Origin of the sequence: Flavobacterium sp. PL11 (assembly GCF_035985025.1) — a bacterium.
Classification (GTDB): Bacteria; Bacteroidota; Bacteroidia; order Flavobacteriales; family Flavobacteriaceae; genus Flavobacterium.
Map to the genome: position 1 here is coordinate 1 of NZ_JAXCIA010000023.1, position 54,614 is coordinate 54,614.

45 protein-coding genes, 1 tRNA gene, 2 pseudogenes and 1 riboswitch are annotated in these 54,614 nt (G+C 31.2%); of the genes and pseudogenes, 33 read left to right on the forward strand and 15 right to left on the reverse strand.

Annotated features, from left to right (window positions below):
* Nucleotides 1-2,660 precede the first annotated feature (2,660 nt).
* The 4 genes and pseudogenes from RCH18_RS12025 to RCH18_RS12040 all read left to right on the forward strand — a co-directional run bounded on the left by RCH18_RS12025 (nucleotide 2,661) and on the right by RCH18_RS12040 (nucleotide 4,559).
* Entirely contained in the window at nucleotides 2,661-2,882 is a 222-nt protein-coding gene (locus tag RCH18_RS12025) for a hypothetical protein (protein WP_326937005.1), read from the forward strand.
* A gap of 639 nt (nucleotides 2,883-3,521) precedes the next feature.
* A pseudogene (locus tag RCH18_RS16155) lies at nucleotides 3,522-3,852 on the forward strand (LytR/AlgR family response regulator transcription factor).
* Nucleotides 3,853-3,966: 114 nt separating this feature from the next.
* Nucleotides 3,967-4,248 (forward strand): type II toxin-antitoxin system RelE/ParE family toxin, encoded by a 282-nt coding sequence (locus tag RCH18_RS12035; RefSeq protein WP_326937007.1) that lies wholly within the window; start codon nucleotides 3,967-3,969, stop codon nucleotides 4,246-4,248.
* A gap of 11 nt (nucleotides 4,249-4,259) precedes the next feature.
* Entirely contained in the window at nucleotides 4,260-4,559 is a 300-nt protein-coding gene (locus tag RCH18_RS12040) for a HigA family addiction module antitoxin (protein WP_326937008.1), read from the forward strand.
* Between the two features lie 93 nt (nucleotides 4,560-4,652).
* Here RCH18_RS12040 and bcp read toward each other — a convergent pair whose 3' ends face one another.
* Nucleotides 4,653-5,105, reverse strand: a complete 453-nt coding sequence (bcp, locus tag RCH18_RS12045) for a thioredoxin-dependent thiol peroxidase (RefSeq protein ID WP_326937009.1) — start codon at nucleotides 5,103-5,105, stop codon at nucleotides 4,653-4,655.
* A gap of 238 nt (nucleotides 5,106-5,343) precedes the next feature.
* Between bcp and RCH18_RS12050 the strand changes: the two genes are divergently transcribed.
* Nucleotides 5,344-6,006, forward strand: coding sequence for an endonuclease III domain-containing protein (locus tag RCH18_RS12050; protein WP_326937010.1), 663 nt, complete (start codon nucleotides 5,344-5,346; stop codon nucleotides 6,004-6,006).
* A 274-nt stretch (nucleotides 6,007-6,280) separates the two neighbouring features.
* Here RCH18_RS12050 and RCH18_RS12055 read toward each other — a convergent pair whose 3' ends face one another.
* The gene (locus tag RCH18_RS12055) at nucleotides 6,281-6,865 is read right to left on the reverse strand and encodes an RNA polymerase sigma factor (protein WP_326937011.1); all 585 of its coding nucleotides are present in this window, start codon (nucleotides 6,863-6,865) and stop codon (nucleotides 6,281-6,283) included.
* A gap of 474 nt (nucleotides 6,866-7,339) precedes the next feature.
* Nucleotides 7,340-7,468: pseudogene (locus RCH18_RS12060) on the reverse strand (glycoside hydrolase family 16 protein); the annotation flags it as partial.
* 235 nt (nucleotides 7,469-7,703) lie between these two features.
* Here RCH18_RS12060 and uvrA point away from each other — a divergent pair.
* Nucleotides 7,704-10,493: an excinuclease ABC subunit UvrA gene (gene uvrA / locus RCH18_RS12065; protein ID WP_326937012.1), complete on the forward strand. Its 2,790-nt coding sequence runs from the start codon at nucleotides 7,704-7,706 to the stop codon at nucleotides 10,491-10,493.
* 60 nt (nucleotides 10,494-10,553) lie between these two features.
* On the opposite strand, the gene RCH18_RS12070 is transcribed toward uvrA, so the two are convergent.
* From RCH18_RS12070 to RCH18_RS12105, 8 genes are all read right to left on the reverse strand, one after another.
* Nucleotides 10,554-11,345: a DUF3575 domain-containing protein gene (locus RCH18_RS12070; RefSeq protein ID WP_326937013.1), complete on the reverse strand. Its 792-nt coding sequence runs from the start codon at nucleotides 11,343-11,345 to the stop codon at nucleotides 10,554-10,556.
* Between the two features lie 52 nt (nucleotides 11,346-11,397).
* Nucleotides 11,398-11,706, reverse strand: coding sequence for a hypothetical protein (locus RCH18_RS12075; RefSeq protein WP_326937014.1), 309 nt, complete (start codon nucleotides 11,704-11,706; stop codon nucleotides 11,398-11,400).
* A 109-nt stretch (nucleotides 11,707-11,815) separates the two neighbouring features.
* On the reverse strand, nucleotides 11,816-13,285 hold the full coding sequence (locus RCH18_RS12080) for a lipopolysaccharide biosynthesis protein (RefSeq protein ID WP_326937015.1): 1,470 nt from the start codon (nucleotides 13,283-13,285) through the stop codon (nucleotides 11,816-11,818).
* A 26-nt stretch (nucleotides 13,286-13,311) separates the two neighbouring features.
* A complete protein-coding gene (locus RCH18_RS12085; RefSeq protein WP_326937016.1) occupies nucleotides 13,312-14,604 on the reverse strand; it encodes a glycosyltransferase family 4 protein in 1,293 nt (430 codons plus the stop codon).
* Between the two features lie 112 nt (nucleotides 14,605-14,716).
* The gene (locus tag RCH18_RS12090; RefSeq protein WP_326937017.1) at nucleotides 14,717-14,923 is read right to left on the reverse strand and encodes a hypothetical protein; all 207 of its coding nucleotides are present in this window, start codon (nucleotides 14,921-14,923) and stop codon (nucleotides 14,717-14,719) included.
* On the reverse strand, nucleotides 14,923-15,153 hold the full coding sequence (locus RCH18_RS12095; RefSeq protein ID WP_326937018.1) for a hypothetical protein: 231 nt from the start codon (nucleotides 15,151-15,153) through the stop codon (nucleotides 14,923-14,925). Before RCH18_RS12095 ends, RCH18_RS12090 begins: the two co-directional genes overlap by 1 nt.
* A gap of 360 nt (nucleotides 15,154-15,513) precedes the next feature.
* Nucleotides 15,514-17,928, reverse strand: a complete 2,415-nt coding sequence (locus RCH18_RS12100; protein WP_326937019.1) for a YfhO family protein — start codon at nucleotides 17,926-17,928, stop codon at nucleotides 15,514-15,516.
* Nucleotides 17,929-17,974: 46 nt separating this feature from the next.
* Nucleotides 17,975-18,259: a DUF4834 family protein gene (locus RCH18_RS12105; RefSeq protein WP_326937020.1), complete on the reverse strand. Its 285-nt coding sequence runs from the start codon at nucleotides 18,257-18,259 to the stop codon at nucleotides 17,975-17,977.
* Between the two features lie 132 nt (nucleotides 18,260-18,391).
* On the opposite strand from RCH18_RS12105, the gene RCH18_RS12110 reads away from it, so the two are divergent.
* Complete coding sequence (locus RCH18_RS12110; RefSeq protein ID WP_326937021.1) at nucleotides 18,392-19,294, forward strand: transporter; 903 nt, start codon at nucleotides 18,392-18,394, stop codon at nucleotides 19,292-19,294.
* Between the two features lie 48 nt (nucleotides 19,295-19,342).
* The gene (locus RCH18_RS12115; protein WP_326937022.1) at nucleotides 19,343-20,461 is read left to right on the forward strand and encodes a GTP cyclohydrolase; all 1,119 of its coding nucleotides are present in this window, start codon (nucleotides 19,343-19,345) and stop codon (nucleotides 20,459-20,461) included.
* A gap of 292 nt (nucleotides 20,462-20,753) precedes the next feature.
* On the opposite strand, the gene RCH18_RS12120 is transcribed toward RCH18_RS12115, so the two are convergent.
* Nucleotides 20,754-20,829: transfer RNA gene (locus RCH18_RS12120), tRNA-His, on the reverse strand.
* A gap of 727 nt (nucleotides 20,830-21,556) precedes the next feature.
* Between RCH18_RS12120 and RCH18_RS12130 the strand changes: the two genes are divergently transcribed.
* The 15 genes from RCH18_RS12130 to RCH18_RS12200 all read left to right on the forward strand — a co-directional run bounded on the left by RCH18_RS12130 (nucleotide 21,557) and on the right by RCH18_RS12200 (nucleotide 38,621).
* Nucleotides 21,557-24,988 carry a helicase-related protein gene (locus tag RCH18_RS12130; protein WP_326937023.1) on the forward strand — a complete coding sequence of 1,144 codons (3,432 nt, stop codon included), beginning with the start codon at nucleotides 21,557-21,559 and terminating at the stop codon, nucleotides 24,986-24,988.
* Between the two features lies 1 nt (nucleotide 24,989).
* A complete protein-coding gene (locus tag RCH18_RS12135; protein WP_326937024.1) occupies nucleotides 24,990-28,859 on the forward strand; it encodes an Eco57I restriction-modification methylase domain-containing protein in 3,870 nt (1,289 codons plus the stop codon).
* A gap of 116 nt (nucleotides 28,860-28,975) precedes the next feature.
* Entirely contained in the window at nucleotides 28,976-29,536 is a 561-nt protein-coding gene (locus RCH18_RS12140; RefSeq protein WP_326937025.1) for a GIY-YIG nuclease family protein, read from the forward strand.
* Between the two features lie 18 nt (nucleotides 29,537-29,554).
* Complete coding sequence (locus RCH18_RS12145) at nucleotides 29,555-30,121, forward strand: hypothetical protein (protein WP_326937026.1); 567 nt, start codon at nucleotides 29,555-29,557, stop codon at nucleotides 30,119-30,121.
* Nucleotides 30,118-31,914: an AlbA family DNA-binding domain-containing protein gene (locus RCH18_RS12150; RefSeq protein WP_326937027.1), complete on the forward strand. Its 1,797-nt coding sequence runs from the start codon at nucleotides 30,118-30,120 to the stop codon at nucleotides 31,912-31,914. The genes RCH18_RS12145 and RCH18_RS12150 overlap by 4 nt, the downstream gene beginning before the upstream one ends.
* A gap of 98 nt (nucleotides 31,915-32,012) precedes the next feature.
* Complete coding sequence (locus RCH18_RS12155) at nucleotides 32,013-32,426, forward strand: DUF3293 domain-containing protein (protein ID WP_326937028.1); 414 nt, start codon at nucleotides 32,013-32,015, stop codon at nucleotides 32,424-32,426.
* Between the two features lie 122 nt (nucleotides 32,427-32,548).
* A riboswitch (SAM-I-IV-variant riboswitch) is annotated at nucleotides 32,549-32,647 on the forward strand.
* A gap of 59 nt (nucleotides 32,648-32,706) precedes the next feature.
* The gene (locus RCH18_RS12160) at nucleotides 32,707-33,516 is read left to right on the forward strand and encodes a hypothetical protein (protein WP_326937029.1); all 810 of its coding nucleotides are present in this window, start codon (nucleotides 32,707-32,709) and stop codon (nucleotides 33,514-33,516) included.
* 82 nt (nucleotides 33,517-33,598) lie between these two features.
* The gene (locus RCH18_RS12165) at nucleotides 33,599-34,195 is read left to right on the forward strand and encodes a hypothetical protein (protein ID WP_326937030.1); all 597 of its coding nucleotides are present in this window, start codon (nucleotides 33,599-33,601) and stop codon (nucleotides 34,193-34,195) included.
* Nucleotides 34,196-34,206: 11 nt separating this feature from the next.
* The gene (locus RCH18_RS12170) at nucleotides 34,207-34,596 is read left to right on the forward strand and encodes a hypothetical protein (RefSeq protein WP_326937031.1); all 390 of its coding nucleotides are present in this window, start codon (nucleotides 34,207-34,209) and stop codon (nucleotides 34,594-34,596) included.
* A gap of 1 nt (nucleotide 34,597) precedes the next feature.
* Nucleotides 34,598-35,014 carry a hypothetical protein gene (locus RCH18_RS12175; RefSeq protein ID WP_326937032.1) on the forward strand — a complete coding sequence of 139 codons (417 nt, stop codon included), beginning with the start codon at nucleotides 34,598-34,600 and terminating at the stop codon, nucleotides 35,012-35,014.
* Nucleotides 35,015-35,037: 23 nt separating this feature from the next.
* Complete coding sequence (locus RCH18_RS12180) at nucleotides 35,038-35,778, forward strand: N-formylglutamate amidohydrolase (protein WP_326937033.1); 741 nt, start codon at nucleotides 35,038-35,040, stop codon at nucleotides 35,776-35,778.
* Nucleotides 35,779-35,799: 21 nt separating this feature from the next.
* Entirely contained in the window at nucleotides 35,800-36,567 is a 768-nt protein-coding gene (locus RCH18_RS12185) for a glycoside hydrolase family 25 protein (protein WP_326937034.1), read from the forward strand.
* 28 nt (nucleotides 36,568-36,595) lie between these two features.
* Nucleotides 36,596-37,285 (forward strand): Sir2 family NAD-dependent protein deacetylase, encoded by a 690-nt coding sequence (locus RCH18_RS12190; RefSeq protein ID WP_326937035.1) that lies wholly within the window; start codon nucleotides 36,596-36,598, stop codon nucleotides 37,283-37,285.
* A gap of 122 nt (nucleotides 37,286-37,407) precedes the next feature.
* On the forward strand, nucleotides 37,408-37,929 hold the full coding sequence (locus tag RCH18_RS12195) for a hypothetical protein (protein WP_326937036.1): 522 nt from the start codon (nucleotides 37,408-37,410) through the stop codon (nucleotides 37,927-37,929).
* Nucleotides 37,930-38,186: 257 nt separating this feature from the next.
* Nucleotides 38,187-38,621 (forward strand): DUF1810 domain-containing protein, encoded by a 435-nt coding sequence (locus tag RCH18_RS12200; protein WP_326937037.1) that lies wholly within the window; start codon nucleotides 38,187-38,189, stop codon nucleotides 38,619-38,621.
* A gap of 109 nt (nucleotides 38,622-38,730) precedes the next feature.
* Here RCH18_RS12200 and bshB1 read toward each other — a convergent pair whose 3' ends face one another.
* From bshB1 to RCH18_RS12215, 3 genes are all read right to left on the reverse strand, one after another.
* Entirely contained in the window at nucleotides 38,731-39,447 is a 717-nt protein-coding gene (gene bshB1, locus RCH18_RS12205) for a bacillithiol biosynthesis deacetylase BshB1 (protein WP_326937038.1), read from the reverse strand.
* A 157-nt stretch (nucleotides 39,448-39,604) separates the two neighbouring features.
* Complete coding sequence (locus tag RCH18_RS12210) at nucleotides 39,605-40,663, reverse strand: chorismate-binding protein (protein WP_326937039.1); 1,059 nt, start codon at nucleotides 40,661-40,663, stop codon at nucleotides 39,605-39,607.
* Nucleotides 40,663-41,100, reverse strand: coding sequence for a PaaI family thioesterase (locus RCH18_RS12215; protein ID WP_326937040.1), 438 nt, complete (start codon nucleotides 41,098-41,100; stop codon nucleotides 40,663-40,665). Before RCH18_RS12215 ends, RCH18_RS12210 begins: the two co-directional genes overlap by 1 nt.
* A 114-nt stretch (nucleotides 41,101-41,214) precedes the next feature.
* Here RCH18_RS12215 and RCH18_RS12220 point away from each other — a divergent pair, with 114 nt between their 5' ends.
* The 10 genes from RCH18_RS12220 to RCH18_RS12265 all read left to right on the forward strand — a co-directional run bounded on the left by RCH18_RS12220 (nucleotide 41,215) and on the right by RCH18_RS12265 (nucleotide 54,538).
* Complete coding sequence (locus RCH18_RS12220; protein WP_326937041.1) at nucleotides 41,215-42,741, forward strand: right-handed parallel beta-helix repeat-containing protein; 1,527 nt, start codon at nucleotides 41,215-41,217, stop codon at nucleotides 42,739-42,741.
* Nucleotides 42,742-42,994: 253 nt separating this feature from the next.
* Nucleotides 42,995-43,969: an endonuclease gene (locus RCH18_RS12225; protein WP_326937042.1), complete on the forward strand. Its 975-nt coding sequence runs from the start codon at nucleotides 42,995-42,997 to the stop codon at nucleotides 43,967-43,969.
* Nucleotides 43,966-44,844: a T9SS type A sorting domain-containing protein gene (locus tag RCH18_RS12230; protein ID WP_326937043.1), complete on the forward strand. Its 879-nt coding sequence runs from the start codon at nucleotides 43,966-43,968 to the stop codon at nucleotides 44,842-44,844. The genes RCH18_RS12225 and RCH18_RS12230 overlap by 4 nt, the downstream gene beginning before the upstream one ends.
* Before the next feature lie 295 nt (nucleotides 44,845-45,139).
* Nucleotides 45,140-48,871: a phosphoribosylformylglycinamidine synthase gene (gene purL, locus RCH18_RS12235; protein ID WP_326937044.1), complete on the forward strand. Its 3,732-nt coding sequence runs from the start codon at nucleotides 45,140-45,142 to the stop codon at nucleotides 48,869-48,871.
* Nucleotides 48,872-49,109: 238 nt separating this feature from the next.
* Nucleotides 49,110-50,864, forward strand: a complete 1,755-nt coding sequence (locus RCH18_RS12240) for a patatin-like phospholipase family protein (protein WP_326937045.1) — start codon at nucleotides 49,110-49,112, stop codon at nucleotides 50,862-50,864.
* Nucleotides 50,865-50,992: 128 nt separating this feature from the next.
* The gene (locus RCH18_RS12245) at nucleotides 50,993-51,229 is read left to right on the forward strand and encodes a phosphoribosylformylglycinamidine synthase subunit PurQ (RefSeq protein WP_326937050.1); all 237 of its coding nucleotides are present in this window, start codon (nucleotides 50,993-50,995) and stop codon (nucleotides 51,227-51,229) included.
* Between the two features lie 47 nt (nucleotides 51,230-51,276).
* Nucleotides 51,277-51,954 carry a response regulator transcription factor gene (locus tag RCH18_RS12250; protein ID WP_326937046.1) on the forward strand — a complete coding sequence of 226 codons (678 nt, stop codon included), beginning with the start codon at nucleotides 51,277-51,279 and terminating at the stop codon, nucleotides 51,952-51,954.
* Complete coding sequence (porY, locus tag RCH18_RS12255; RefSeq protein ID WP_326937047.1) at nucleotides 51,951-53,237, forward strand: sensor histidine kinase; 1,287 nt, start codon at nucleotides 51,951-51,953, stop codon at nucleotides 53,235-53,237. The genes RCH18_RS12250 and porY overlap by 4 nt, the downstream gene beginning before the upstream one ends.
* Nucleotides 53,238-53,299: 62 nt before the next feature.
* Complete coding sequence (locus RCH18_RS12260) at nucleotides 53,300-53,734, forward strand: PepSY-like domain-containing protein (protein ID WP_326937048.1); 435 nt, start codon at nucleotides 53,300-53,302, stop codon at nucleotides 53,732-53,734.
* A 9-nt stretch (nucleotides 53,735-53,743) separates the two neighbouring features.
* A complete protein-coding gene (locus tag RCH18_RS12265) occupies nucleotides 53,744-54,538 on the forward strand; it encodes a PepSY-like domain-containing protein (protein WP_326937049.1) in 795 nt (264 codons plus the stop codon).
* The last annotated feature ends 76 nt before the right edge of the window (nucleotides 54,539-54,614 follow it).

The window sequence follows — 54,614 nt, forward strand, 5'->3', positions numbered from 1 at the left end:
TTTTTAATCACATCATATTTCTATTACTTTGTCATTCCGACGAACGAGGAATCTAATCAAATTGCTCACTTTTTATTTGCAACCATTGAGCTTATTTCATAATGAAAATCCTTAATTAGTCAGGATGACAAATTAATCGTCAAAGCCATTAAGGTTCAATAAAAATTTTATTCAAATCTTATCTCTATTACTTTGTCATTCCGACGAAGGAGGAATCTAATCAAGTTGCTCACTTTTTAATCTCTATTACTTTGTTATTCCGACGAAGGAGGAATCTAATCAAGTTGCTCACTTTTTAATCTCTATTACTTTGTCATTCCGACGAAGGAGGAATCTAATCAAATTGCTCACTTTTTATTTGCAATCATTGAGCTTATCTCATAATGAAAATCCTTACTTTGTCAGGATGACAAAGTATTCGTCAAAGGCATTAAGATTAATAAAAATTTTAATCACATCATATTTCTATTATTTTGTCATTCCGACGAAGGAGGAATCTAAGCAAGTTGCTCACTTTTTAATCACATCATATTTCTATTATTTTGTCATTCCGACGAAGGAGGAATCTAAGCAAGTTGCTCACTTTTTATTTGCAACCATTGAGCTTATCTCATAATGAAAATCCTTACTTTGTTAGGATGACAAATTATTCGTCAAAAGCATTAAGATCGATAAAAATTTTATTCAAATCTTATCTCTATTACTTTGTCATTCCGACGAAGGAGGAATCCAAGCAAATTGCTCACTTTTTATTTGCAACCATTGAGCTTATCTCATAATGAAAATCTTTAATTAGTCAGGATGATAAATTATTCGTCAAAAGCATTAAGATCGATAAAAATTTTATTCAAATCTTATCTCTATTACTTTGTCATTCCAACGAACGAGGAATATAATCAAATTGCTCACTTTTTATTTGCAACCATTGAGCTTATTTCATAATGAAAATCCTTAATTAGTCAGGATGACAAAGTATTCGTCAAAGGCATTAAGATCGATAAAAATTTAAATCACATCATATCTATTACTTTGTCATTCCGACGAACGAGGAATATAATCAAGTTGCTCACTTTTTAATCACATCATATCTCTATTATTTTGTCATTCCGACGAAGAAGGAATCTAATCAAGTTGCTCACTTTTTAATCACATCATATTTCTATTATTTTGTCATTCCGACGAAGGAGGAATCTAAGCAAGTTGCTCACTTTTTATTTGCAACCATTGAGCTTATCTCATAATGAAAATACTTAATTAGTCAGGATGATAAATTATTCGTCAAAAGCATTAAGATCGATAAAAATTTTATTCAAATCTTATCTCTATTACTTTGTCATTCCGAAGAACGAGGAATCTAATCAAGTTGCTCACTTTTTAATCACATCATATTTCTATTACTTTGTCATTCCGACGAAGGAGGAATCTAATCAAATTGCTCACTTTTTATTTGCAACCATTGAGCTTATCTCATAATGAAAATCCTTAATTAGTCAGGATGATAAATTATTCGTCAAAAGTATTAAGATCGATAAAAATTTTATTCAAATCTTATCTCTATTACTTTGTCATTCCGAAGAACGAGGAATCTAATCAAGTTGCTCACTTTTTAATCACATCATATTTCTATTATTTTGTCATTCCGACGAAGGAGGAATCTAAGCAAGTTGCTCACTTTTTATTTGCAACCATTGAGCTTATCTCATAATGAAAATACTTAATTAGTCAGGATGATAAATTATTCGTCAAAAGCATTAAGATCGATAAAAATTTTATTCAAATCTTATCTCTATTACTTTGTCATTCCGACGAAGGAGGAATCTAATCAAGTTGCTCACTTTTAAAGTAATATCATTAGGCTAATCTTAATATGAATATACTTGTTTTTTCAGGATGATAAATTATTCGTCAAAGCAATAAAGGATAAAAAAAATTCATCACATAATATCTCTATTACTTTGTCATTCCGACGAAGGAGGAATCTAATCAAATTGCTCACTTTTAAAGCGGTATCATTGAGCTTATCTCATAATGAAAATCCTTATTTTTTCAGAATGACAAATTATTCGTCAAAGGCATTAAGGTTAAAAAAAAATACATCATATCTCTATTACTTTGTTATTCCGACTAAGGAGAAATCTAATCAAGTTGCTCAACTAACTGAAATTATATATTTTACAATATTATAATGTGGAATCTACATTAAGTTAGTCTATTTTAGAAGGTAAATAGTTTTAGTATACAATTGTAAAGTACTTTATTTAGTTTTAATTTATCAACTACATTGATAATTCAGTTTTCAATTTTTAAAAATGTGAATCTCGAGCATTGATTGCTCTCTCTTTTAAAAATTTTAAAGGCAGACAATTAGTGATTTTATAATACGCAGTTTGCTTTTTTAACTAATAGCAAAAATTTAATATTTCGCTCTATCTAATATTAATGTGCTATATATCAATAAGAAAAGTAAAAAAAGTTTACAATTCTAGTTGTATTAGGCTTTACATAAATGTCAAACGAAAACAAATTTAATGGGTTTTAAACAAATAAATTTTCAAGAAAAGACATTAAAAATTTTCAAAACTAGACAAGAAAAGTAATTTATTATTAAAGCGATCAAGAATTTAATAATTACATTTGATTGATTGGTTAAAACATAAAAAATGAAACAACATTTATCAAAAATTCTAAAATCAGTATTAACTGCTGGTTTAACCTACACCATTGTGATCGCTGCTTGGGACTACTATGATGGTAAAGAATTTCAATTGTCCAAATTTATCTTTAATACAATCTTTTTTGGGTTGATCTGGTATTTTCGTTTTAAAAAAATATTTATAGATAAAGTAGAATCAAATGATTCTGGTAAAAATTTAGACAATTAATAATAGCAATTTAAAACGTAAAAACCTTGATAATACGTTTATCGAGGTTTTTGATGATTGATCTAAAAATTTATACTACATTATATAACTAATTATTACTAAATCTAATATATAAAAAAATTACTAGTGAATTTTCATTCCGACGAATGACCATGCGAGGGATTATCCGAACAGCTAGCGGAATATAAACAATTTGCTGAACTAATTAAACTTTTATTCTTAAATGCTAACAATTTCCAATTTATATCAAATTCACCTATTTGTAGAATTCAAATACTATTTTGCAATATTTTTAACTTGTGAAATTTGGTGTATATTTTTATCAATTAGCTCATAAATTATACTGTTTTCAACGATTTAAATCCAGATATTTTTTTTTTAGACATTGAAGCCAGGTTGTACTGGTTTTGAATTATTACAAAGCTTAAAAAATATTCCGATGGTTGTTTTTATAAGGCATTCGACCAATATTCTTTAGAGGCTTTTGAAACCAATAGTATCGATTATTTAGTAAAACAGGTACGATTAGAACGTATTGAAAAAACCGTACAGAAATTAAAAACATTCCATATAAAAAGCTCTTCAGATGAGATTTTTAAAGTTTTAAAAGACATTAAAAATCAAAAAGAGGATAAAAAAATGACTTCTATTACCGTTAAGATAAACGATAAATTAATTTTTATAAAACTAGATAATGTAACTTATTTTGAAGCCGATAATAATTATACCACTATACATTCTCAATTTGGATCGTTCTTAATTACAGAATCTATTTCAAGATTAGAAAAAAATTACCGATAATTATTTACGCATTCATAGAGCCATCATTATTAGCAAAGACTATGTAAAAGAAGCTCAGAAATACTTTAACAATCGTTTAGTCATTACTCTCAATGATATAAAAAGAACAAATATTACTTCAGGAAAAAGTTATTCCGAAAACATCAAAGAATTTATGGGGATTTACTAGATGTTAGACAGTTTTAAACAGACTGTTATTCCATTATAAATTCATAATCTTACAAAACTGCTAACCTCAAAATAAATACTTACCTTTGACGTTAGTATCTTGATTTAACTTAATATGATGCAGAATTTTGGCGATAAAGAAACTGAGAAAATTTGGAATGGAATTCAGTCCAGAAAATTACCTTTTGATATTCAAAACGTAGCAAGACGCAAACTAAGAATGATTAATAATGCGCAAAACACAAATGATCTTAGGATTCCCCCTGCGAATCATTTGGAAAAATTGAGTGGCAACTTATCGAGATTTTATAGCATACAAATCAATAACCAATGGCGAATTATTTTTAAATGGGAAAATGATAACGCCTTTGAAGTTCAGATTGTAAATTATCATTAAAAAAATAAATTATGAAAACTTTAAAAAATATACATCCCGGAGAAATTCTAAAAGAGGAATTTCTTAAACCATTAGGAATTACAGCATACCGATTAGCAAAGGAAACCTTTATTCCACAAACAAGAGTTGGAGAAATTCTTAAAGGAAAGCGTAGAATAACTGCCGACACTGCTTTACGATTTTCCAAATATTTTGGTAGCAGCGCAAAATTTTGGCTTGGTCTTCAAGATGATTTTGATTTAGAAGAAGAAAACATTTCTAAAAAAAAGGAACTTGAAAATATTAAACCTGCAGTTCATAATGTAGCATAAACTGAATATTTTCAAAAAACTTCTTCTGAATCTATCTTTCGTTTAAAACAAAAATCAAAAACGCCACAAAATTTCTTTTGTGGCGTTTTGATTTTACTTCAATATCTGTGCTGCGTGTTCTTTAGTTTTTACTTTTTCGATTACCTCATCAATAATTCCATTTTCATCAATTATAAAAGTGGTTCTGTGGATTCCATCGTATTCTTTCCCCATGAATTTTTTAGGTCCCCAAACTCCAAAAGCTTGAATTACTGCTTTGTCTTCATCAGCCAAAAGTGGAAAAGGAAATTCATACTTGTCTTTAAATTTAGATTGTGCTTTAGCAGAATCAGCACTTACACCTAGCAATTCATAATTATTAGCTTGAAAACGCTCAAAATTATCCCTTAGATCACAAGCTTCGGCGGTGCATCCTGGTGTGCTTGCTTTTGGGTAAAAGAAAACTACTAATTTTTTACCAGCGTAATCCGTTAATTGATGTGGTTTTCCGTCTTGATCTAGCGCTGAAAAATTAGGCGCTTTATCTCCTTTTTTTAATGTTGTCATATTATTTAACTATTTGATTGATTGGATAAATTCGAACTGAAACTCGGATTTCTGCCCCAGATGGAAATGAAAAGCCCGGACTGAAAAAAGCTATTTTTTCTTGTTTATAAAGAGCGACCGGCAGGAAGCTCCTTTATAAAGATAGAAAAAAAGTTTTTTAAAGGAGGACTTGCAATGTACAGCTGGATTAGGCACATAATGAAAATTAACCTATTTTTACAATGCTAAAAATACAAAAATGAACAAACAGGAAAGGGTAAATTTTGTTATAAATACGTTAAAAGAACTGTATCCAACAATTCCAATGCCACTCGATCATAAAGACCCCTACACGTTGTTAATCGCGGTTTTACTATCAGCACAATGTACTGATGTTCGCGTAAATCAAATTACACCACTGCTTTTTGCGCGTGCTGATAACCCGTACGATATGATAAAGATGACAGTGGAAGAAATTAAAGAAATCATTCGACCTTGTGGCTTGTCGCCAATGAAATCGAAGGGCATTCATGGTTTATCACATATTTTAATTGATAAACATGGTGGCGAAGTGCCTCAAAGTTTTGAATTTCTAGAGGAATTACCTGCTGTGGGACATAAAACAGCGAGTGTAGTTATGTCACAAGCTTTTGGAATTCCCGCTTTTCCAGTGGATACGCATATTCATAGATTAATGTACAGGTGGAATTTAACAAACGGAAAAAATGTAGTTCAAACGGAGAAGGATGCAAAACGAATTTTTCCAGAGGAAACTTGGAATGATTTACACTTGCAAATTATTTGGTATGGACGGCAATACTCCCAAGCTCGTGGCTGGGATTTAGAAAAAGATATTATTACAAAGACTATAGGACGAAAAACAGTATTAGATACCTACTATAAAAAACAAACAAAAGTCTAAATTTAAAAATTCCACTAAATTCAGTTTGAATCGAGTGGAATTTTTTTTAAACTTAATAAATATTTTATATTATTTCATTCTAATTAGAAATAATTTCAAAATTTAAATTGTTTATTTTTATTATGCTCAACGCTTTGGAGTAGCTTAATAAAAAAGAAATTGTCTCATTACTTGGTTTCATCGATGCGGAAACCATTGATTTTTTTGAGTAAATTTTTGCCATAAAATAATAGATTTTGTTTTCTATTACAACGCAGCAAATAGTAGTATATTGTTAATTGGTTAAAACAATTTGGTGCTTATCTATCACTTTTCTCAAATTCATTAACGCATATCGCATTCTTCCTAATGCCGTGTTGATGCTTACTCCGGTGCATTCCGATATTTCTTTAAAACTCATATCTTGATACATTCGCATTACTAAAACTTCTTTTTGATCAGCTGGAAGTTCTTCAATCAATTTTTGTAAATCCATTTCTACTTGATCGGCGATAATTTTATTTTCGATAGTTAAGGAATCATCAGACATGATTGAGAATATAGAAAATTCCTCGGTTTCTCTAAACATTGGCATTTTCTTATTTTTTCGATAATGATCTACCACTAAATTATGCGAAATACGCATAACCCATGGTAGGAATTTACCTTCTTCATTATAAGAGTTTGATTTCAAAGTTTTAATAACTTTGATAAAAGTATCTTGGAAAACATCGTTGGTCACATCTCTGTCTGGAATTTTAGAATAGATGAATCCGTAAATTTTTGATTGATGTCTTTTTATCAAAATCGCTAATGCATCCTCATTACCGGCGATGTATTGCGTCACTAATGTAGCGTCTGGGAGTTGTATATTAACCATATTAATACTTTTTAGTTTTTAATTAAAAGTGATAGATTGCTCTAAAAAGTAGTTTTATAATATAGGCTCAGTGGATTAGGATTTAAAATCGCTCAAATATAATTTATTTATATTTGAACGCACAAGTAAAAATAACAAATTTTAACAGATTTTAACTAATTATTATGAAATAATTTTAATGTTATAAATTTTAGCTTTTTTTATAATTTATAACATTAATTTAATTGCTAGTCAATTAAAAAAAAGTCACAACTATTTTAATGAAAATGATATTTAAGTAAGGCTTTATAATTCGAAATTAATGATAGTATTAAAGTTTAAAGATCGCACTAAAAAAAGCTCCTTTTCAATTACCAAATAAAGTTCAATAATTGTTTAAAATCATAAATTAATAAGAGAGAAAAGATTTATTGTGAAAAATAGTCTGATAGATTTTCGATAAACAGACTTAAATTTTGTTTTTGCAATTTGCTATTATTGATACACCCTTATATAATCAATGACAAAATCCTGAGGAAAAATTGTATCATCAACTTCTGGACCACCAAAATTTCCGCCTATTGCCATGTTGACAATCAAATAAAAGGGCTGATTGAAAGGCCAAACCATTTATGTTTAATCACTGGGAATCATAATCGGTAACAAATGCTCATCAGCATTCCCACTAATTATATTTATTTAATAATATAAAATTAGAATAATTGTGAAGTATGGAAAATATAAAAACATTACATATTTCTCATCTTCTAAATACACCCCTTTTTAATCAATAATTGTGACTTGTTCAATTCTTTGAGTCCGTTTAAAATTGATTACTTTTGTAAAAATTAATGTTTTTATGCAAGTTGACCTTTCGAAATTAGATCCAAAGAAAAATATCATCATAAAAGGAGCGCAAGTACATAACTTAAAAAATGTAGATGTTGCCATTCCAAGAAATAAATTAGTTGTCATTACTGGACTTTCAGGTTCAGGAAAATCAAGTTTAGCATTTGACACATTATATGCTGAAGGACAGCGCCGTTATGTAGAAAGTTTGTCTTCTTACGCCCGACAATTCTTAGGACGATTGGACAAACCAAAAGTAGAATACATCAAAGGAATAGCACCCGCAATTGCAATTGAACAAAAAGTAAACACAACAAACGCTCGATCTACAGTAGGAACTTCCACAGAAATTTACGATTATATAAAGTTGCTTTTTGCCAGAATTGGAAGAACCTATTCACCAATTTCAGGTAGAGAAGTCAAAAAAAATACCGTAACCGATGTTGTAACTGATGTAAAAAGTTTTGAATTAGACAGCAAATGGTTGCTCCTTGCTCCTATCCATTTAGAGGAAGGCAGAAAATTAGAGGACAAACTAAAGGTGCTTTTGCAACAAGGTTTTTCAAGAATTTTAGTTGATAATGAAATGGTGCGTTTAGATGACTTGCCTGATTCTCTGGCCAAAAAAGAAATTCTCCTAATCGTCGATAGAATTGTAGTAAAGGAAGAAGAAGAATTCTACAATCGTCTTGCTGATGCGGTACAAACTGCATTTTTTGAAGGAAAGGGAATCTGTTATTTACAAGAATTAAACGCTGACAAAAAGTATACATATTCAAATAATTTTGAATTAGATGGAATTACATTTTTAGAACCTAATGTTCATTTATTTAGTTTTAATAATCCTTATGGAGCTTGTCCTGTTTGTGAAGGATATGGAAATATAATAGGAATTGATGCTGAGCTAGTCATCCCCAATACCACTTTATCCGTATTTGAAAATGCAATTTTTCCGTGGCGAGGCGAAAGCATGAGCTACTATCGCGATGAGTTAGTTAATAAGGCTTATAAATTTGATTTCCCAATCCACAAACCGTTCTTTCAATTATCTGAAGATCAAAAAGAGCTGATATGGAAAGGAAATGAATATTTTCAAGGTTTAAATCGATTCTTCAAAGAATTAGAAGAAAAAAATTATAAGATTCAAAATCGCGTTATGCTATCCCGTTATCGCGGTAAAACCAAATGTTATTCTTGTAATGGAAAACGACTTAGGATAGAAGCATCGTATGTAAAAATTAATTCGAAGACTGTCTCTGATTTAGTAGATTTACCGATTAAACATTTAGTTACGTTTTTCAAGAACTTAGAATTAGATGTATATGAGCAGCAAATTGCTAGACGTTTATTATTAGAAATTAATAATAGATTATCATTTTTGACAGAGGTTGGTTTAGATTATTTGACTTTAAATAGAAAATCAGCAACACTTTCTGGTGGAGAGTCACAACGAATTAATTTAGCCACTTCACTTGGCAGTAGCTTGGTGGGTTCTATGTATATTCTTGACGAACCAAGCATAGGTTTGCACCCAAAAGACACCGAGCGTTTGATAAAAGTATTACTATCCTTAAGAGATTTAGGCAATACTGTTATTGTGGTAGAGCACGACGAGGACATTATGAAAGCGGCTGATATGATTATCGATATAGGACCTGAAGCAGGAACACTAGGCGGGAATTTAGTTGCGCAAGGAAGTTATGACGAGATATTACAATCGACTTCACTCACGGCGAAATATTTGAATGGAGATCTGGAAATTTCGGTTCCAAAAAAACGTAGAGCTTTCAAAAATTATATTGAAATAAAAGGCGCAAGAGAAAACAACCTACAAAATATTGATGTTACTTTTCCGCTTGATGTTTTAACGGTTATTACAGGAGTATCAGGAAGTGGAAAAAGCACGCTTATCAAGAAAATCTTGTTTCCAGCGATACAGAAAAAGTTGGAAAATGTAGGCGAGAAAGCTGGTCAATTTAGCGAAATTACTGGATCCTTTTCGCAAATAAAACATATTGAATATGTCGATCAAAATCCTATTGGTAGAAGTTCACGTTCCAATCCTGTAACGTATATCAAAGCGTATGATGATATTCGAGAATTATATGCAAAGGAAAAGCTTTCGAAAATAAGAGGTTATCAAGCTAAACACTTTTCCTTTAATGTTGATGGAGGCCGTTGCGAAACCTGTAAAGGAGAAGGATCGATCAATGTAGAAATGGTATTTATGGCTGACGTTCAACTGCCCTGTGAAACCTGTAATGGAAAAAGATTTAAGAAAGAAGTGCTGGAAGTAACTTTTGAGGGCAAAAACATAAATGATATTTTAACTATGACGGTTGATGATGCCATTGCATTTTTCACTGAGCATAAACAAGCTAAGATAATTCAAAAGATACAACCGCTACAAGATGTAGGATTGGGATATGTACAATTAGGGCAATCATCATCTACGCTTTCAGGTGGCGAAGCACAACGTATAAAATTGGCGTCGTTCTTAGTAAAAGGTGCTACAAAAGAAAAAGCGCTTTTTGTATTTGACGAACCTACAACAGGTTTACATTTTCATGATATCAAGAAATTGCTGAAGTCTTTTGATGCTTTAATTGAAAAAGGACATTCAATAATTGTCATAGAGCACAATCTCGATTTGATAAAATGTGCCGATTGGGTAATTGATTTAGGTCCTGAAGGAGGAGAAAATGGCGGAAAATTGTTAGCCGTAGGAACTCCTGAAGAAATCGTAAAAAATAAAAAATCCATAACAGCCACCTATTTAAAAGCTGTTTTAAAGAAATAAATAAAAGGCCAGTAAATCAAAAATTGACTTATAGGCCTTTTATTTAAACCTAGCTTTTAATTAAAATCTATAACCTAAACTAATTCCACTTCTTATTCCTCCCCATGGTCCGCTAATTTTTATCGTGGCACCATTTCTATTCGCTTTGGCTTCTATATCTCCTAAAGGAAGATCAATGTCATCAAGCTCTTTTTGAAGTTCTGCTTGTTCAAAAGAAGTTAATGTTCGATCTGTTTTTCCATCAAAATTCCCTTTGGCAGTACCATAATGAGGTCCTACAATCCACCAGTCTAAAATAATATGTTTTCCTAAATTAAATTGAGCACCTAATTGCAATCCAAAAGTATTTGCAGTAAGTTTGCCACCCATATCGATATCTTCTTGTGGCCCTAAATCACTTTTAAATGTAAAAGTAACATCAGTAATGTCATATTTTAAGTTTCTATAAAAAGGAGCAATATAAAAACCTTTCCCATACCCTTCTCCTAAATATATTCGAACTTCTGGCGTGAAAGCAGAATAACCCAATTGCGCATTATCAAGGATTTTTTTATTGTCTTCATTATCCGAAGTCAATTCGCTTAATTGTCTTTTAAAAGCTATACTGCCTTTAGATATAAAACTGTATCCAACTACAACACCTATTCGCTTAGTCAAACTTCTTTCATATTGAAATTGATAGTTTTTAAAAGCTAAACTGGTTAAACTAATTTTTACATTATTCTTTTTTATCAATGATGCTTCATTGATGGATACCAGCGAATTAGAACCACTTACTGAGGTTGTCGTTTGTGCAAAAGCAACACAAATGTTAAACAAAATTACTAACGCGGAAAGTAGATTTTTTTTCATTTGATAGATAATATTAGGATTGAACAATTTAATTTTAATGCACAAAAGTAAATCAAAAACATTTTTCCTCAAAGGGTATTCCATTTTCATCAATTGCTATCAGTATTTTTTTAGCTTTTGAGGAAACTTGTGATATATAAATCCAAGGAATAATCCAGAGTCCTAATGTGAAACAAAATATTAGTAAATTGTAAATGTGATTGACCTTTTTCTGATTTTTTATCAAAATAGCATAAGGCAATTTATCATTTCTTTCCAAAACTACAAATCCTTCATTGGTTTTTGTAGCCAAGATTGAGGAAAATTTGATCAAATCTTGATCGCTTTTATTCGTGTCTGTTTTCAATTTATCTAAGATCATATTTGGGGCAATTTTAGATGGTCACTATAATAAGTAACAACAGCAAAAATAAAAGTTAATCAACACTTACACAATACCTACTTTTAGTGATATTTGATTTAAATAAAATTTAAATAAATGACTTTAGTTTCTTTAATACTATATCAATCACTTGATTAATTTCTACAGAGACTAAAAATCTATAATTCAAAAAAATATAACAGATCGTTACTAATACTGATTTTAATGCTATCGAAATCATAGGATTAAAAGGAAATTCCCAGAAATAAAATAGTAAAAACAATATCAAAGTCAAAATGATTGAATGTAAAGTTTGTACTGTAAAAGGATAAAGATGCAATCGCTTTACAACAAACAATAATTTAGCCACACTGTATAAAGTTATTGAAATTAAGGTTGCAAAGGCACAGCCCATAATTCCATAAGTTGGAATAAGTAACATATTCAATCCAATGGCTACTGCTACTAAAACGACTCCAAGAAAAAGTACTGCGCGATAATATTTAGTATTGAAAATTATTGCATTATTATTCCCTAAAATCAAATCAAAATATTTTGAAATTCCAATCATAAAAACAACTAGAATTCCGCCACTATATTCCTCTGGAATCATGGCGTACAATTGATTGATATTGACAAAAATTCCAAGCATCACAAAACCGCCAACCACTTGAAGATTGATAGATGTTTTTTTATATAAATCATTTAACTCTTCATACTTATTATCATGCATCAATTTTGCAGTAATTGGATATACAATTTGGTGCATTGCTCTACTCGGTACTGAAATTACTAAAGCAATAAATGTAGCAATTGAATAAAAGGCTATATTATCAATGATCATATATTGATTTAGCATTATTTTATCGCCATCTAAAAGTAAATTAGCTACACTTCCTGAAAGAATAATATAGAAAGTGTACACTAAAATATCTTTAGTATTAACAGGTAATGCAAACTGAAATGTGGGTTTTTGAATACTAAATGCGTAAAACATGGTTACTAAAAAAGCTAAAAAATACAATCCTGCCGTTGCGTAAACAAATCCTTCAACGGTAAGCCAATTAAAATATACGGCAACTAATAAAAAAAGTGAAAATAATCGTAAACCAACTTCTTTAATAAAGTTTCCAAAGACAGAATGCATGTGAACTCTTGCCCAAGCATAAAAAATTTCAAAATAAGCCATGCACAATCCTATAAACGGAATCAACCATATATAATCTTTTACTATTTCATTTTTTTTCGAAAGAAAGAATAAAATCTCATCATAAAAATAGAGAGAGATTAGTAACATTGGGACTATTAGTACTAATGGAAATAAGACCGTAAAGGATAAAAATCGAGATCTATCTTCATTAGTTTCATATTGAGAATAGAACTTTACTAATGAATTTTGCATTCCAATTGCAAATAACGGCATAATAACATTTGCACAAGATGTAATGTAGTTAGTTAAACCATAAAAAGTAGCGCCAAGAAGAACAGGATATAAATAAAGTGTGTTTATTGCCCCAATTCCAAAACCCAAATAGGTGATGACGGTATTCTTTAAAGACTGATTTAATACTATTCCCATGAAAGGTTTAAAGTTATGTAATGATCTTAGAAAGGAGAATTGAGCAATTGTGCCAATTCTTTAGTTAAACTTCTTCTGGAATATTTTTGTAAACCCACTCCATTCGATTGTAGTTTTCCTTCTAAAAACTGATTGTAAAAGTCCAAAATTACACTTTTTAATTTCAATTTCTCTGAATATTTAAAAAACGATCCTGTGTTTGTACTCTGTATAATTGCAGCAAAATCGGAGTTTTTAGGGCCAATTGCTATTATTGGTCTGCCAGAAACCATATATTCAAATAATTTTCCAGGAATTATACTTTTTGTATCTTCTGAATCAATTTCGATAAGCAATAAAACCTGTGATTTCCTTTGATGTGCTATCGCTTCCTTATGAGAAATATAACCCAAGTTGTTGAGGTAAGAATCGAGCTTATATGCTTTGATAGTTTCTAAGACTTCTTGACTAACAGCTCCTATTAATTTAATCTCTAACTGTGATTTAAATTCGGGAATTTCATTTACTAATTCAATCAAGCTTTCCCATAATATCAAAGGATTTCTTTCAGATAGAAAAGAACCAATATGAGCCAAACTAAATTTATTATCTAAAGTTTGTTTCTCCACTTGCTCCGTGTCATAACCATTCGTAATCACAGCTATTGGCTTTGTTGTAATAGCTTCAAATTCGGTTTTCGTTGTTTTACTTGTTACAATAATAGTATCGGCTGAATTTAAAACTTGATGTTCTAATGCTTTGTGTCTATTCGCTGCAAAGCTGGATAATCTCAAAGATTTATGATAACCTATAGTTGTCCAAGGATCGCGAAAATCAGCAAACCATTTTACATTTAATTTATTTTTTAATTCTAAACCAATAAGATGTAAACTATGTGGTGGCCCAGAAGTAATGATGATGTCAATATTATTTTCTAAAATGTATTTCTCTAAAAAAAACACGGATGGTTTTACCCAAAAAACACGCGCATCAGGTATAAAAAGATTTCCGCGAATCCAAAGAAAGGTTTTATCTAAAAAAGACTGTTTTTTTTGATTTGGAATAATACCCGAACTTATTTTTTTAGTTTTATTCTTCGAAAGAAAAGATGCTAATTGATAGGGTTCAAATATCTTATTTCTTAGAATAATTGTATTATCTGAAACTTCTTTTACCAGATTTTCATCAACAATAGGATAAGTTGGATTCTCAGGAATATAAACTATGGGTTGAATACCAAAGTCAGGCAAGTATTTGACAAACTTAAGCCAGCGTTGTACGCCAGGACCGCCCGCTGGTGGCCAATAATAGGTAATGATTAAGATTTTTTTTTGAGACAAAATAAGTTATTTATTATTTTGTCATTCTGACGAAGGAAGAATCTCTGTAATTATTATTTAGATTCTTTCTTGATCAAATGACAAATTAGTTGAGGAATTACTGATTTGTAATTTATTTTAAATCCACAATAAATGAAGTGACATTTCTATACAATTCTCTGGAAATATAAAATAAAGCTGGAAGAGAGGGAATTATAAAATAGATTTTAAATTTTCCAGTGAAAAGATAAGTACCAGTTAAAATACCGATGGTAAAACCTAATAAAAACAAAAATAGTATTATTTGCTGAAACGATTTTAAACTGAATAATTCTTTCATTATTTTAACCTATTATTATTATTTACTTTCTCTAATTCTACAACATCTAATTGATCCTTTCGTCTATTGGCTGTTTTTTTTGCAATAATCAAATTATTTATATCGATGATATTTGCTTTTTCTAAGAGTGCTGCAAAAGGCTTATTTTTTAAACCTTTAACAGAAATCATACTATCCAATCTAAAATTTAAATCTAAAGTAAAATCTGTCCAACCTGGAATAAATTGCATCGTTTTTATCTATCGAAATCGCCCAGTCCCAACTGCTAAATGGCATTTATCAAATTTTAACGATTAACGATTGATGATTAACAATTTTTGATTTCAGATTTAGAAAATTAATAATCAGCATTCGTTTAAAAAAATCTTAAATCTTAATTCCTTTTTTTCTTTCAAAATAAATTCCAGCAATCAAAAGAAGCAAAATTCCAATACCGCTCACTAGCGCGATCATGCTGCCAGTTTTTATCACTTGAGGTTCAAACATAAATTCTACTTTATGTTTCCCAGCTGGAGATTGATGATTGATGATTAACGATTTTTGATTTCAGATTTAGAAAATTAATAATCAGCATTCGTTAATCAAAAATCTTAAATCTGAATTCTTTTCTTTCTTTCAAAATAAATCCCTCCAACTAAAAGTAACAAAATTCCAAAACCACTCACTAACGTTATTGTACTTCCAGTTTGTATTACTTGAGGTTCAAATTTAAATTCAACTGTATGTTTTCCTGCAGGAATCTCTAGTCCTCTTAGCACATAATTGACTCTAAGATGATCTACTTTACTGCCATCAATATAAGCATTCCAGCCATTTCCGTAATACATTTCAGAGAACACAGCTAAACCAGCATTAGCATTATTTGAGGTATATGTTAAGAGATTTGGTTTATAAGATGCTAAAATTATTTCTGTGGCCAAGTCTTTTACAAAAACCATATTATTAATGTTAAACTCCTTTGTGTTTATAATTGCTATATTTTTAGAATCTAAACCTGCTAATTTTTTCATTTCTTCATCTGCTGAATTAACTGATTTCACTTGACTCACAAACCAAGCATTTCCGTTAGCGTTTGGATTTGAAGTTGGAAATTCATTGCCTTCTTTATCTGTCTGAATAACATATTTAACATCTAACATATTTAAAATTTCCATATTGTTATTCGCAATTTGGTAATCAAATAATTGTTGCATTCTCCTTGGTTTAACCGCACTATAACCTCCTATAGATTTATGAAAATAAGAAGCTCGCGCACTAGATAAATTTCCAGAAACCTCAAATACTCTATAATTAGAAGTATCTTTTAAAATCTCAGTATCTGATGGTGATTCTTGAAAAGGAACTTGCACTTCTCTACCACTAACAAAATCTTTTGCAGATACATAATTCTTGGCAACAAAAAATAAATCAGAGATCATTAAAATACCCACTATTACAATTGCCGTATTTTGAACAAATCGTCCCTTGATAGATAACCACAATACTCCTGCAACTACTAAAATAAAAAAAGCAGAACGCAGTAAATCAGTACTGTATAAACTCATTCTATCGAGTTTCAAGGCATCGACAAACTCAGGGCCGTAGCTTTCTTGAAAATAGGAATCGCTACCACCAGAGAAATTAAACAAACTCTTACTTAAAAATAAAACAACAATTATCCCTATAACGACACTCACACTTTGATACAATGCTTTCCCCTGCGCTTTTTTATCTAAAGTAAAAAAGGATTGTAACCCCATAATTGCTAAAACTGGAAAACAAAGCTCGAGAATTACTTGAATAGAAGAGACCGCTCTAAACTTATTATATAACGGAATGTAGTCTATTAAAAAGTTAGTTAACAATGGAAAATTCTTTCCCCAAGATAAAATCAAAGCAACAGCGGCACCTGATAGAAAGACATATTTTATTTTACGTTCATCGATAAATAAGGCTAAAATTCCTAAAAAGAAAACAACAACACCTATATATGCTGGAGCTGCAACAATGGGTTGATCACCCCAATAAGTTGGCATTCCCGACACAAAATCAGTTGCTTGGCCTTCTGGAACTCCTTTGCCAATCATAAATTCAAACATGTGACTGTCCTTACCTACTGCTTCACTATTAGATCCACCAAACAACCTTGGTGCAATCAAATTGAAACTTTCCATAATTCCATAGCTATACTCTGTTATATAATCTCGAGTAAGTGCACTGCTATTTGTATTTTTAGAACCGTCAGGATTAAATGATAATTCGCTTTTGCCTCGTGTACTAAAATCAGCATATTCAGCTGTGGCTAATAAACTGGTAGCATTTGCACCAATAGCAAAAATCCCGGCTACAGCTAAGGTTGCAAAAGAATATACCATTGATTTATAATCTTTATCTTTTACTTGTTGATAAATAAAATATCCAGAGAGTATCAATAAGAATATCAATAAATAATAAGTCATTTGGAAGTGATTCGCACTAATTTCTAATGCTGTCGCAAAAAGAGTCAGCAATCCTCCTATGATATATTTTTTTTGAAAAACTAAAATAAAACCAGCTATAACTAGAGGCATATAAGCAATTGCATGCGCTTTAGCATTATGTCCTACACCAAGAATTATAATTAAATAAGTAGAAAATCCAAAAGCAAGAGCACCAATAAAGGCTTTTAGTGGATCAATTCTCAGTACTAATAGCAAGCCATAAAAACTTAAAAAATAGAGAAATAAATAGTCAGCAGGACGTGGTAAAAAGCGCAATGCATCATCTATAATACCCATATAATCATGAGGATATTTTGCACCTAATTGATACGTTGGCATCCCACCAAAAGCGGAATTCGTCCAATAAGGTTCCACATTATCTGACGCTCTAAAATCGTTTTGTTCTTTAGCCATTCCCGTATACTGCACAATATCTGATTGAAAGATTTGTTTTCCTTGCAGTACGGGATAAAAATAAATAAGAGAAATTAAGACAAAACCCAATATGGCTAAAACGTGCGGATAGAACTTATTTAATATTTTCAATTTAACAATATTTGGATTAAAGAAATAATTTAATAAAATGGCAAACTTAATCTATTTCTTCGTAATCAACATATTCACCAACTTTTTTAGTCTCGCGCGGTTTTTTAGCATTAGCTGTATTGTAAATGACTTCGTCCTGAGTTGGTGTATTATTCCAAGTATCCTGCTGCTGTCTTTGTTGCTGTTGCTGCTGCATATTTTGACCTGCTTTTTGAACTACTTTTTTTAATATAAAAGGGAGAAACAATTTTGCTAAAAATCTGAATATATAATAGAAAGCAATCATATAGATAATCGCTTTAAAAAAGCCAGTAAATGAAGCTATTTGCATAATTTAGTATTTTTCTTCAAAATTAATAAAACTTGATCAATACATCAGGGCAAAATTAAAATATCATTCTTAAATAAATGATAAAATATAGTACATTTGGAAGGCATTGTTACTCTCTAAATTTAAAATAGTATGAATAAAATAAATAAAATTCGCTTTTATATAATATTATTATTTCCAATTATTTTTTATGGGCAATATACAGATCAGATAAATTCTAATCGGCCTGGTGAAACTATGTCAGCATTTTCAGTGGGTAAATCAGTTTTCCAAGTCGAGACTGGAGTATACGGAATTCATGAAAATCATGACTTACTTAAATATGAAAATAATGGCTTTGGAGTTGATATGACGCTAAGATGGGGACTTTTTAAAGAGCGGTTAGAAGTTATTGCAAATTTGCAATACCAAAATCAACAGCAAACCAGCAGATTTAGTAAAGAGCAGCAATCAGGTTTTAAGCAAACAGTATTAGGAGTAAAATATTTAATCTATGACCCCTTTTTTAATTACAAAAGGAAAATTAATTTATACAGCTGGAAAGCAAATCGCGCTTTCAACTGGCATCAATTAATCCCAGCTGTTTCAGTATTTGCGGGAGCTAATTTAAGTTTTTCTGATAACCCATACTCATTTTCGCCTGAATCCAGCGTATCTCCAAAAATTATGCTCATCACTCAGAATCATTTTGGTGATGGAAAATGGGTTTTTGTAACTAATATAATCGCCAATTATATTACAACAGAATTCCCAAGTCATGGATATGTGCTGACCCTTACAAGAGGATTTAATGATAAATGGTCAGGTTTTATCGAAAATCAGGGCTATAAAAGTAATTTTTATAGCGATGCAATAATTAGAGGTGGAGCCGCTTACTTGATAAATGAAAATTTTCAAATTGACGCTTCGGTTAGTAATAGTCTAAAAAATACGCCCTCCATTCTTTATGGTGGTTTAGGATTATCATGGCGATTTGATGGAAATTATAAAGAAGTACGAGTGAAAATTGACAAAGATGATGATAAGAAAAAATAGTATAACAGCAGTAAACTAAAAATATAATTACAGAATTTAAAATATAAAATGATTACACTACACGAAACACAAACCAAAAACGAGTTAAAAGAGTTTATAAAATTCCCATTTACATTATATAAAAACAATAAATATTGGGTCCCACCACTTATTGTAGATGAACTTGAAGGCTTTGACAAACAGAAAAATCCAGCTTTTGAAACAGCCGAAGCTTATTTCTATATTGCAAAGAGAAATAATGAAGTAGTAGGACGAATTGCAGCGATTATCAATTGGAGTGAAGTAAACGATCAACAAAAAAAGAAAGTCCGTTTTGGTTGGTTTGATGTTATTGATGATATTGAAGTTACAAAAATGCTTTTAGAAAAAGTATATGAACTAGGTCGAAAAAACAACTTAGAATATGTTGAAGGTCCAATGGGTTTTTCAAACTTAGATAAAGTTGGCGTTTTAACCGAAGGATTTGATCAAGTAGGAACAATGATTACTTGGTATAACGCTCCATACTATGCAACTCATTTTGAAAAATTAGGTTATGTAAAGGAAAAAGAATACATCGAAAGCAAATTTCCATTTGAAAATGTAAAACTAGAATTTTTTGAAAAAGCAAACGACTTAGTAAAAAGACGCTATCAATTAAGTCCTTTAAATTTTAAATCAACAGCCGAGGTAATGCCTTACGTAGATAAAATGTTTGATTTATTTAATAAATCGTATGCTTCTTTATCGTCATTTGTGGCAATTTCAGACACCCAAAAAGAATATTTCAAAAAAAAATACATCAGTTTTATTAATCCCGAATTTATAAAATTTGTGGAAGATAAGGATCATAATATTATTGCCTTTAGCATCGTGATGCCTTCTTTTACCGAAGCTTTACAAAAATCAAATGGAAAACTATTTCCTTTTGGATTCCTTAGGATGCTATATGCACGTAAATTTAGTAAAGATGTCATATTTTATTTAATTGGAGTTTTACCAGAATATCAAAACAAAGCGGTCACTGCAGTCATTTTTAAAGAGTATTATGAAACCTTTAAAGAAATAGGAATTTTAAATTGCTTTCGAACACCTGAATTAGCTGACAATGCTGCAAGTTTAAATTTATGGAAACATTTTCATCCTGAAATTCATAAACGCAGATGCACTTATAGAAAAGATTTATAAAGTTTTATTAATCACCACTATAAAGTCATCAAGCAAAAACCAAGTTCTAAAATGACTGAAAATGAATTTTAAACATCTATTACACAGATAGGCACTACGAATTAGATAAAACTGCTTTGAAAAAAAACATATAAGAAATGTATCAATATTTAAATTCTCTATAATCACATTTGAAATCTCTCATCTTGCTACAATGAAAAAATCAAATATTTGAATCAATAAATATTAAAATAATAGTACTAAATGTACTCCACAAAAAAAGCCTCTCATTTCTGAGAGGCTTTTACTTTCTGGGTGGGAGACGGGGCTCGAACCCGCGACCCTCGGTACCACAAACCGATGCTCTAACCAACTGAGCTACAACCACCATACTGCTTAGCGGTGGCAAAGATACGATATAAGTTTACTTTTGCAAATAAATTTTTCAAAAAATTATATCAATTTTACTTCAAATCTGCTAAGCTATTGACTACCAAATATCTTTCTACTCTAAAACCTCTGGCGTGTTCTACTCCAGAAAGTCTACCTAAATCTCTAGAGCGATAATATAAGCTTTCTAGGAAGTTTTTACTGCTAATTGGGGATATTCAAAATTGATTGTATAGTGCTAAAAAAGAGAAGAAAACATTGTTTATTTAAGTGTGCCACAAGGCTTACTAATCTAAAAAAAGAAATATTCACTGTTGAATCATAACTTTGATAGGTGTTCTTATCATTAAGTTAATTATAAAATTGAGGTTAAAATAAGTTGTATTTTAATTCAATATCCATTGCAATATTTACTTTAAAATTACTATGTTTGAATAGTTATTTTATGGTTTTTCAATAATTCATAGATCATAATAAGATTTAGCTCAATGACTTCAATAAAAGCAAAGTATATAATCTGGATAAAAATTTATCGCTGAAAATAAAAAAATGCGTACGTAAAAAAGAATTAATTTAAAATTTCGAAGAGGTTAATAGATCTATGAGAATTGACTAGAATAAAATTTTTGACAACTTTTGAAAATCAAATATCTTTTTCCAAGTTAATACTCGTAAGCAGAAATCTGAGATTAATTCTCAATAAAAAAATTTAATTTTAAAATTAGAATGATATTAGACAACGAAAACGAGAACCTGAAAGTTCATGAGTGGATCACAAAATATAACGAAGATGGAACATTAGATATTGTTACAGGATATTTTACAGTTGGAGCACTTGCTTATTTATCCACTAAAACAAAAGATAGAATTAAAAATTATCGTTTTGTATTGGGTGAAATTGTAAATTTTGACGAAAAATTAAAAGCACTTGATCTATTAAATGAGAATTTAAGTATAGATAATTCTTTTAGACTAAAACAATTAGCTAAAGAAGCAGTAGAGTTTCTTAAGCTTACCAAGGTTCATGCGAAGACTTTAGAACCAAATTTTTGTCATGCTAAGCTTTACTTAAAAAGCGCTAAGGAAGATGATCGAAATCATTATTTTATTTCTGGTAGTTCTAATCTAACAGAGGCAGGATTTGGTATGAAAACTACAAGTAATGTCGAATTGAATATAGCAGAAACAGGTAATAACAATCAATACAAAGAGCTATTAATCTGGTTTGATTCGCTTTGGGAGAAACCACAATGTCACACAAGCAAAACAATTGTTGATGAGAAAGGAAATAAGTCCAAAAAAGATTTTAAGCAATACTTGATTGAAGAAATTTCGAAGTTATTCAATATATACACACCTGAACAAATCTATTTTAAGATTTTGTTTGAATTGTTTCACAACGAAAAAGATAATGCTGAAATTGAAAAACAGTTAATTAAACTTGAGGAGACAGCGATTTATTCTAAATTATATGATTTTCAAAAAGGGGGAGTAAAAAGCTTAATAAGAATGCTCAATAAATACAATGGAGCAATTCTGGCAGATGCTGTTGGTTTAGGTAAAACTTGGAGTGCGTTAGCAGTAATGAAGTCTTTCCAAATGAGAGGTGATGAAGTGATTCTTCTAAGTCCTAAAAAATTAGAGCAGAACTGGACTCAATATTTAAAAAGGCAAAACTCAATTTTTGAAGATGATAAACTCGACTATGTAGTTAAATTCCATACTGATTTACGAGAAGGCGGTATGCATTCTAGTAGCCTAAATGAAGACTTTTTTACAAATGATAAGCCCAAATTAATTGTAATTGACGAAAGTCATAACTTAAGAAATGACAAAGGCAGTCGTTACAAGTATTTGGTTGAAGAAATTTTACAAAAATCAAAAGGTGATATTAAAATTTTATTGCTATCTGCAACACCTATAAACAACTCTTTTAAAGACATTCGAAATCAATTTAAACTAATGTCTAAAGGAGAGAATAATGGGTTTAAAGAAACTTTAGATGTCAATAATATTGATAGCACGTTTAGAGATATTCAAAAAGTGTTTAATGAGTGGAGCAAACAGCCTAATGCAAAGCTTTCTGACTTCCACAGCAAAATTAAAGACAGCGCTTTTTTTAGATTAACGGATCATTTATTGGTAGCTCGAACTCGTAAAACTGTCAAAGCTAATTTTGATAAATCGCTCAGTTTTCCAAAGCATAAAAAACCCATAAATATTTTTGAAACACCACTTCATTTTGGTGATGTAGAAAACTTTGCAGAGTTGATGGAAAACTTGCAACTAAATCTATCTGCTTATCAACCCTCCTACTACACCGTTTCAAAAGAGGACCGAAATAAGCTAGCATCTGAAAAAGCCGATAGAAAGAGAAAAGGTCAAAAAAGCGAGAAAGACGCTGTTCTAAAAGATGACATACAAAGAGAACATTTTTTGGTAAAAATGATGATGATCTTGATGCTTAAAAGACTGGAAAGCTCTTGGTGCTCATTTTTAATTACAGTTGAACGTATTTACCAACATCATGATAATGCCTTAGATAAAATAAATGCTTATCAAAATTTAAAAGGCAGTGAAGATATCACAATAGATGGAATTGATTTTAGTACAGATAGTACTGATGATGAAGATGATGAAGAGCAACGTGCGATAGATGATATCACTTTAGGTAAAAAAAATCCAATCCGTTTAACGGCAATAGATCAAGCTGGCAACTTGGAAGATTTTAAGAATGCTATTAAAAAAGACAAGAAAAACTTAAAGTACATAATAGATAATGTCAATCAGTTTCAGAAAGAGTTTGAGAAAGAAAGTGGCATAATTTCAAAAGACAATAAGTTGCAGCGTCTACTTGAAATTATCGTCGAAAAACAAAAATCAAGTAATAAAAAAGTTGTGATTTTTTCTGCGTATAAGGATACGATAGAATATTTGTTTAACCAGTTAGCCTTGCGAGGATTTGATAAATTTGCAATGGTTACTGGCGGTGGTAATAAAATCTATAATGAGGAACAGTCAAGTAAAAAACATGAAAAGATATTAGAACGATTTGCACCTTATACTAAATTATTTAAAGAAAAGAATTGGACAAATTTTGAATTGTCTTCAATTGATCTCACTCCCAAAGAGAGTTTTAAGGAATGGAAAGAATACATCCAAAAAGAACACACTCCCACACAATCTAAAATCGAGAATCCCATTGATATTTTGATCGCTACAGATGTTTTAAGCGAAGGTCAAAACTTACAGGATGCAGACATGGTTATTAACTACGATATTCATTGGAATCCTGTTCGTGTCATTCAACGAGTTGGTCGTATTGATCGTATTGGATCCCCAAATGATGAAATACAGTCCATTAATTTTTGGCCAGCAAAGGATATTGATGATTATATCAATTTGAAATCGAGGGTCGAAAAGAGAATGGCAATTATGAAAATTTCAGGTTCAGAAGTGATTCACGACTTTACCGAGGAGTTTAACGATATGGCAGAAGCAAATAGTCTTGAAGATCACCAAAATGCAAATATGTTACGTCAATTAGAAAATAACTTAGACGAACTAGATGGAGAAGAAAGTTTAGGGTTTGACGATTTTTCTTTTGATAATTATCGTCAGCAACTGCAAGCTATGCTTAAGGAAAAAAATAAAGAATTTGAAAATATGCCCAACGGAGTGTTTTCAGGTTTTAAAGTCGAAGGAACTGAAGAAATGCAAAATGGAATAGTTGCACTTTTAGGTTATCCTGCACAAAAAAAGTACAATCCAAACTTCGTTTATCTTTCCTACGAGTTAATCTATATCGATAAGGAGGGTAATCAAATCTCCAATAATCAGAAGATAGTTTTGGAGCAGCTGTCAAATCACTATACCTCGCCTCGATTCGTTCCTGTTGCTATTGACAGTGGAGATGAAACTGAAATAGCAAAATTAACTCACGCTTTGAGAACATGGATTAGCAATCAAGCGAAACAAGAAGTGGAGATGGAAGATGGCACAAAAAAGGAAGTCATGTCGAAAGCTGGATTAGATTTTTTAAACAAACTAAAGTCTAATCCAAAACAAACGATTGATAAACTCAAAACGGAAGGTAATGTTTCTGAAAAATATGAATTTGATAATTTTGATTTAATAACGTGGTTAATTATAAGCTAACATGAACTTAATAGAAGATTTTAAAAACAAACCATTTATTGAAGCCTTACAAGAATTTTTCAAAAAATTAAATATACCCGTAGATGAGATATCAGCTGCACCTGCAAATGCGTCTGATGTCATTGGCGAAAATAATGTCAACGAGCTAATAGATGAAGTGTATGCTTACGGTATTGTCAACGACGCTATTTTTGAGCAAAACGAAACTTTCAACAATTTAGAAGAGATTAAATCTCTGAAAGCAGACTATGATGGAATTTTATTATTTGGTGTTACACTCAACCAAAGAGATAAAAACCTATTACCAACCCGTTCACAGTTATCTGATATTGCACGAGCATTTAGCAGAACATTTAAGTTTACTCCTATTACAATTGTCTTTAAATATGGTAAGCATATCGCTTTTGCCAATAGTGAAAGAACACAATTTAAACAACAATGGCGAGAAGGCGACAAAATAGGTAAGGTTTCTTTATTAAGAGATATTGACGTTACCAACGTCCATTCTGGTCATGATCGAATATTACAAAATCTAAAAATTTCAAGAAGCGGTAAAAATGCAGTTACAGACTTTGCAACGTTATACAAATATTGGCAAGAGGTCTTGAGCGTTTCTATACTAAACAAAACATTTTATAGCGAATTATCAAATTGGTATTTCTGGGCAATTCAGGAAGTTAATTTTCCTAACGAACCCAATCAAATTGAACTTTCTTTAGATGAAGACGCTTATGCCGAAGCTCTTAAAGAACATAAAGGTAAAAATGTTATTCGGCTTTTGACTCGAATACTCTTTATTTGGTTCATCAAAGAAAAAGGATTAATTCCGGAGGAAATTTTTGACGAAAAAGAAATTGCATCACAGTTTATAGATGGATTCACACCTGATAAACCACAAGGTATTTTTGCAAATGGTAAATACAGTAGTAAATATTATCGTGCTATTTTACAAAACTTATTCTTTGCTACTTTAAACCAAACGCAAGGCAATCGACAATTCCGTTCTGATGGAAAGCATCTTAACGCAACGCAGTTAATGCGGTACAAATCGTATCTCAAAAATCCCGAAGCATTCATTAAATTAATGGAAGATACCGTACCCTTTATGAACGGTGGTCTTTTTGAATGTTTAGATAAACCGCATCCTACCGCAAAAGGGCCAAGAGGTGGAAATATAATTACATACAACGATGGATTCTCTGATCGAGAAGACAATAGTTTGGTTGTACCTGACTTTCTGTTTTTTGATGCCGAGGAAGAAGTAGATTTGAGTAAAGATTATGGCAATGCTAAATTTAAGAACTCTAAAACGAGAGGGTTAATTAATATTTTAAAATCGTACAAATTTACAATTACGGAGAATACTCCAATTGATGAAGATGTAGCACTAGATCCTGAATTATTGGGTAAAGTTTTTGAAAATCTGTTAGCATCCTACAATCCTGAAACTAAAACTACCGCTCGTAAACAGACAGGTTCGTTTTACACGCCACGTGAAATTGTGAATTACATGGTAGAAGAAAGTTTAATCGCTTACTTAAAAAATGAATTAATTAAAGAAGAGGTCGGTTTTGTGGAACTTGGAAAAAAACAAATTGCTTTGTTTGGCAATGAGATAAAGAAAAGCCAATTAGCATTTGAACAAAAAATTGACGAAAATCCATTTAAAGATAATGAAGAGGCTTTAGACTTACTCTTGCACAATCTCGTTTCCTACAGTGCAGAGAACCCATTTGAAGGGCAACCTGAAATTCAAAAAAAGATAATTACTGCTTTAGATAATTGCAAAATATTAGATCCTGCTTGTGGTTCTGGTGCATATCCTATGGGAATTTTGCAGAAAATGGTGCATATACTACACAAAATTGATCCTAATAACAAAGAATGGAAACAACGTCAAATTGATAAAGTAGAAAAAGCAATTGACGAGTTGGAATTATTGGATGATACCGAAATAAAAGACAAAAGCATTAGTGAGTTAAAATCTCAAATTAAAGACATTGAAGCTTCTTTTGCAGACAACGATTTAGACTATGGTCGAAAATTATACCTGATAGAAAATTGTATTTATGGAGTTGATATACAGCCCATTGCTACGCAAATTTCTAAACTGCGTTTCTTTATTTCATTAGTAGTAGATCAAAAAGTAAATAAGTCTAAAAAAGATTTTGGAATTAGACCACTACCCAATTTAGAAACCAAATTTGTAGCCGCAAATACCTTAATAGGTCTAGATAAACCAAAAGAAGGGGACTTTTCAGGTTCGTTATTTGATAAAAAAGAAGTACGAAAGTTAGAAAAACAACTCAAAAAAGTCCGACATAGTTTATTTAGTATAAAAAGCCCTAGCAGAAAAAGGGAACTACGAGAGGAAGACAAAGAAATTAGAGAAAAAATAAGCAGTTTATTGGCAGAAGATTTTGGTAATGAGACGGCAAAATTATTAGCCAATTGGGATCCGTATGATCAAAATGTCTCCTCTCCTTTCTTTGATAAAGAATGGATGTTTGACTTGTCAAATGGTTTTGATATTGTAATTGGTAATCCGCCTTATATTGAGTTTAAAAAACTTGCAATTGAAGATAAGAGAAAACTTAAAAAATACAACTCGGCTCAAGGGAAGTATGACATTTACGTTATATTTAATGAGATAGCTTTTGCCTTTTTAAAAGAGCACGGTGTCGTTTCTTATATTCAGCCAACCACTTTTTTAAAAAAAGATTTTGGAAAAGAAATTAGAAAATATATAGAGACAAATTTTAAGATAATTTCAATTTTAGACTTTGCAGACATACAAGTATTTGACGGAGCAACAAATTATACAGGGATTTTTATCTTTAGCAAATGTATAAAAAAAATAGATTATCAATTCAATTATCACCAATATGGCAAGAATAAAGTAATTTCAGTTGCTGATTTTGATAATAGTTTAAATGAGTTAGTAACTTCAAATATAAAAAAAGTAATAAAAATCAGGAATACCGAATTAAAAAACAAGGTTTGGAACTTTCAAGATGATCAAATAACAAATCTTTTATTGAAATTTACAAAAAACACAAAACCATTATTAGAATTTACCAACCAAATATTTCAAGGAATTGCTTCTGGTAAGGACGAAGTGTTTTATATTAGTCAGGAGGATGTAAAAGAATTAAAAATCGAAAATAATGTCATAAAACAAATATTAAAGGGAAAGGACTTAAAAAAATACACAATAAACTGGTCAAAGAATTATGTAATATATCCATATGATAAAACATCAAAAGTTATCCCCGAAAACTTGTTAAAAATTAATTATCCCAATTGTTATAATTACTTAAAAGAGAATCGGAAACTTTTAAATGGTAGAAATTATTTTGATAACTCATCCAAACTTTGGTATGAGTTATGGAATCAAAGGAACCATTTGAATTTTGATAAATTAAGAATAATTACTCCTGAAATTTCAGATAGAAATAATTTCGTGATTACTGATAAATTTTATGGGAATACAAAAACTTATCATATTATTCCAAAAGATGACAGTTTTGAAAATTACTGTTTTTTACTAGGGATTTTAAATAGTAAGTTACTGGATTATATATATAAAAAAATAACGACACCTCAAGCAGGTGGTTTTTATGCTTATAAGACTCAATTTCTATCGCAGTTACCTATAACAAATAAAAATCGACCAAGTGCTTTGATTAATTGCGTAAAAGAAATTATTAGTATCAAAGAAGTTGACTTAAAATTAAGTACATTAAATTTAGAACACCAAATTGACATGATGGTTTACAAATTATATGAACTTACCTATGACGAAGTTCTAATAATTGATCCGAAATTTAATCTAAATATTGAGGAATATGATGACTTTGTAATTGAGTAAAAAAACAGTGTTTAAGGCAAAAAATTATTGTATGAATATAAGTTGGAAATTTGCAGAGCAGAAATAGCTATACTATATTGCTAAGTTCAAGGATAATGACATTGAAAAATTTAGAAATGAATAAAACCACAAACAAATCACCAATCAATTTTGAAACTTTATTACAAAAATGTGAAGATGCAGTACTATTAATTCAAGATCGATTCTCGGATAATAGCTGTTTGCGTGTTCATCAATTGTACGAAGAGAGTAGTAATAAAAGGCATGATCAGTTTTTACAAAAACTACAAATTACATGTAATGCAAAAATGAAATTAGAAAACAAATGTAATAATGAGTTGAAAGGCTTGTACATTTTTGGAGAAATGAATTCGAATAAGCAAATTGAACCCATTTATATTGGAATTTCACGAACCATTTTTAGAAGACTTTCTCAACATAGTAGAGGAAATAATCACAATCAGGCTTCGTTAGCTTATCTACAAGCTAAAATTAACTCAGGCCACGTAAAAGGCAGAATGCATTTAGATTTAGCGATGTTAAAAAGAGAGCAAGAGCTAATAAAAAATTATTTTTTGGTTGTCATTCCAGAAACCGAAGATTATGATTTGTACTTTATGGAAGTTTATATTGCAGGCAGATTACAAACCAAATGGAATAGTTTTAAAACGCACTAATTTTTAAATTGAACTTCTATGAATCACTCTAGTTTTATCGTTAAAAAAGAGGCTTTAGTGCAAGAATTAAAAAATATAAATAAAGCTTTAGGTAGGAAATCAAAGTACAATATTCAAACCGTGTTAGAACTAACCATCACCGATAATATGTTAACGTTAGTTGTACCTGGTGTCAAAATAACAATCGATTGCAAAACAATAAATACCTGCAAGGCATCCATTGATTTTTTTTATTTTAAAGATATAATCGATAATACAATTAGTAAGGAAATAGAATGTATCATTCGTGGTAATGAGTTACAAATAGGTAAAACGATATTTAAAGTTCAAACCACTTTTTTTGAAAACGACAGTATTTTACGAAGTATAAAACTGCCTATAAATTATACGCAGTGGCATGTTCTTCAGTTAGAACATAAAGGATATACTTTAGAAGAATTGCAATTCAACAATCTCGAATTTGTGATGTATTATGCTAAAAAGGATTTAAAGAAAAATATTTTAAAAGCTAAAGAAATACTTGGTTTATATGGAGTAACATTTAAAGAAATTGAGGAACTAGTTGAAAAAAAAATAAAAATATGACCACATACATTCCGGGCAACTACTACTCTTTTCAAGTAGTCGAAATTAGAGAAGAAAATGACACTAAATATATATATTTATCTGACGGCTATAAGGAAACGTATAGAGTTAAACCTTTCGATTATCAATTAGAATGGGAAGATTTTAACCTTCCAGATAAAATAACATGTTTCGTAAAAGATATAAGTATTAGAGGGTTACCTCTACTAGAGCAAAACAAGAAAGATATTTTAAATTTTTGTTATGCGGATTTAGGTTCTGAGTATGCTTTTAAAGTTATTAATTGCGAAGTTGATTCCAAAACGCAAGCTGGATTCTATAATTTAAACGATTCCTTTGGATTGTACCATCGCTACTATCCCAAATTAAATGAACCGAAACATCAAACTGGTGATATTTTCAATTTAGTAGTAAATAAAATTAATGATAAGGGATATAATAAAAGTTTTTTAGATTTTGAATATCCACGAGATTTAGTTCAAAGTAATAATGAATCTATTACTTTGGAAATTTCGGAAGATCCGAGAACAGAAAGTTTATTTGGTTTCGAATCAGCAACCAAAGAATTTAAAAGTACGATTGTTTATCCTGCGGGTTCCATAGAACCAAACATAGATAAACAGCTTTCCTATATTTTAAAAACAATCGCAGGTTTTCAGAATGCTGCTGGTGGTGAATTGTATATTGGTATAGATGATAGTGGTAAAATTCGTGGAATAAATCAGGATTATATTCATCTTAATTCTAGTCAAACGGATACTTATTCCTATCAATTAAATATGGATGGATACGAGAATAAAATTAGAAGCGCTGTACGTTTCGGAATAGGTGGAGTTTCAAATAGTCATTTGGAATTTAATTTTTTTAACCAATCAGGATTAGATTATTTAATTATAAAGATAAGCCAAGTGCAAAGGCCCGTTTTTGTGCATAATTTTAAACTATTTGAAAGAACAGGTAATATGACCCAACTATTAAAAGGAGATGAAATTACCTATTTTGTGGAACATCGATTGAAATTAAGAAATGCACCAATAGAGAATATAGAAATCAATGCTAACGATAGTATTGATTTGGATATTGAAAAAGAGGCGTATACAGAAGCAAAAATTACTGAGGTTATAAAAGATATTCCAACATTTAATTTACCCGAAATTGAAGAAATTTTTGAAAAGGATAAGATTTGGAAATACATGACACTTTATAAGTCTGGTGAATGGTCATTTCAAAAGAAACCTGCAGTTGCCTTGGATATTTTTAATGAAATTCCAATTTTCAACAGTTGTAAAAAAGGTAGAATTGTAATGGTCTACGATACAGGATGCGTGAATACCGTAATTCCGTACGACTTAATTTCTAATAAAAACAATACCAGTAAAACAGCTAAGAAAGAAGGTAAACGCTACAGCAACGGATATAATTCTGCATCAAATCTTATTGAATTTCAGTGTGTTCCAGAAGAATATTTTTTAGTTTTTCAAAGTAAGGATTTAAAAACGAATTCATCATATATAAAAGCACATAGAGTCAGAGATATTAGTACACATACGGGATTAAATGCAGAGGGAAATGTCTTAATTAATAGCAGATTAGATGGTTTGTTTTTAGAAGTAAACATCTTACCAGAATTTATAGCCCATTTAATTACTGGTTTAACATTCACTAAAAATCAAACTTCCAGCACTCTAGGAATAAAGGAAGGAGATCAAGACTATAGAGGTGTAGTCCAAACTATGAAAGAACTAATTGCGAAGTATAGTAATCATTGGAAAAAGAAAAGAGATATAATATAGTACTATTCTATGCAATTAGAACTACTACGTTTTTAATAAGAAGAGAAATAGTTGATTGTAAATATATCAACTTATTATAAAATAATAAATAACAAACTATGAATCAAGAATTATTAGAAGCATACAGTAACACAAATTACCATGTATTCAATCCTAAATTACTAATTAATATTGGTAAAGAAAATATAGAATTAAATATTTTTTTAAAAGAGAAAAACTATAAATCTTGGTGTTATATTACCGCATGGAATCCGCTGTCTGCTAGTAATTTCACTATTGAAGATAATACCACGTTGAACAATCAACTACTAGAGGATATTAAAAAATATCCTAATCATATAGGAGAAGGAAAAGATGCAGAAGGTATTTGGCCTGGAGAAGAAAGTTATTTTGTTTGCAATATTTCAAAAGAAAAGTCAATTGAGTTAGGAAAAAAATACAAACAAAATGCTATTGTTTTTGGTACTATTAATGAAATGGCAGAACTTATAATTCTAGAAAAACTAGTGTGATTTTTTACCACAATCTTTACATTTCACACTCAAGTAATTATCACCTAAAGAAGAGAAAACAATAAAATTTTACAATTTAAATTACGATTACTTGCACAACTCAATTTTTTTTATAAGATTTGCAAAAGCATCAAGAATTACACGTCTGTGTAATGCCAACCGATCAACTCAAGACACGGTGGCTTAGAATGCGGGACAGTCGTTCAAATGTATTGAGAAACCACAATTCTTTATCGCATTTTACGACATAGCAAAAATTTTAATTTAAAATTGTTATGTTATGTATACTAAAAGTATTCAGTTAAAAGAAATCGTACAGCACCAATCAGGTAGCGATATTGATCATTATGTAGGCTTAAAAACACAATGGCATATTTGCGAAAATCGCAATTTAGTAGTGTCGCCATTGATTGAGGACAAATTCACTCCATTAGGAATCGAAATCAGCCACAGCGCTCTCACAACACAACTTGATTTTACCGGAGTAACACCTTACGAAATTTTGTTATTTGATAGTGAAAAACAATTCATGGGAAAAACATTTAGTTTGCATGAAGGAAGTGGAACTTTCAGAATAGAAACCCAAGCTCGTTTTATACTGATTTGGAATACAAAAGAAGATGAAAAAACAAGAAGAGAATTACAAAACTTCAATTGTAAAACTTTACTTCTTGATGACGATCTCGTATTCACTATTAATAAGCTTTCAGGTTATTACGGTAAATTCCCTTATTTTATTTTGAAACATCCTAAATCGCCTTGTTACACCCAAATTCCTATTCACTTAGTTGAAGATGAATCGTCAGCAGATCACTTACCGGGAAGTGTTCTATCAATTACTAGTGAAATATTGGAAGATAAGGATAAAAAAGAGTCGCTACTACTCTATCATTTTGAAAAAGTTTATGAAAAAATCAGTGTTGAATCAAATCGACCCAAGGATTTAGCTTTGGTATTAAGTTCAGATTCGGCTTATTACTTACCAAAAGTGAATAATAAACCACGATTCTTGAACAGCATCCCTTATGGTGGAGTCTTATTGGATTTAAATGGTCATATTATCGCACAATCTATCCAACATTTCATCTAAAAAATATTTATTTCTACTATCCTAAATGTCATTCTTTTCAAGAAGGACAGGGCGAATTATGAATTATAAACACATTATAAATATGCTGACGTATACCAATTCCGATTTTTTAAAACCCCTTTTTTCGACATTAGTAATTAAAGTATCAAGCATTACAGAACGATTTGAATCATTACACCATTTAACAGATTTTAACGAGATTCATTTAAAAACAAATGGCGTGTTGTTAGTAGCTCCTGAATTACAGATGCTCTCTGGTCAATTTGGAACGTTTGCTGATGAGGTGCTTATTCCTAGCGGCATGCAACTAAATAAAGACTTTGCATTTATTACTGAAAAAATTGTTACCGACTATAACGATAATATAATTTGTGAAGTGAATATCGAGCATCCCGATTGTAAGGAAATCAGCTGGCTTGACGGTATGATTTTAGAAGATGGGAATTATATGTGGTACAGTGATCCAAATCTTACTTCTTTTGAAAAAGACGCCAATTATAGGTTGTTCAAGTCACTGCGTCTATATGAACCAGAAAAATTCAACCTGAACCCTAGAATTATTAAAATAGATGATACCTATGTACATTACACGGTTAGTGGTTTAGATATGCATTATAAGTTGCATCGAGATGCTTTATGGTATAATGAGAAAGTTTATGGAGATTGTAAATTTAACTAAAAAGAATAAATATGAAAAGTAGTGTTTCAAAGACCTTTACCGCTCAAGCCACCATTGGTTTGCACAAAGGTTATTCGGATGAAATTATTTTAATAAGTGACTTTAAAAAGAAGTTATTTGAGAGACAGCACCAAATTAAAAAAGAATTTGATGTAGTTCTGAGTGTAAAACTTACACTTTGTGAAATTGTTTTTCTGGGACAGGAAGAGCCATCGGTTACTTTAGAGTTTATTCAGTATCCTAAATTTCCAGTAGCTGAGCCACTTCTTAAAAAAGCAATTATTCATCTAATAGAACTGTTGATGGAAGACCTTGATCAAAATCGCACAGTAATAGTGTTTCAAGACGAGACTATTTGCCTAGAAAAATCAAACGAAATAAATCCTAAAATAAATATTTAAAATGGATGACCTATTCCCGACTCATAAACTTTCGTTTTTAGAAAAATTTTTACTTTATCATAAAAGAATGAATTTTGTAACATCATACGTGAATGAAAACAATGACCGTATTAGTTTGACCAGTGAACGCCATACTATCGCTAAAGAATTCAAATTATTAGATATAGACTTACAGGATAAAACCATTAGCCAATTATATGAACTGTTAGAAATTCGGCGGCAAGAGAATTATTTAATTCGTAAAATAAGTAAAAAATCTGATCTAGTTAGTAAAAGAATATTTCTCTTAACTATCCATCTAGACCATCTAGAATATTATTTGTACGATTATGATTATGAGGCAATGCCAGGAAAAGTAAAAAAACAGTTCGCAGGACTCAAGAAATATAGTAAACTATGGAAAAGCAATAAAATATAACTACTATAAATAAAATCTAAAAAATGCAAAAATTAATATTACACATTCCGCACTCCTCAATTGTAATTCCTTCAAAAGAGGGTTACGTCATAAGTCAAGAAATTCTAGATGAAGAAATTGGTAAATTAACAGATTGGCATACAGATGATTTATTTAGTAACACAAGAGATATTAGTGTCATCGCTACTTTCTCTCGCTTGTTTTGTGATGCAGAACGTTTTGTTGACGACGAGCATGAAGTTATGGCTAAATATGGCATGGGAGTTTTATATGAAACTTTAGACAACGGAGATCTAATGCGAAAAGTAACCCAAGAGCTAAGGATCTTTGTAATAGAAAACTTTTATAAACCACATCATCAACAGCTAAATGAAGCGGTGCTAAAAGCGTTAAACCAATCAAACAAAGCAATTGTCATTGATTGCCATTCGTTCCCTTCTACCCTATTAAAAAGAAGCCTAGTACAAGGCAAAGACAATCCTGATTATAACATTGGGACAGATGCTTATCATACGCCGCAAAACTTAATAGATTTCTCAAAAGCTTATTTTGAAGATTTAGGCTATTCGTTAGGAATTAATACGCCTTACAGCGGGGCATTAGTCCCTATGGAGCACTATCAGAAAAACAAAAATGTACAGGCAATAATGCTAGAAGTTAACCGAAGATTGTACCTAAAGGAACCTACAAATGAAAAATCAGAAAATTATCAAAAAACTAAAGAAGTGGTTCAGGGTTTTTTAGAAGGAATTCGAAATTTATAATTTTTTAAATCAATTAAAACTATGAAGAAATATTTAATACTTGTTGCAATCACGATACTACTACTCACAATATCCGCAATTTTTAGTTATAAATACAGAAAAGGGATACTCACGGCAAAAAAATATTTAACCGAAAAAGCAATTTATCGCAATCAAATAGTATCGGACCCTTTGATTGATAAAATTCCAAAAAATGAAGAAGAACATATTTTTGGTTTAGACTTATCGCATCACCAACAACATATTAACTGGGATAAAGTACTAGAAAATCCACCTCACTTCATTATCTTCAAGACTACAGAAGGTAGTTCGCATACTGATACTAAATGTGAGAAACACATCAAAGAAGCTAAGAACAAAGGGATTTTAGTTGGAGGGTATCACTTCTTTAGTTACCAATCATCAGGAAAAAAACAAGCCCATCATTTTCTAAAAAACCTAAAGCTCCAAAAAGGAGATATTATACCGGTTTTAGATGTTGAGTTTAGTAAAAATATGCATTCAGATGCTTGGATAAAAGAAAACATAGCAGCATTTATAAGCACAATTGAACAAGAAATTGGAATAAAACCAATTGTGTATTGTGAGATTGCTTACTATAATCGGTTTTTAAGAGCCAAATACGGCAATGAAATCCATCTTTGGTTGAGCGATTTTAGATCTAAGCCTAATAAAAACTTTGTTTTTTGGCAAAAGACTGATAAATACAAACAAACTGGAATACAAGGAACTGTAGATTATAATCTCTTTAATGGAACAAAGGAAGATTTAACTACAATATGTTATTAAAATAAAAATCTAAAAATTGAATTGAAAGATGCACAATAAAAAACACCATTTAGTTTTCTTCACCGGTGCGGGAATTAGCCAAGAAAGCGGGCTAAGCACCTTTAGAGGTGAATCGGGACTTTGGAAAAATCACAACATTGAAGAAATTGCATCACCAGAAGGATTTGCAAAGAACCCACAACTAGTTTTAGATTTTTATAACAGTCGAAGATTGGAATTAGAAAATGTGATGCCCAACGCTGCTCATTATTTAATTGCCAAATTAGAAGAGAAATATGAAGTGACCATAATCACACAAAATATTGATGATTTGCACGAAAGAGCAGGTTCTTCTAACGTTTTACATTTGCACGGCGAACTAACAAAATCGAGAAGTTCCATTGATGAAAATCTAATCTATCCTTATACCAATCCTTTAAAATTAGGAGATTTAGCACAAGATGGAAGCCAACTTCGTCCGCATGTCGTTTGGTTTGGTGAAGAAGTAACAAAAATTAAAGAGGCTATAACAATTACACAAAATGCCGATTTATTTATCATAGTAGGATGTTCTATGATTGTTCATCCAGCAGCATCACTTTTGTTAGCTGTTCCTTTTGAGTCAGATACGGTTTACATCGATCCAAATCCAACTGTGGAAGAAGGAATTAATTTGCTTGTGATAAAGGAAAAAGCAACAGTAGGAGTACGATTGTTGGTGGATAAGTATTTACCATGATTAAGGATACTAAATAAAAAACATTGCAAATCTTAGATGTTAAGCTTTTGCTATTAGTTATTGCGCATCCAACAAAACAAATGGAAGTATTTAAAGCTTAATCATAAAAACAAGTAGAACACATGGAAATACAATTTTGGATTGACAATGCGGGATCTTTATTCCACCAAATTTTTATGATTGTTATGGGAAGTTTAATGGCAATTGCTGCCATTTTTGGAACCACATACAACGTAATTAATATTTTAGTATATTATATTCTTATACCATCTTCCTGGATTTATTTAATAAGCAGAAAAACAAGTATTTGGATTAACACATTATCTATTCTTGCAATTATCGCGTTTGCCCTGCTCCCTGATCTACGAAAAAATTGCGATTATTTTTTTCAGAAGAGTGTTGATTTTTTAAATTGGAGTGCTACAGTTTTTAATTCAAATTATATTGATATGTCGGTTTACATCTGTGTTGTAGCCGTTGCACTTGTTTACTTAATTTTGATCCCTTTAACTTTACCAAAAAACCTAGTAAAGAAATTGGGAATAATGCTGTCTATCGTTTTTGTATTATACATGATTGTAATTTATCCAAATTTTAAGGATATGTTACTTTGGGGAATTAAAAAAACGAATGTAAAATATTGATCGTTAAATAAAATATATTATTCTATCAAGTGTAACCGATCATTTGAAAAAGTTTTCGTTTTTGTATTTAAGATCAAACGAACTTTTAATAGAAGTAACTTAAACCTTTGACTATAAATTTGATGACTTTACAGGTAGGTTTGAAGTTAAAAATAAATGAAAGATAAAAGTTTTGGTATCGAAGCAAATGATTATAATAAATGATTCAAATTTCTAATTTAAAATCATCTTGATAACCAACTAAAATGACAATAAATATGCAACCAAAATTCAATTTAAACAGATTCCTAAAGGTTCAAGAAAACGTATACAAAGATGCATTAGAGGAAATTCAAAATGGTCAAAAAAAAACCCATTGGATGTGCTTTGTTTTTCCTCAAATAAAAGGATTGGGATTCTCGGATTACAATATTTTATTCGGAATTGAAAATCTTGAAGAGGCACAAAAATATTATAATCATCCCATTCTTGGCCAAAATCTTTTGAAAATTACTACTGCACTTTTAAAAATAGAAAATAAAACTGCACTTGAAATAATGGGCAAAACTGACGCAAGAAAGCTAAAATCTTGCATGACCTTATTTAGCCAATTACCAGTAGTATCAGATTGTTTTATATTGGTACTGCAAAAGTATTATGACAATCAACGAGATAGTAAAACCCTCGAAATTATTGCAGGGTTTAAAGAATAGCAATGACTTGAACCCTGCAATATTGTTAGTTATAAATGAGCTTTGCTGTAAACGTCAATTTAAATAGCCATTCACAAAATCATTATTAATGGGTGCTAAAAAACATTTATTAAATCAAATCACCTAAGCTATTGACTGCCAAATATCTTTCAACTGTAAAACCTTCCGCATGTTCCACACCAGCAATTCTTCCTAGATCTCTGGAGCGATAATTTAAGCTTTCTAAGAAATTTTTACTACTTATTGGCGATTCGGGTTCTTTAGAATTAGCATTATAAAACTGGGAACCGTATGCTAAAATCGATTCTATTTTTTTATCTGTAAAACCAGTGATATCAACAACAAAATCAGGTTGGATATTTTTCCATTGGATATAATGGTACACAAATTTTGGTCGCCACGCTTTTTGTTTCTCTCCATCTAATTCAGTTTCGATTTTCATCAAACCAGATAAAAAACAAGCGTCAGAAACTAACTTACTTCCCTTTCCATGATCAATGTGACGGTCGTCAATGGCATTGCATAATACAATCTCAGGTTGGTATTTCCTAATCATTTTTACGATCTCTAATTGATGTTTTTCATCATTGACAAAAAAACCATCACGCATTTCTAAATTTTCGCGCGCTATAACTCCTAGAATTTTTGCGGCAGCATTCGCTTCTTGATCTCTTATTTCAGCTGATCCACGAGTACCTAATTCACCTCTAGTTAAATCAACAATTCCAACTTTTTTTCCTAAAGAAATTTCTTTTAATATCGTTCCAGCGCAACCTAGTTCTACATCATCAGGATGCGCGCCAAAAGCAAGTATATCTAATTTCATAATTTATTTTAATTTTATAATTATTCGCTTAAACTTTGGATTTAATTTTTTTTCATGAATTAAACAATTTTTTTGAAATTGAAATTCAATCTTTTTTAAGTGATTTTTGTCAAATTTTATGCGATTTGAATAATTCATTTATTCACTTGAATGAAAATTACAATACCGTTTTTATCGTTAGTGATTTATTGACACTTTCCTCCCACTCTTTTTCAGGATTGCTATCTTTTGTAATGCCACAACCTATATATAGGTGAGCCTGTGAATCAATAATTTGCATACAGCGTAAATTGACAAATAAATCAGAGCTTTTCCCAATATTGATAAAACTGCAGTTTAATTCTCCTAAAAAACCGCTGTAAAAACTTCTATCGTATGCCTCATGTTCTATTATAAATTCCTTAGCAATTTCTTTAGGTAAACCACAAACAGCAGGTGTTGGGTGTAATAATTGTATGACTGTCTTTAAACTTGAATCGGAATTTAAAACGCCAGTAACATCTGTTTTTATATGCCAAATACTTCCAGCCTTCACACTATAAGGTTCAGTAGATTGAATTTTGGACGCCACATTTTGTAGTTTTGTAACTAGATAATCTGTGACGAATTTTTGTTCTTCTTTTTCTTTTTCTCCCCAAACAACTTCTGATGAACCGTTATCTTTTTGAGTTCCTGCTAAAGAAATTGTTTCAAAATTACTATCACTTACTTTCAATAATTGTTCAGGCGTGGCGCCAATCCAATTACCAATTTTTGGATGATAAAAACAATACACAAAAGCAGAAGGATAAAGTTGTACTAACTTTTGAAAAGTTTCTAACATATCAAAATCTTGTACGTCTTGTATTTCATATCGAGACAAAACAACTTTTTTAAACTTGTTGTCTTTTATAGCTTCAATACCTTTGATTACTAAATTTTCAAAATTTATTTTCGCATTAACATCGATAGTAGCTTTCTCTATCATCGAAAGAGATAATTCTTTTTTATCGACTAAAAAAGACACTATTTCCGATTCATTTTCGGGCAAAAGATAGTTTTTTGTTCCATCAAAACTAGATAAAACAAAACCGTTTTCAGTGAAATCATGTACCTGATATAAATTATGATTTCTCTGATAAAAACCCACTATTTTGTTCGTATTAGGTTTAGAATATAAAACAAAAGGCAGTTTCTGTACTAACTGATTTTGGGTTTTAATTTCAATTGTTTCCATTACTTATCTTCACTTTTTCTTTTTGGTAAAATCATATTGGTCAACTTACAAAGAGAAATTAAATTATCTTTTTCATCAGTAATTCGTATTTCCCATAAGTGGATGCTAGCTCCTTTATGAATAATTTTAGCTGTTGCAGTAACCATTCCACTGCGTTTTGCCTTTAAATGATTAGCTGAAATTTCAATTCCACGCACTTCACTGACCTCTGAATTTATAAATATCATTGATGCGGCACTTCCTACACTTTCTGCTAGTGCCACCGAAGCACCTCCATGTAACAAACCCATGGGTTGGTGTACCGCTGGAGTTACAGGCATAGTAGCCACTAAATAATTTTCACCAGCATCTGTATACGTAATATTTAGCGTTCTCATTAACGTATTTTCAGATACTTGGTTACAGTATTGAAGGATCTTTTCTTTATCGAATGTCATAGTAATACCTTTTAATTGGTAAAAATAAATAAAAGATATCGTACATAAGAGTAAATACATTTGTTATTCCAATTTCGAAATAGATTTTTGCTATTTTTACAAAAAATAAATCAAATGCGTCCACAAATAGTTTTAGTTTTTCTTGTCTTATTAATTGCTATTTGCTCCTGTCGTTCTGATTTTGAAACTATAGCCAGCTCAGGAAAACTAGAGTTTTCTCGAGATACGATTTATCTTGACACTGTTTTTACAAATATTGGTTCCAGTACCTATCGACTTAAAGTATATAACAAAAGCAAAAACGATATTACTATTCCAACAATAAAATTAGGAAAAGGATTAAACTCTAAATACAGAATGACCGTTGACGGAATGCAAGGAATTAACGGTAAAGTTTTTAACAACGTTGATTTATTAGCTAAGGACAGTTTGTATATTTTCATAGAAACGACTGCTAATATCAAAGATGCTAATCCAACTGACTTTTTGTATACAGATCAAATCCAGTTTGATAGTGGAGAAAATCTCCAGAATGTAGAATTAGTGACTCTCGTTCAAGATGCTATTTTCTTGTATCCAAAACGATTTGCTGATGGCACAAAAGAGACCCTTCCCATTGGCAATGAAAAGATTGAGGGTTTTTATCTTGACGAAAGTGATCCAATTAATGGAAATGAGTTGCAATTTACTAAAAACAAACCGTATGTAATTTATGGTTATGCCGCTGTCCCAGCCAATAAAACTGCCACTTTTGAAGCGGGAACTAAAGTATATTTTCATCAAAATTCGGGAATTATTGTAGCTAATAGAGGTTCTATACAAGTAAATGGAACGATATCTGCAACTGATAAAATGGAAAACGAAGTGATATTTGAAGGGGATAGACTAGAGCCTGATTTTGATAATGTTCCTGGACAATGGGGAGCAATTTGGCTAACTGATGGAAGTACGAATCACTCATTTAATCACTTAACAATTAAAAATGCAACCATTGGATTACTGATTCAAAATAATGACGGAAGCACCGTTTCAATAAAAAACACTCAAATTTATAATTCATCTAACTATGGTATTTTGGCGCAGAACGCAAAAATTAATGCTGAAAATCTAGTGATTAACAATGCTGGACAAGCTAGTTTAGCGTGCACTTATGGCGGAAATTATAACTTTACACATTCTACTTTTAATAATAATTGGAATAGCTCTCAGCAAGTTGCCGTTTATATAAGTAATTATAGTACTGGAGCCATTCCAGAAGCAAAAGATTTGACTGCTGCAACTTTTAATAATTGTATCATTTACGGATCGTACTCGAATGAAATGACGCTAAACAAGAAAACAGGAGCCGCATTTGAGTATCAATTTAATAATTGCCTGATTAAATTTGACAATTTATCCAGTAAATTTGCTTCTATTCCTGAATATCAATTTACAACGGATGCGCTACATTACAATGGAATAATTTTAAACAAAGACCCAAAATTTTTTAAAACAGCGCAAAATAAATTGAATATTGATGCAGCTTCTGCAGCTTTTGCAAAAGGAAATCAGGCCTATTTAATTCCACTAGATATCTTAGGAAAAACAAGATCTTTACCCCCAGATTTAGGAGCGTATCAAAATACGGTTTTTCCAAAATAAATTATCTTTTATTATTTAAACCAGTGATACAATTAGTGGTGTTGATATCATAGTTCTTTTGTCTAAAAGCTCGTTAAAATCGTAATGAAAAAACAGCTCATCATCTAATCATTCTTTACCAAGATTATTAAAATATAATTCAATAGTTATTATTTAAACAATAAAGCATATCAAAATTCAATAAAAACACTAATTTTATAACGATTTAATATCAAAAACTCAATCACTATATAAATCAAAAAACTTTTAAACCATGAAACAAATTTACTCTGTACTTTTTTTATTATTTGTTACAATTGGATTTGCACAAGCGCCTGCTGGATATTATACATCAGCTACGGGAAGTGGGTACACCTTGAAAACCCAATTATATAATATAATAAAAGACCATACGGTTTTAACTTACGGTGATTTATATGTTACGTATCAAACATCGGATATTGACAATTTCTATGAAAATGACGGAACCGTTTTAGACATGTATTCCGAAAATCCAGCAGGTGCAGATCCTTATAATTTTAGCATTTCAGCTACTCAACGATGCACATCCACCGGTTACAGCAATGAGGGAGATTGTTATAATAGAGAGCATATTATACCACAATCAATTTTTGATGAAGCTTTACCGATGGTTTCTGATGCGCATTTCATTACTCCTACTGATGGTCAAGTAAATGGAATTAGATCTAATTTCCCACATGCTACAGTAGCAGTTCCTAATTTGACCACTCAAAACGGAAGTAAACGTGGCCCCAGTACAACTGCGGGATATACAGATGAAGTTTTTGAGCCGATTGATGAATTTAAAGGTGATATCGCTCGAATGTATTTCTATTTTGCTACACGCTATCAAAATACGGTTGCTGGATATAATTATCCTATGTTCAATAAGTCTTCTAATAAAGTTTTTACTAATGCTTTTTTAGCTCAACTAATAGCTTGGCACAATCAGGATCCAGTAAGTGCAAGAGAGGTTAATAGAAATAATGCGATATATGCTCGTCAAAATAATAGAAATCCATATATTGATAACCCAACTTTTGTAACAGCAGTATGGACAACTGAAGCAGCTGATACAGAGGCACCAACTGCAGCCACTAATTTACTTGTGACTACCACTACTTCAAACTCAGCTACTTTAACTTGGACTGCAGCAACTGATAATATTGGGGTAACAGGATACGATCTTTATATTGATGGCGTATTTAAATCAACATTTACTTTGTGACGGCTACAGTAACAGGATTATTACCTTCTACTACTTATAATTTCTATTTGATTTCTAGAGATGATGAAAGAAATTCATCAGTTGCATCTGCAATCGTAAGTGCAATAACAACTGCGCCTCCAACAGGCGGATCAGGAGCTACTGATCTCTTTTTCTCTGAGTATGTTGAAGGATCTGGTAATAATAAGGCTTTAGAAATCGCAAACTTTACGGGAGCAGCAGTAAACTTAGTAGGCTACGCTGTAAAAAAACAATCAAATGGCGCTGGGACATGGTCTACTGGATTTAATTTGACAGGTACTCTAAGTACTGGTCAAGTATTTTTAATAGTTGATCCAGGAATTTCTACAACCTGTTATACTGCTGCAAATGCTAATTTGCTATCGACTAGCTCAGAGCTTTATAATGGTAATGATCCTATAGGTTTGTTCAAAAATGGTGTTTTAATTGATATTATAGGAACATTTAATGGAGGATCAAGTAACAATTTTGCAGCTGATGTAACTTTGAGAAGAAAACCAAGCATTTCAGCTCCAAATATAACTTATAATGAAACTGCTGAATGGGATGCTTACGGTAAAGACGTTTGCAACGGACTTGGCGCTCACTCGATAACTAATTTATCAACTGGCGATGTTAATTCAAATGATTTTACAATATATCCCAATCCATCAACTGGAACTGTAAAAATTAATTTTAGTAATGGAGCTGAAAAGCACACTATTCAGATATTTACGATTCTTGGGCAGCAAGTTTATGAGAATGAATTTAGCAACAGTCCTTCAGCTACTATAAATAATCTCCAAAAAGGATTTTACTTGATTAAAATAAAAAATGAAACCAATTCAGTTACTAAAAAACTAATTGTAAATTAATTTACAGTTGCAGTTATTCAAATAAGGGCGGCATTTATTGCCGCTCTTATCATTTAATTAGTACTTCAACTTTAATTTAGTCATTAATTTTTGCCTCCATTGGAAGTTATTTAAGATATCAACATTCTAATTAAATTGCTTTAGTTAACCAAATTCGTCTAGAAAATAAATTTATAAAATTTAAATTTAAAAATTTAAAACAGGTAGTTTTATCGTTTAAAATTGAAATTTTAATCCTTGCTCGTACTATTTTTTTAAACTAAATTTGCATTGCAATACAACAAACTACACAACAATGATCCATTTCTTTGAAAACCAAAGCAAAACTGTCTTTGCAGTGCACACGATTGACAGTGAACTGACGAAGCAAACTCAAAAAATATCAAGCATAAGCAATATGTCAGCTAAAGACATTTCAAAACTAAACTGGCTTTTTGCCAACTCAAATAAAATTGAAAAATCCGTATTGACGGATTTTTTTGTTGGACCACGTGCCGCAATGATTACCCCTTGGAGCACTAATGCCGTTGAAATTACTCAAAACATGGGTATAAAAGGAATCATTCGAATTGAGGAATTTTATAGAGTAAGTGAAGAATTCACGGATTTTGATGTAATGCTTTCGCAGAAATATAGTGAGTTAAATCAAGATATATTTACTATTAATGTACAACCTGAATCCATTTTAGAAATTGAAGATATTGATGGTTATAATAAAACAGAAGGTTTAGCTTTAAGCCTTGACGAAGTTGAATATTTAGAAAATTTGTCAGCTAAGTTAGATAGAAAACTAACTGATTCTGAAATTTTTGCTTTCTCACAAGCAAATTCAGAGCATTGTCGTCATAAAATTTTTAATGGAACATTTATAATTGATGGTGTAGAAAAAGAAACATCTCTTTTTAAATTAATCAAAAAAACATCACAAGAAAACCCAAACGACATCGTTTCGGCATATAAAGATAACGTTGCTTTTGTAAAAGGACCAAGAGTGCAACAATTTGCTCCAAAAACTGCTGATAAAGCTGACTATTACGAAATCAAAGAATTTGATTCGGTTATTTCGTTAAAAGCAGAAACACACAATTTCCCTACAACTGTTGAACCTTTTAATGGAGCTGCAACAGGTTCAGGAGGAGAAATTCGCGATCGTTTAGCTGGAGGACAAGGTTCGTTGCCACTGGCAGGAACTGCAGTTTATATGACTTCGTATTCGCGATTGCAACCTTTCGACACCGCTCAGGATGAAAAACCTTGGGAAAATGGAATGGAAGAAAGAAAATGGTTGTATCAAACTCCAATGGATATTTTAATAAAAGCATCTAATGGAGCTTCTGATTTTGGAAATAAATTTGGACAGCCTTTAATTACGGGTTCGGTTTTAACTTTCGAACATCAACACTTTGACAAGTTTGGCATAAAGGGTAGAAAGTTAGGTTACGATAAAGTAATCATGCAAGCGGGAGGAATTGGATACGGAAAATTAGATCAAGCAATTAAGAAAAAACCACAAGAAGGCGATAAAATTGTTATTTTAGGCGGAGAAAATTATAGAATCGGAATGGGTGGTGCTGCGGTTTCATCTGCAGATACTGGTGCTTTTGGTTCAGGAATTGAGTTGAACGCAATACAGCGTTCGAATCCAGAAATGCAAAAACGCGCTGCTAATGCCATTCGAGCCTTTGTAGAAAGCGACAACAACCCCATTGTTTCCATTCACGATCACGGTGCTGGCGGACACTTAAACTGCCTTTCAGAATTAGTGGAAGAAACAGGCGGATTAATTGATTTAGATAAATTGCCTGTGGGTGACCCTACCCTTTCGGCAAAAGAAATCATCGGTAACGAATCTCAAGAAAGAATGGGTTTAGTAATTGGTCAAAAAGACATTGATTTATTACAAAGAGTGGCCGATAGAGAACGTTCTCCTATGTATCAAGTAGGTGATGTAACAGCTGATCACCGTTTTACATTTGAGTCAAAATCTACTGGCGCTAAACCAATGGATTATGCTTTAGAAGATTTCTTTGGAAGTTCTCCAAAAACGGTAATGAACGATAAAAAAATTACTTACAACTATGCGCCATTAGAGTATTCTGTAAAAAACATTTCGACTTACTTACAGCAAGTATTGCAATTAGAAGCAGTGGCTTGTAAAGACTGGTTGACAAATAAAGTGGACCGTTGTGTAGGCGGAAAAGTAGCCAAACAGCAAACTGCTGGATCCTTGCAATTACCACTGAATAACGTAGGAGTAATGGCATTAGATTATCAAGGAATTGAAGGTGTTGCCACATCAATTGGGCACTCTCCTATTGCCTCTCTAATTGATCCAGTTGCTGGAACAAGAACTGCAATTGCAGAATCCCTATCGAATATTATTTGGGCACCAATAAAAGGAGGTTTGGATGGAATTTCATTATCGGCTAACTGGATGTGGGCGTGCAAGAATGAAGGTGAAGACGCTCGTTTGTATGCCGCTGTTGAAGCTTGTTCCGATTTTGCAATAGAATTGGGAATCAATATTCCAACAGGAAAAGATTCGCTTTCGATGAAGCAAAAATATCCGAATGACGAAGTAATAGCGCCCGGAACGGTAATTATCTCGGCAGGTGGTAACTGTATCGATATTAAAAAAGTAGTGGAACCTGTCCTTCAGAAAGACGGTGGTTCTATTTATTATATTAATTTGTCGCAAGATGATTTCAAATTAGGAGGTTCGTCATTTGCACAAACATTAAATGAAATAGGAAACGATGCACCAACTATAAAAAAAGCATCTTTCTTTAAAAAAGCATTTAACAGCATTCAAGAATTAATTTTAGACGATCAAATTCTTGCAGGACACGACATAGGAAGCGGTGGTTTGATTACTACTTTATTAGAAATGTGTTTTGCTGATGTAAATTTAGGAGCTAAAATAGATTTCTCTGTTTTTGAAGAAAAAGACATCATCAAGTATTTATTTGCTGAGAATATCGGAATTGTTTTCCAAGCGAAAAATAATGAGACTATCGAAGCTAAATTAAACGCAGACGGAGTTGCTTTCTACAAATTAGGATCCGCTACTACAGATGCCACTTTAAACTTTGGACACTGCAAATTAGACATCGTAAAATACAGAGATATTTGGTTTAAAACTTCATTTTTATTAGACCAAAAACAATCTAAAAATGGGATGGCTCGAGAGCGTTTCGATAATTACAAAAACCAACCATTACAATACACATTCCCTAAACACTTTACAGGTAGATTACCTGTCACTTCGAGCGCAGTCGAGAAGCCCAAAGCCGCCATCATTCGTGAAAAAGGAAGTAATTCAGAGCGTGAAATGGCAAATGCGATGTACTTAGCTGGTTTTGATGTCAAAGACATTCACATGACCGATTTAATCTCGGGACGTGAAAATCTGGAAGATATTCAGTTTATAGGTACTGTGGGAGGATTTTCTAACTCAGATGTTTTGGGGTCTGCTAAAGGTTGGGCCGGCGCTTTCAAATACAATGAAAAAGCAAATAGTTCATTAATGAACTTTTTCAAACGTGAAGATACTTTATCAGTAGGAATTTGCAACGGTTGCCAATTATTTATGGAACTTGAGCTAGTAAATCCAGAACATGAAGTGCATGGCAAAATGCTTCATAATCTTAGTAATAAGCACGAGAGTATATTTACATCGGTGACTATTCAAGAAAATAAATCAGTGATGTTGTCTAGTTTGGCTGGATCGACATTAGGAGTTTGGGTCTCACATGGTGAAGGAAAATTTGACTTGCCATTAAGCGAAGAAAATTACAATATCGTAGCGAAATATGGATATGACAGTTATCCAGCAAATCCAAACGGCTCTGATTATAACACAGCAATGCTTTGTGATGCCACAGGAAGACATTTAGTGATGATGCCACACATTGAGCGTTCTACTTTTCAATGGAACTGGGCAAATTATCCTAAAGACAGGAATGATGAGGTTTCGCCTTGGCATGAAGCCTTTGTAAATGCTAGAAAATGGATTGATAAAATCTAATATTTTTTATTTATGTGTACAAAGCGTTCTCGAAAGAGAGCGCTTTTTTTATTTACGCCAAAAACAAAATAGCAACATCCAACTTCTCACGTTAAAAAAATAATTTTGAATTAGCATTATCATTACATTTACATAGTACTTAAAATCAAAGTGTTATACAAGATTTATAATTCTCAATCCTATATTAAAATTTAAGATGGCAACTCGTTATTCAATATAAACTTAAAATTATCTACCTATGGAAAATAAAACTTTCAGAATTGGGATATGCATGGCGGGTGCAGTCTCTGCAGGAGCTTATACAGCTGGTGTAATGGATTATTTAATGGAAGCATTGCGCGAATGGGAAGAAAAGAAAGGACAGCCAAACATACCTTCGCACAAAGTAGTGATACCAGTAATGGGTGGCGCTTCTGCAGGGGGAATGACTGCTTTACTGACTGCTACCACTTTAAACAATGAAATTGTGCCTGTTGATTTACCTAATGATACAAATCTTTTAGATGAGCATCCTGAAAACAAGTTATATCACAGTTGGGTAGATCTAGTTGATAAAGATATGTTTAGAAAAATGCTGGATACCTCAGACATTTCCTCTGGCAATGTAGTTGCCTTATTAAATTCTGATTTTATAGACGATATAGCTACAAATATGATCCAGTGTGATGGAAAAGCATGGAAAGATGCACCTACTTTTTTTGAAATGCCAGTGAAGATATTTGCTACTCTCTCTAATTTAAACGGTTTTAAATATAACATTAATTTTAGCGGTTATAATAGAAAAGAAAAGTACAATATGACTGTACATAATGATTATGCCTGTTTTGAGCTTTTTGACGACAGTACCACAACACCTTCAACTCCAGGCTGGATGCCATTGAATTTTAAAACGGGCTCTTATGTCAAAACCGCAAGAGAAGCAGCAATGGCGACAGGCGCATTTCCTATTGGACTCAAATCTCGAATTGTAGAAAGAGAGGCGATTTATGTAAATGCAATTCCGTGGTTAAAGGATATTTTTCAAAATACTCCGATTGAAAAAGAACAAAAAACGCTTAATGTAGATGGTGGAATGATCAACAATGAACCCTTTGAGAAAGTGAGAGATATACTAGATACTATTACAATCGAACAAAATAAATTGAAATATAACGCCTTGAGTAGAGATCAAAAACAAGAGTGTTTAAATGAAATTAATACTATTTATAAAAGCTTTGAGAACACCGTATTGATGATTGATCCTTTTCCGAGTACTGATAAATCTGAATTTGATTACAGCCAAAATTTGACTAATATCTTATCTAAAACTTTCTCTGCAATGACGGCTCAAATGCGTGCAAAACCATTGAATTATCGCAGCGCAATGGAACAAGATGATGCTAGTCAATTTATAATTTCTCCCTCTCGAAAAAGAGAAGATAATGAAGGTGTGCTCAAAGATTTTTTTGGCGAAAAAGCCATTGCATGCGGTACAATGGGCGGGTTTGGTGGTTTTCTAAATAAAGAATTTAGAATTCATGATTACTTTTTAGGAAAATACAACTGCGAAATGTTTTTGAGAAAGTATTTTACCATTCCAGAAGAGGCGTTAGAGGCAAATTTAATATTTGCCGAAGGTTATCGTACTGTCGACAAAAGCCAGTATGTGATAGTCGATTCAAATGGAAAAAGAAGCTATCCTATTATTCCAATTTTTAAGTCTGCAAGTGCAGCAGATTCTTTTCCAATACCTACTTTCTCTTGTGGTGGGAATTGGCCAAAAGTTAACGAGAATTTTGTTGATCAATATCAAAAACCAATAAAAAATCGAGCAGAAAAAATCATTCTAAACATTGTAAAATTAAGTCCTACAACTCATTTCTTTTTAAAAATTGGTTCGTTTGTTGTCCTTAACAAAATAATCAGTAAAAAGGTAGTTTCCTCAATCAAAGACAGTCTACACAAATGGAATTTAGTCAATAATTACAAACCAAATAGAGACGAGAGTTATTGAGACAGGATGGGATGGGATATTATTTTAAAATGAAAAGAACTTTTTTTTCATAAAACGGATAATGGTATAGGCAACGTTGTGATTTTGGCTTTCGCACGGTAAAAAAAACTTGAATTACCAGTAGATGAATAACGTTAAAACATCTTTGGGAAAAAGATTACGAAGATTATCTAGTAAATCAAAGCGGTTCTAATAATGATGTTGCGATGCTTTGCTACGTTGTAGGACGTCATCTGGTCACTCTTTCGCGTATTGAGCGTTCTACGTATCAATGGAACGGGGCGCATTATCCAGAAGACAGAAGCGACGAAGTTTCACTTAAACATAAAACGTTTATTAATGCTAGAAAATTAGAAATCAAATAAGTAATAAATTCCTATTTGTTTCCAGAATTCATGTTTAATTTCACCGTATGAAAATTTTAGTAATTGAAGACGAAATGGAATTGCAGGAAACCATTAAAGAATCGCTTTTAAGGGAGAAATATACCGTAGAAACTGCTAGTGATTATAATGCTGCCTTTGAAAAAATTTTAGTATATGATTACGATTGCATTTTATTAGATATTATGTTGCCTTTTGGAAACGGTATATCACTTCTTAAAAATTTAAAAAAGAGAAATAAAGCGGGAAATGTTATTATTATTTCTGCTAAAAACTCTTTGGAAGATAAATTAAATGGATTGGCCTTAGGTGCGGATGATTATTTAACTAAACCTTTTCACATTGCTGAATTAAATGCACGTATAAAAGCAGTTTTGCGAAGAAAAGATTTTAATGGTAAAAATCAAATTGACGCAGGAAATACCGTGCTCGACATCGATGAACGCGTTTTGAATGTTGCCGGTGAAAACATCCATTTAAACCGGAAAGAATTTGATATTTTAAACTATTTTTTACTTAATAAAAATCGACTCATAACTAAAACTACTTTAGCTGAACGCGTTTGGGGTGATTACATTGACCAGTCTGATAATTTTGATTTTATATATTACCAAATCAAAAATTTACGAAAAAAATTAGAAGAAGCCAACGCTACAATTATCATAGAAACAGTTTATGGAATTGGCTATAAATTGTCGGAAAAATGAAACTGTTAAACCGTTCCCTTTTATATCTTTCTTTTGCTTTTTTACTAATTATAGGCATTTGGTCTGTTCTTTTTTATGTAAATTTAAAAGACGAAATCAGAGACAGTATTGATGACGGTTTAGACAACAACAGGTTATTAATTCTCCAGAAAGTAACTACAGATTCTACTCTACTTTTTCAAGACGATTTTGGAGGAAACAACTTTGTAATTCATCCCGTTTTAAAACAAAAAGCCTTTACATTAAAAGACATTTACAAAGACACATTAATGTTCCGATTGAATGAAGACGATTTAGAACCCGTGCGAATTCTGCATACTGCATTTGAACATGAAAACAAGTATTATCGCCTAAAAATAATTTCATCTTTAGTGGAAGAAGATGATTTAATTGAAGAATCTTTTTGGAATGTGTTTTGGTTATTTATCGTTTTAATTACAAGTATAATAATTGTAAATAATGTCATTTTGCGTAAAATTTGGCATCCTTTTTATGATATTTTAAATCACTTAATAACATATCGATTAGATACAGATGAAGTTACTTTTAAAATTGCTACCAAAACTAAAGAATTTATACAATTGCAAGAAGCTTCTACTGCTTTGATTAAACATTCAAAAGAAACGTATGTGGCACAAAAACAATTTACAGAAAACGCTTCGCACGAATTGCAAACACCTATTGCCATTATTATTGCTAAGTTAGAACTTTTGTTAGAATCGGAAAATTTAGTCGAAAAAGACGCAAACACAATTGCAGCAGTAATTCGTATTTCAGATCGTTTAAAAAACCTTAACAAAACTCTTTTATTACTTACTAAAATTGAAAACAGACAATTCATAGAGCAAAAAATAATTCATCTTAACGAAAAAGTTATAGAAATACAGTCTAATTTTCAAGAATTTGCTGATTTTAAAAATATTATTATAAGTTGCCAGGAAAAAGCTGATGTAAAGGTTGTCATGAATATTTCTTTATTTGAAATATTGCTCTCAAACTTACTCAAGAATGCTATTTTTCATAATGTAAATGATGGAGAAATTGCAGTCCAAATTACTCCTAAGGAATTTATAATTTGTAATACAGGAAAAGAATTAGACTTTGATGCCAAAACGATATTTAACCGATTTGTAAAAAATCAAGCTAATAGTCAAAGTACTGGACTTGGTTTAGCGGTTTGTCATTCTATTTGTAAATTATATACTATTGATTTATCGTATGAATTTATTAAAAATCAACATTGTTTTAAAATAAATTTTGAAAATATTCGTGTCAATTCTTAAATTCCAGATTCTTTCCATAATCGACTGCTAAATTTGTCTTATAATTAATAAAAACATAAAAGATGAAGACAAAAACACTTCAATTAGTAGCCTTATTTTTTTTAGGATTGGGAACAACTTTCGCACAAGACATGCTATCAAGTCAAGTTCCTTCAGTTATAATGAACAATTTTAAAAAAGAATTTCCAAAAGCAAATGATGTAGAATGGGAACGACAAGGTGAATTATACCAAGTAGATTTTGAAATTGGTTGGTTTACTGATTATGACGCTTTGTTCAATGCTTCTGGAAAATTAGTTAAATATACCAAAGAAATAAGTAAATCAGATTTACCGAAAGCAGTTGCAAAAGCGGTTAAAAATAAATATGGTGAATACCGCATCGATGACGTCAAAAAAATAATTGAAAACGGAACAGAAAAGTATCTTATTGATCTTGAAAAATGGGATGAAGAATTCCAAGTTGTGTATTCAAAAAGCGGTAAATTAATTTTATAAAACTTAAAAATGAAAACAACCATAAAATTACCAATAATTGCCTTTTTTAGTTTTTTAACAGTCCTTACATCTTGTAGTAGTGACAACGAAAATACGAGCAAAGAACTTCTTACAGATGCAGAAATTCCAATTGCTATAAAAGCTTACGTTGAGACACATTTTATTACTAATGAAATAATTAGAGCCGAGAAAGAAACAGAATCAGGCAGCATAACTTTTGCTATTTATTTGACCGAAAATGTAAATTTAGAATTTAATAGTGCCTTGCTAATTACCAATATCGATGGAGTAACCGAATTGCCAAATTCAGTAATTCCTCAAACAATTCTTGATTATGTAGCCGCTAATTATCCTGCAAATTTTATTACGGATTGGGATTTAGAAACGAATTATCAAGAAGTTGAATTGAACAATAATTTAGAATTAGAGTTTGACTTAAACGGAAATTTCATCCGTGTTGATGATGGTTACAATTCTAATGACATTTTATTAACTGATGCAGAAATTCCTTTAGCAATAAAGACTTATATTTCAACATATTTTCCAACAAATACTATTATTAGAGCAGAAAAGGAAAAAGACTTAACTGTGATAACGTACGAAATTTATTTGACCAGAGGTTTAAAATTAGAATTTAACAGCGCGTTCACCATCATTGATATTGATGGGATAGCACAATTACCAAATACAGTTATTCCAAAGTCGTTACTTGATTATGTGGCAGCAAACTATCCAACTAATTTTATTACCGATTGGGAGCTAGAATTGAATTACCAAGAAATTAAGGCTCTTCGCCTAAATTAGTGGAATTATATATTTTAGGCATTTCCTAAATAATACACCATCTTTATGAAATTCTGCGAATTTCTATAACCTCTTG

What these genes read in the sequence shown, in the direction of transcription:
- RCH18_RS12090 (WP_326937017.1), bottom strand. Translation starts at nt 14,923, where the DNA reads ATGAAAGAATTATTCAGTTTAAAATCGTTTCAGCAAATAATACTATTT.
- porY (WP_326937047.1), top strand. Translation starts at nt 51,951, where the DNA reads ATGAAACTGTTAAACCGTTCCCTTTTATATCTTTCTTTTGCTTTTTTA.
- RCH18_RS12210 (WP_326937039.1), bottom strand. Translation starts at nt 40,663, where the DNA reads ATGGAAACAATTGAAATTAAAACCCAAAATCAGTTAGTACAGAAACTG.
- RCH18_RS12055 (WP_326937011.1), bottom strand. Translation starts at nt 6,865, where the DNA reads ATGGTTAATATACAACTCCCAGACGCTACATTAGTGACGCAATACATC.
- RCH18_RS12095 (WP_326937018.1), bottom strand. Translation starts at nt 15,153, where the DNA reads ATGCAATTTATTCCAGGTTGGACAGATTTTACTTTAGATTTAAATTTT.
- RCH18_RS12180 (WP_326937033.1), top strand. Translation starts at nt 35,038, where the DNA reads ATGCAAAAATTAATATTACACATTCCGCACTCCTCAATTGTAATTCCT.
- RCH18_RS12040 (WP_326937008.1), top strand. Translation starts at nt 4,260, where the DNA reads ATGAAAACTTTAAAAAATATACATCCCGGAGAAATTCTAAAAGAGGAA.
- RCH18_RS12080 (WP_326937015.1), bottom strand. Translation starts at nt 13,285, where the DNA reads ATGGGAATAGTATTAAATCAGTCTTTAAAGAATACCGTCATCACCTAT.
- RCH18_RS12115 (WP_326937022.1), top strand. Translation starts at nt 19,343, where the DNA reads ATGATTACACTACACGAAACACAAACCAAAAACGAGTTAAAAGAGTTT.
- RCH18_RS12130 (WP_326937023.1), top strand. Translation starts at nt 21,557, where the DNA reads ATGATATTAGACAACGAAAACGAGAACCTGAAAGTTCATGAGTGGATC.
- RCH18_RS12155 (WP_326937028.1), top strand. Translation starts at nt 32,013, where the DNA reads ATGAATCAAGAATTATTAGAAGCATACAGTAACACAAATTACCATGTA.
- RCH18_RS12250 (WP_326937046.1), top strand. Translation starts at nt 51,277, where the DNA reads ATGAAAATTTTAGTAATTGAAGACGAAATGGAATTGCAGGAAACCATT.
- RCH18_RS12145 (WP_326937026.1), top strand. Translation starts at nt 29,555, where the DNA reads ATGAATCACTCTAGTTTTATCGTTAAAAAAGAGGCTTTAGTGCAAGAA.
- RCH18_RS12035 (WP_326937007.1), top strand. Translation starts at nt 3,967, where the DNA reads ATGATGCAGAATTTTGGCGATAAAGAAACTGAGAAAATTTGGAATGGA.
- RCH18_RS12190 (WP_326937035.1), top strand. Translation starts at nt 36,596, where the DNA reads ATGCACAATAAAAAACACCATTTAGTTTTCTTCACCGGTGCGGGAATT.
- RCH18_RS12135 (WP_326937024.1), top strand. Translation starts at nt 24,990, where the DNA reads ATGAACTTAATAGAAGATTTTAAAAACAAACCATTTATTGAAGCCTTA.
- RCH18_RS12200 (WP_326937037.1), top strand. Translation starts at nt 38,187, where the DNA reads ATGCAACCAAAATTCAATTTAAACAGATTCCTAAAGGTTCAAGAAAAC.
- RCH18_RS12215 (WP_326937040.1), bottom strand. Translation starts at nt 41,100, where the DNA reads ATGACATTCGATAAAGAAAAGATCCTTCAATACTGTAACCAAGTATCT.
- RCH18_RS12195 (WP_326937036.1), top strand. Translation starts at nt 37,408, where the DNA reads ATGGAAATACAATTTTGGATTGACAATGCGGGATCTTTATTCCACCAA.
- RCH18_RS12175 (WP_326937032.1), top strand. Translation starts at nt 34,598, where the DNA reads ATGGATGACCTATTCCCGACTCATAAACTTTCGTTTTTAGAAAAATTT.
- RCH18_RS12160 (WP_326937029.1), top strand. Translation starts at nt 32,707, where the DNA reads ATGTATACTAAAAGTATTCAGTTAAAAGAAATCGTACAGCACCAATCA.
- RCH18_RS12110 (WP_326937021.1), top strand. Translation starts at nt 18,392, where the DNA reads ATGAATAAAATAAATAAAATTCGCTTTTATATAATATTATTATTTCCA.
- bcp (WP_326937009.1), bottom strand. Translation starts at nt 5,105, where the DNA reads ATGACAACATTAAAAAAAGGAGATAAAGCGCCTAATTTTTCAGCGCTA.
- RCH18_RS12050 (WP_326937010.1), top strand. Translation starts at nt 5,344, where the DNA reads ATGAACAAACAGGAAAGGGTAAATTTTGTTATAAATACGTTAAAAGAA.
- RCH18_RS12150 (WP_326937027.1), top strand. Translation starts at nt 30,118, where the DNA reads ATGACCACATACATTCCGGGCAACTACTACTCTTTTCAAGTAGTCGAA.
- RCH18_RS12240 (WP_326937045.1), top strand. Translation starts at nt 49,110, where the DNA reads ATGGAAAATAAAACTTTCAGAATTGGGATATGCATGGCGGGTGCAGTC.
- RCH18_RS12140 (WP_326937025.1), top strand. Translation starts at nt 28,976, where the DNA reads ATGAATAAAACCACAAACAAATCACCAATCAATTTTGAAACTTTATTA.
- RCH18_RS12025 (WP_326937005.1), top strand. Translation starts at nt 2,661, where the DNA reads ATGAAACAACATTTATCAAAAATTCTAAAATCAGTATTAACTGCTGGT.
- bshB1 (WP_326937038.1), bottom strand. Translation starts at nt 39,447, where the DNA reads ATGAAATTAGATATACTTGCTTTTGGCGCGCATCCTGATGATGTAGAA.
- RCH18_RS12265 (WP_326937049.1), top strand. Translation starts at nt 53,744, where the DNA reads ATGAAAACAACCATAAAATTACCAATAATTGCCTTTTTTAGTTTTTTA.
- RCH18_RS12185 (WP_326937034.1), top strand. Translation starts at nt 35,800, where the DNA reads ATGAAGAAATATTTAATACTTGTTGCAATCACGATACTACTACTCACA.
- uvrA (WP_326937012.1), top strand. Translation starts at nt 7,704, where the DNA reads ATGCAAGTTGACCTTTCGAAATTAGATCCAAAGAAAAATATCATCATA.
- RCH18_RS12070 (WP_326937013.1), bottom strand. Translation starts at nt 11,345, where the DNA reads ATGAAAAAAAATCTACTTTCCGCGTTAGTAATTTTGTTTAACATTTGT.
- RCH18_RS12075 (WP_326937014.1), bottom strand. Translation starts at nt 11,706, where the DNA reads ATGATCTTAGATAAATTGAAAACAGACACGAATAAAAGCGATCAAGAT.
- RCH18_RS12170 (WP_326937031.1), top strand. Translation starts at nt 34,207, where the DNA reads ATGAAAAGTAGTGTTTCAAAGACCTTTACCGCTCAAGCCACCATTGGT.
- RCH18_RS12225 (WP_326937042.1), top strand. Translation starts at nt 42,995, where the DNA reads ATGAAACAAATTTACTCTGTACTTTTTTTATTATTTGTTACAATTGGA.
- purL (WP_326937044.1), top strand. Translation starts at nt 45,140, where the DNA reads ATGATCCATTTCTTTGAAAACCAAAGCAAAACTGTCTTTGCAGTGCAC.
- RCH18_RS12165 (WP_326937030.1), top strand. Translation starts at nt 33,599, where the DNA reads ATGCTGACGTATACCAATTCCGATTTTTTAAAACCCCTTTTTTCGACA.
- RCH18_RS12220 (WP_326937041.1), top strand. Translation starts at nt 41,215, where the DNA reads ATGCGTCCACAAATAGTTTTAGTTTTTCTTGTCTTATTAATTGCTATT.
- RCH18_RS12260 (WP_326937048.1), top strand. Translation starts at nt 53,300, where the DNA reads ATGAAGACAAAAACACTTCAATTAGTAGCCTTATTTTTTTTAGGATTG.
- RCH18_RS12105 (WP_326937020.1), bottom strand. Translation starts at nt 18,259, where the DNA reads ATGCAAATAGCTTCATTTACTGGCTTTTTTAAAGCGATTATCTATATG.